Genomic DNA, 41126 nt, shown 5'->3' on the forward strand with positions numbered 1-41126 from the left:
GGGTCTCTACAACAGCTTCTGGGCTCTGTTGATTCTTTACACGGCCTTCCGCGTTCCCTTCACCACCTTCCTGATCCGTGCCTACATGCTGGATTTGCCCCTCGAGGTAGACGAGGCAGCAGCAGTGGACGGTGCCTCCAAGGCACGGGCATTCTGGCAGGTCATCCTTCCGATGTGCCGGCCAATCATCATCTCCACGATCCTGCTGAACGTTCTCTTCACCTGGAACGAATACCTTTTCGCCATGATTTTCACGAGCGGCGGCACGCTGCAGACGCTGCCGGTGGGACTAACCAACCTCATGGCCAAACATGGCACGGACTACCCCGTGGTGTTCGCGGGAATGGCCATCGCCGCCGTTCCGGTGATTGTGCTCTTCTTTGCGGGTCAGCGGTATTTCATCCGCGGCCTTGCTGACGGTGTGGGGAAGTAGCAATGGGCAACCTGGAGGTGGACCAGATTTGCGGTTCCAATTTTGCTTATCAGCACCACACTCTTGAGCGTTGCCTTAACGACATGGTGGAACTGGGACGCGCGAAGATGGAGTTGTGGGGGATAGCGCCCCACCTGCACATCCCGAACGCAGATAAGCATGACGTCAGGAATGTTCTGAAGCTGCTCCATGAGCGTGAGCTTTCTGTGGCATGCATAACGCCTGAGCAGGTGGCCTACCCGGTCAACATCGCGTCAGGCGAGACGTGGCTGCGGGAGGGCAGTCTGCAGCTCTTCCTTCGCGCAGCCGAGATTTGCAGTGACCTGGAATCCCCCCTGCTGTTCCTCACCTCCGGCCGCGGCTACGAGGACGAGCCGTTGGAGCCAGCCTGGGAACGGAGTGTCCTTGCCCTGCAGTCGATCACTGAACGGGCCTCAGAACTGGGCGTTTCCTGCGTACTGGAACCGCTGCAGCGGGTGGAGTCGAACCTGGTCACCGATCTGAGGTCACTGGAACGCATGGTGGGCGACGTCGGACATCGTGACCTCGGTGTTGTCATAGACACCGTCGCTTTGGCGGTGGCAGGAGATGCGATCAGTGATTACGGCAGGTCCTTTGGTGGGAAGGTGCGGCACATACACCTGATAGACGGCTCCCCCGCCGGTCATATGGCGTGGGGAGACGGCAATCTGGACCTGCAAGCAATCCTGCGGGAATTAGGGCACCTGGGGTACAGGGAATCGTTCACCTTCGAACTTTTCGGCGACGGGTCGTACTCCATCGATCCCCGGGCCGCCTTCCAGAAGTGCCTCAACGCATTCGGGGACGGCATCGCGCAGCGTGTGAACTTTTCCGCTAGTTGACCGGAATGCCACCGCTGTTGGGCCGCGCGCCGACAGATCCCCGCCTCACCAGGGTTGCGGAAAATTCAGGTTTGGCAACCGGCGCTTTCCTGCCTTGGATCTGGCGAATGAGGGCTTCAGCGGCTGCCACGCCCATCTCATAGACGGGCTGGGCAATGACCGTCAGAGGCGGGGTAGTGAGGCGGGTCCAGGCAAAGTCGTCATACATCAGGAACGAGACATCGTCCGGGATCGAGAGCCCCAGGTCCTGGATTGCCTCCACCACGCTGAGTCCGATAAGCCCGTCAGACGCGATGATCGCGGTGGCAGGATGGGGCTGCTGCAGCAGTTCCCGCGTGATCTTCTTTATTGATTCCGGGCTGCCGGCGTTGAGGCGGACCAAGTCCTCGGGTTGGGGAAGCCCCGCTTCTTCAAAGGCGCGCTTCATGCCGTCCCGGCGATCGGAAATTTGCGAGGATTCCAAGGACAACCCGGCGAAGTAGGGCTCATCCGTTCGGATAGTGGAAATGAAGGCAATCCGGCTGTGCCCTTCCTGGATGAGGTAGCTGGTGGATTCATAGGAAATCCCCTCCATCTCCACCGCCACCGTATCCACCTCGAGCCCCGGTGCCTTGCGGTCCAGGAGCACCAAGGGCCGCCCTGACTTGTGAACGCCTTCCAGGTGCCTGGTATCAACCGACGACGCCGGAGCAATGATCAGACCGTCGACGCGCTTGTCCAGCAGAACCTTCACGGCGTCGACTTCGGCCGCGGTGTCCTCATCGGTGTTGACCAGGATGACGTTGAAGCCGCTTTTCTTGGCGGTGTCGGTGATGCCCCTGGTGGCGAGGCCAAAGTGTGGATTTTCGATGTCGCCCACCACCACGCCGATGGTGTTGGATTTTCCGGTGTTCATGCTTCGCGCAAGCTCGTTGGGCCGGTAGCTCAGCTCTTCCGCCGCGGCCAGCACGCGCTCCCTCACATCGTCACTGACAGCGCCGTAGTTGCCCAAGGCACGTGCCGCCTGGGCTTTGGATACCTGCGCGGCCTTGGCGACGTCGGCGACTGTGACGTCGCGCCGCCGTGAAGCGTCATTACTCATGTCGGCCTTTCTTACCGGGCGCTTGACGCCCTTTTGTGGCTTGGGTTACATTCTTATCAATCGGTGTGAGTCCGGTCTCAATCGTAGGGACTGAGACCGGACTCAGCAAGAGGCACCGGCAAAGCACCACCACCGCGGCGGATCTTGATCCTCCATCTCCCGCTTCTCTCGATTGGAAAACTCGCTGTGTTTACTCGAAAGACTTTCCGCCCCGCAACGCTCGTTGCCGCTGCCGTCGCCGCGGTCGTGGCGCTGTCCGGTTGCGGAGCCTCCACTCCTGCTTCATCTTCGTCCGCAGACAACCCGTACGGCCTGATTGAGCCCGGCTCCATCCGTGTCGCCAGCCTGGGCGACTCCAAGCCGTACACCTTCACGGACGCCCAGGGTAAGTTCACGGGCTTCGACGTCGAACTCTTCACGGACGTAGCCCGCCGGGCCGGTGTAGACAACGTGGTCTTCACCGGACAGGACTTCTCCGGCCTGCTCGCCGCCGTCGCCAACGGGCAGTTCGACGCCGGTGTCGCCGCCATCGGCATCACGGACAAGCGCAAGGAAACCGTTGATTTCTCCGACGGTTATTTGGCCGGATACCTGACTATCATCACCACCAAGACGTCCGGCATCAGCGATCCGGAAGGTCTCTCCGGCAAGCGCCTGGGCGTTGTCCAGGGCACGCTGCAGGAAGCCTACGCCGTCAAGAACTTCACTTCCGCAAGCCTGGTGCGCTTCCCCGACAACAACACTGCAGTCTCGGCCGTCAACAGCGGTGCGGTCGACGCACACTTCCTGGACTACGAGGCCGCCAAGTCATACCAGGAACAGTTCGGGCTGGTGAGCGCTGCTGACATCCCTTCCTTCGACGCTCCGGCCGGCTTCGCCATCGCCAAGGGCAAGACCGAGTTCAAGGAGGCCCTGAACAAGGGCCTGGCCGAAGCCATGGAGGACGGCACCTGGAAGAAGCTCTACGAAAAGTGGTTCCCGGGCTCCCCGATGCCCGAGCAGTACCTTCCCAAGGCTGAACAAACCTCCAGCCCGGCACCCAGCAAGTAACCCTCCCAAGGTTGCGGGGGCGGCCCGCCACCGGATCACCGCCGGCAGCGCCGCCCCCGTTCCACCAGCTAACAACGTCTGAGAGCAACCATGGACTGGCTCAACACCATCATCCGCACCTTCTTCGACTTCGGTGCAATGGCCGAAGTCCTGCCCCAGCTCCTCGCTGTGGGCCTCCTGAACACCCTCATCATCTCCGTCGCGGCAACTATTATCGGCGTCGTGCTCGGCATGATCGTCGCCGTCATGGGGATCTCACCGTCCCGGTGGCTGCGCATCCCGGCCCGCATCTACACGGACCTGTTCCGGGGCCTGCCTGCCATCCTGACCATCCTGCTGATTGGCCAGGGGTTTGCCCGGCTGAGCCAGTCCATCTTCGGCCCCTCGCCCTACCCGTTGGGGATCATCGCCTTGAGCCTGATCGCCAGCGCCTACATCGGCGAGATCTTCCGCGCCGGTATCCAAAGCGTGGACAAGGGCCAGGGCGAGGCCTGCCGCGCCCTCGGGATGAGCTACGGCAAATCCATGGCACTCGTGGTCATTCCCCAAGGCATCCGCCGCGTACTGCCGGCGCTCGTGAACCAGTTCATCGCCATCGTCAAGGATTCCTCGCTCGTCTACTTCCTCGGACTGCTGGTCAGCGAGCGTGAACTCTTCCGCGTCGGCCAGGACGCCGCGGTACTCTCCGGAAACCTCTCCCCGCTGGTGATGGCCGGCATCTTCTACCTCATCATCACCGTGCCGCTCACGCACTTGGTGAACTACTTCGACAGCCGCTTCCGGACAGGAAAGCGCCGGCCCACCGCACCTTCCAGCGGCCTGAACGAAGTCAAGGAACTCGACGCGGCCTCGCCGCTCACTACCGGGAGCAACACATGATCACCAGCACCAGCGCCAACCCCACCGCTGACATCCAGACCTTCCATGGATCCAGCCTGGAACTGCAGAACCTGACCATGGCGTACGGGGACATCGAGGTCCTCCGCAACGTCAGCCTCACGGTGGCCCCGGGCACCACCACCTGCATCATCGGGCCCTCCGGTTCGGGCAAGTCCACCCTTCTACGGGGAGTGAACCGCCTGCATGAGCCCAAAAGCGGTGACGTGCTCCTGGCGGGCGAGAGCGCCCTGAAGGTCAACCCCGACATTCTGCGCAGCCGGATCGGGATGGTGTTCCAGCACTTTAACCTCTTCCCGGACCACACTGCCCTGGAAAATGTGGCCCCTCGCCCTCTGGAGCGTCAAGAAGATGTCCAAGGCAGAGGCACGGGAGCGCGCAAGCCGCCGCCTGGCAGAAGTGGGCCTCGCCGAACGCGCCGACCATCGCCCCCGGGACCTCTCCGGCGGGCAGCAGCAGCGCGTAGCAATAGCCCGTGCCCTCGCCATGGAACCGGAAGTCATGCTCTTTGACGAGGCCACCAGCGCCCTGGACCCCGAACTCGTCAAGGGCGTCCTGACCCTCATGGCATCCCTTGCCAAGCGGGGCATGACCATGGTTGTGGTAACGCACGAAATGGGCTTCGCCCGGAAAGTCGCTGACCAGGTCGTCTTTATGGATGAAGGCGAAGTGGTTGAAGCCGGAACTCCGGCGGAGATCTTCGACAACCCCAAGAGTGAACGCCTCCAGCGCTTCCTCTCGGAGGTCCTGTGATGGGGACAGCAGGGAGCGCGCCCATCCGTACCGCCGTCGTCGGTTTCGGGATTTCCGGACGTGTCTTCCATGCACCCCTGGTCGAGGCGGACCCTTCGTATTCACTGGATGTGATAGTTACCGCCGACCCGGAACGTGCCGCCGCAGCGGCGGCCCGCTACCCAAACGCCCGCATTGTCCCCACGGCAGAGGCCCTGTTCGCGCTCGCCGCGGACCTTGACCTGGTGGTATTGGGAACGCCTCCGGCAACCCATTTCGGGATGGCTTCGACGGCGATCGCCCACAAGCTCCATGTGGTGGTGGACAAGCCATTCGTCACCACGTCAGCCCACGGCGAGGAGCTTTCAGCCGCCGCGGCCGAGGCCGGCGTGCAACTGACGGTCTTTCAAAACCGCCGGTGGGACGCTGATTTCCTCACCCTCAAGAAGCTCCTGGATGCCGATGCGCTGGGCAGGATCAAGACCTTCGAATCGAGGTTTGAGTGGTGGCGCCCTGAAGGTTTCGGGAACTGGCGCGACTCTGCCACCACGGCGGAGGGCGGTGGCATCCTCCACGACCTGGGCGCCCACCTCATTGACCAGGCCATCCAGCTCTTTGGGCCGGTGGCACGCAGCTACGGCGAAACAGCCGGGCAGAGCGGAGAGCAGTCAGCACCGGAACAGGAAGCCTTTGTGTCCCTGCTGCATGATTCGGGCGTGCGCTCCCGGCTCTGGATGAACGGTGCAGCCGCACTGACGGGCCCCAGGTTCCACGTGCTCGGCTCGGCCGCCGGTTACACAAAGTGGGGACTGGACGGCCAGGAACCCGCGCTCGACGCCGGGGTCCTCCCCGGCGACCCCGCCTACGGAGTCGAACCCCAGGACTCTTGGGGGGTCCTGGGAGTGGATGGTGCAACAAGCGCCGTTCCCGCCGAGCGGGGTGCTTATCCCCAGTTCTACCGGCTCCTCGCCGATACCCTCCTGCGCGGCGCACCGGTCCCGGTTGACCCGGCAGACGCCGTCGAAGTCTTGAAAGTCATAGAAGAAGTCCATGCCCTCGCCTGACGCACCCCGTCACGGCACATCGTTGAACACAGGAAAGCGAGTCCCCATGTCCTCCACCAGCCCCGCCAGGAAAGTTGCCGTCATCGGCGGCGGAATCCTTGGTGTTTCCACCGCCGTCAACCTCCTGCGCGCAGGCGCTTCAGTAGTCCTCCTGACCGAAAGCGGCTTGACCAGCGAGGCCTCAGGCCGGTCGCTCTCGTGGCTGAATTCCGCGGGCGAACGCTCCACGCCCTACCACCAGCTCCGCATGGCAGGAGTAGACAGGTACCGGACGCTGTTCGCCTCGGACCCCACCCGCGAGTGGCTCCAGTTCCGTGGCGGCCTGATGTGGAACCCGGCGGGCCAGGCTGACGCCACGGCTGCCCGCCACCAGTATGAGCTGAACAAGGGCTACGATTCCAAGCTGCTGGCACCGGCGGAGATCGCATCGGTGGCTCCCGGGGTGGATGCCTCCGCCGTTCCTGACAACGCGATTTTCAACCCGGGCGAAGGTTGGGTGAGTCTGCCGGATCTGGTGGAGTTCCTGATGGCGGAGTTCCACGAACTCGGCGGTGAACTGGTCCTCAACGCAGGAAAAGCCTCAGTGGTAGTTGAAGGCGGGCGCGCTGTCGGCGTTCAGGCCGCTTCGGGTGCTGCGCATGATGCCGACGCCGTCCTGGTAGCTTGCGGTGCTGCGACCCCGTCGGTCGTGGCCCCCCTCGGAGTGGACATTCCCAACGGCTCGCCGGTATCGATGCTGGTCATCACGAAGCCCACGGACCACGGCCTGGCGCCCGTGCTGAACACGCCGCGGGCCGCTGTCCGGCCAAACCCCGGTAACACCCTTGCCCTTGACCACGACTGGTACGAGGAGAGCATCACCGAACACGCTGACGGAACCTTCAGCATCCCTGATGACGTGGTGCAGGAACTCGCCGACGAGGCTTCCAAGCTCATCGCAGGCAACCCGGAGCTCAAGCCGGCGTCGTGGAAGATCGGCTACAAACCCATTCCGGGCGACGGCGAGCCTGTCTTCGGCGAACTCGAAAAAGTCCCCGGCTGCTTTGTCGCCTTCACCCACTCGGGGGCAACCCTCGGGCTGATTGCCGGCGAGCTCCTGGCCGGGGAAATCCTCACCGGAGCGCGGCACCCGATGCTGGAGACTTTCCGGCCGGAGCGGTTCTCCTAGTCCCGCAACTGCTGCCTGCGCGAAGTTCGTGAAGAACTGGCCGTGGCGTGCTGCTGTTCTGTCCAGCGGCACGCCACGGCCTTTGCTGTTCCACCCTGTTGTTTGCCCGGCCATGGCTTCCGCCCGAAAGGAACGGCGGCACGCCCTCCCTCCTGGGCGAACTAAGATGGATCAGATAACCAACCACCGGCCCCGGCCCCGCCGTGGCCTGCTGAAAGTAGCGCGCACCATGCCATCCCAACCGGACGAGAGTGCGGCACTGGCAATACAGACCCCCGCCATTAACGACCGTTCCCTCGCGGCCGGGCTCGCTTATGCCATGGGAAGCCGCGTCTCCGGTATCTCGTTCGACGCTGCTACCGGGCTCATGCTGGGCAAGGTCCGCGGCGGTGCGGACCTGCCCTATTCCACCACCGCCAAACTGGTCCGCAAGGGGGGCGGCTGGAGCTGCACCGTGGGTGTGTGCAGCTGCCCGGTCCGGAAGGACTGCAAGCACGTGGCGGCACTGCTCTTCGCGGCGGAGGACAACCCGGCCACCCGCGTCCAGCTGCTTTCGCCGGCCACCGCCACCCAGGTCTCACGCGAACCATCCGGTGCCGTTTCTGACTGGGAACGCGCCCTCAGCCCGCTCATCTCGCAGCCCGGTGCCGCTCCGTCCAGCAACGGCGTCCCCCTGGCCCTCCAGTTCGAGATCGAGGAGCCGGCACCCCACTTCTCCTACACAGGCCGCCGGGATCCGCTCCGTAGTGTCCGCCAGCTCAAGGCCCGTCCAGTGGTCATGGGGGCCAAGGGCAAATGGATCCGCGGGGACGTCTCCTGGAACACCCTGAGCTACCTGAATTTCCGCCGTGAGTGCAATGAGTCGCATGTGGAGTGGATGCAGGAGTTCCTGGCTGCCCACTCCGCCTCGGCCAGCCGCATGCACAACTCCTCCGGCCTCTGGCTGGGCCTGAACACCTACTCGGGGAAGAACCTCTGGAGTCTGCTGGCCGACGCCAAAAGGATCGGCCTGGCACTGGTCCACTCGCGCGGCACGGAGCCGGTGCGCCTCGCGGAGTCCCCCGCCGCCGTCGGGCTTAACTTGGGCAGGTACGGCGCTGCTGCTGACAGGGACGGTACCGACGGCGGGCTGGAGCTTGCGCCCACCGTCACCGTTGAGGGTGTTGAGGTGGATCCGGCGTCGATTGGAACCATCGGCCGGCCGGCGCATGGAATTTTTGTCACGTCCGACGGCGGGGCGCCGGCGCCGGGAGCCTTGCCGGACGAAGCCTTGCCCGGGGTGGGCGAGGCACAAGCCGGCGACGCGGTCATCACGCTGGCGCCACTGGAAAGCGGCCTGAGCGAGGAACTGCTGTCGTTCGTGACGGCGGGCAGCACCCTCCACATTCCGGCCAAGGACGAATCGCGCTTCCTCACCGGCTTTTACCCCAAGCTGAAGCAGACGGCCCGGGTCACTGCCCGCGACGAGTCTGTTGAGCTGCCCACCCTGGCTATCCCCACACTCTCCCTGCTGGCGAACTACGGTGCTGACCACCGGGTGCGGCTGCACTGGGAATGGCATTACAAAACGGGAAACCTGGTCACCGCCCAGCCGCTGTGGCGGCACCCCGGCGACCACGGCTACCGTGACGACACCGCCGAAGCCCGCATCCTTGAAGGCATCGGCCAGCCGTGGGACGTGGTGCCCGCCCTGGGTGAATCCGCCACCGGCGGCTGGGGCACTCCCCGGCTCGCGGCGTCCGTGGAGCTGAAGGGCCTGGACACGCTCGCGTTCACCGAGGAAGTGCTGCCCCGCCTGCGTCAGGCACCCGACGTCGACGTGGACACCGTGGGCGACATCGCAGACTACCGTGAGGCTGAGGAAGCGCCGGTGGTATCCATCTCCACCAAAGCCACGGAACAGCGCGACTGGTTCGACCTCGGCATCCAGATCACCCTCGAGGGCCAGCCGGTTTCATTCGCCGCGGTGTTCTCCGCACTGGCTGCGGGGCAGACCAAGATGCTGCTGCCCAGCGGCGCCTACTTCTCCCTGGACCTGCCCGAACTGCACCAGTTGCGGGCCCTGATCGAAGAGGCCCGCTCCCTGCAGGACAACAAGGACGCGCCCCTGCAAATCAGCCGGTTCCAGGCAGGACTGTGGGACGAGCTGGCCCAGCTGGGGATCGTTGACGAGCAGGCGGCGGCTTGGCGCTCGGCGGTGGGCGGCCTGCTCGAGGGCGGCGTGGACGGCCTGCCGCTGCCAGCTACCCTGAACGCGGAGCTGCGCCCCTACCAGCTGGAAGGCTTCAACTGGCTCACCTTCTTGTACCGGCACAGCCTGGGCGGGATCCTGGCGGACGACATGGGCCTCGGCAAGACGGTGCAGGCCCTCGCCCTGATGTGCGCGGCGAAGGAACTGGCTCTGGCCAGTGCTGGAAGCAGCAACGCGCCCGACGACGGCGCCGGCCCTGCAGGTGATAACTCCGCCGAGGCCGTCGCAGCAGCAAGCCAGCCCAAGGCCGTCGCGCCCTTTTTGGTGGTTGCCCCCACTAGCGTGGTGGGCAACTGGGCCCTGGAAGCAGCGCGGTTCGCTCCCGGGTTGAAGGTCCAGGCGGTCGGTGCGACGTTTGGAAAGAGCGGGCAGGACGTGGCTGCGGCACTGGCCGGGGCCGACATCGTGATCACCTCCTACGCCCTGTTCCGCATCGACTATGACGCGTACGCCTCACGCGAATGGGCCGGCCTGGTGCTGGACGAGGCCCAGTTCGTGAAGAACCACCAGTCCAAGGCGTACCAGTGCGCCCGCAAACTGCCGGCGGCCTTCAAGCTCGCCATCACGGGCACTCCGCTGGAAAACAACCTCATGGAATTCTGGGCACTTACCTCTATCGTTGCGCCGGGGCTGTTTTCCAGTCCCAAGCGTTTCGCCGAGTACTACCAGAAGCCGGTGGAGAAAAACGGCGACAAGGGGCAACTGGACAAGCTCCGCCGTCGGGTCCGGCCGCTGATGATGCGGCGCACCAAGGACCAGGTCATCAAGGACCTGCCGCCGAAGCAGGAGCAGATCCTGGAAGTGGTGCTGAACCCGCGCCACCAAAAGGTCTACCAGACGCACCTGCAGCGCGAACGGCAGAAGATCCTGGGGCTGATCGAGGACGTCAACAAGAACCGCTTCACCATCTTCCAGTCGCTGACCCTGTTGCGGCAGCTTAGCCTGGACGCCTCGCTGGTGGATCCCGCGCTTTCGTCAGTGCGCTCGAGCAAACTCGACGTGCTGTTTGAGCAGCTTGAGGACTTGGTCGCGGAAGGCCACCGGGCCCTGATCTTCAGCCAGTTCACCGGGTTCCTGGGGAAGGTCCGGGAGCGGCTGGACGAGGAGAAGATCGAGTACTGCTACCTCGACGGCGGCACCCGCAACCGTGCCGACGTGGTCAGCGAGTTCAAGAACGGCAGCGCCCCGGTATTCCTGATCTCGCTGAAGGCAGGCGGGTTTGGGTTGAACCTCACCGAGGCAGATTACGTGTTCCTGCTGGATCCCTGGTGGAACCCGGCTTCCGAGGCGCAGGCGGTGGACCGGACCCACCGGATTGGGCAGGCCCGGAACGTGATGGTTTACCGGCTCGTCGCCAAGGACACCATCGAGGAGAAGGTTATGGCGCTCAAGGCACGGAAGTCGCAGCTGTTCGCCGACGTAATGGAAGGCGACGCCCTGGGCGGCGGTGCCATCACCGCCGAAGACCTGGCAGGGCTGTTCCAGGAATAGCCCTGCGAGGTCTTTTCGAGCACGTGCGCTTCATCCACACCACATATGCTGGATGTAACGAAAGTTACAACGTTGGAGAAGCGCGTGTCACAACAGCTAGTCAAAGCCCTCACTCCCCTGCACCCGGACGCCTTCGCCGCTCCCTACCGTGTGACCCCGCCTGGGACGGCCCCACCGACCCGATCCTGGTTCCGGACCACCTCACCGGCGAGTGGGTGCTGTTCTACACCCAGCGCCGTGCCACGGCGCCGGGCCTGACCGGAGTCGAGTGGGTTCACGGCACGGCCATCGGCGTTGCGAGGTCCTCCGACGGCGGACGAAGCTGGAGGTACCAAGGCACCGTGGACGGACTGGTGCCTCCGGAAACGGAACAGCCCGCTACTCTCTGGGCTCCCGACGTCGTAAGAATTGGCGAACGGTGGATCATGTACCTGACCGTGCTCGGCGGGGTACGGACGGACTGGACCGGCACCGCGTCCATCGTCCAGTTGGCCAGCCACGACCTCGTAACGTGGGAGTACCTCGGCGCAATCGATCTGGATTCCCCGCGGGTCATTGACGCCGCCGTGACACTCTGCGGGGATGGCCGATACCGCCTCTGGTACAAGGACGAAGCCCGCGGCTCCAACACGTACAGCGCGGTCAGCGACAGACCGCAGGACCCCTCGTCATGGAGTCTTGAAGGACCCACCATTCCCGGCCGACCGCATGAAGGGCCGAAGGTCTTCCAGCTCGAGGGAACCTACTGGATGATCGTGGACGAATGGCGGGGCCAGGCGATCTACCGTTCGGAGAACGCCGCCAGCGGCTGGATCCGGCAGGAACACTTGGGCGGGTTCATCCTGACGCAACCGGAGCACGTGGACGGCAGGCCCGTCGTCGGGCGCCATGCTGACGTGGTGCCCCTGGAAGCCGGGGAGGACGGCAGGGAACGCGCCCTGCTGGTCTACTTCACGCACCCCCATTGGGGCGGCGAAGACATCGACGCCATGGCACCTGACCCCAGGACCCGACTTAGCCATGTCCGGGCGGCGGTCTTGGAAGTCCGCGACGGCAACCTGGTCTGCAGCGAGCCCTGATAACGGAACCCGACCACGCGGGAATCATGACAAAGGGCCAAACCCTGGAACTATAAGCCGGCTGCTGCCGGCACCGGTCCAAGGTTTGGCCCTCTGCCTGACGCGTACTCCGGGCGCCCGGCCCGGTCTTCTCAAGTACCCGTCAGGTCCGCTGCGGCGAGCCGAGCTCCACCGGATCTTCGTCCGTCAGGTACGCCAGTTCGGAGTGGGCGGCGAGGTCGATGCCGCGCATCTCGTCCTCGGGATGGATGCGCAGGCCAATAGTCTTGTCCAGGATCTTCGCCAGGATCCAGGTGATGCCGAAGGAGTAAGCCAGCACCGTGACCGTTGCTAGGGCCTGGACACCCAGGAGCTCGACGCCCCCGCCATAGAACAGTCCGTTGACGGCGTTGGGTGCGGCGTCGGTAGCAAACAGGCCGATGAGCAGCGTTCCGAGGATGCCGCCCACCAGGTGGACGCCCACGACGTCGAGCGAATCGTCATAGCCCAGGCGGAACTTCAGCTCGATGGCCAGGGAGCAGACCGCCCCGGCGATGGCGCCGATGGCCACCGCGCCGAGGGGGCTGACGGCACCACAGGCGGGCGTAATGGCGACCAGTGCCGAGATCAGGCCGGACGCCGCACCCATGCTGGAGGCTGCCCCTCGGCGGAAGCGCTCGACGAGTGCCCACGCGAGGAGGCCCGCCGCAGCAGCAACAGCTGTGTTGAGGAAAACCACCGACGCCGACTGACCTGCGGAAAGTGCGGAGCCGGCGTTGAACCCGAACCAGCCCACCCACAGCAGACCGGCGCCGATGAGCACCAGGGGACGGCTGTGCGGCTTCGCGTGTTCCACCTTGGGCCAGCCTGAGCTCTTGCCCAGGACGAGTGCCAAAGCCAGGGCAGCAGCGCCGGCGTTCATGTGCACAGCGGTTCCGCCGGCGAAGTCAATGGCCTTGATGCCGCTGGCGATCCAGCCGCCGGTGACACTGCCGTCAGCGGATGAGAAGGCGAACACCCAGTGCGCGATGGGGAAATAGACAATAGTGGCCCAGATGCCTGCGAACAGCATCCACGCGCCGAACTTCATCCGCCCGGCTGCTGCCCCGGCAACCAGGGCAGTGGTGACGCAGGCGAAGAACAACTGGAACGCGGCGAAGAGGGCCACCGGGATGGAAGCACCCTCGTCTGCGGCGAGCAGCTGCCCCATACCCGGGAATTCGGTGACGTCCCCGATGAGCCCCAGTCCGCCTACCGAATTTCCGAAGGCCATCGAGTATCCGAAGAGTGCCCACAGGACGGCCACCAGGCTGGCGCCGCCGAAGCACATCATCATCATGTTAAGAATGCGGCGCGAGCCCACCATGCCCCCATAAAACAGGGCAAGGGCGGGGATCATCATGCAGACCAGCGCGGAACTGGCCAGAATCCAAGCGACATTTCCCGAATCCATGGGAAACCCCTTTCGTGATGCGAGGAGAGGACGGAAATCGCCCGTTGGAGCCACTCCGGAGGAGGGACGCAGAGTCAGTACCACGTTCATCGGAGGGCAGCTATTGCCGTCTGGTTCCAACTGTATGGGGGCCGTTTCGGGGTGGGTTTCCGGTGTGTTAAATGATGGTTTCGTTCATTCACGAGCGAGTTTCAGGTGTCCCACTGATAGCAGCATTCAGGCAGGCATCGGTGCCGGCAGTGTGCGGGAGGATCCGCCATAGCCAAACACGCCGGCTCATGCCTAACGTTTCTTTGGGGGCGGGAGTGAAAGGAAAGGCCGATGCGGACCGTGACATATGGTGCGGCGTGCAGCCTCGACGGGTTCATCGCGGGCAGCGACGGAGCCCTCGACTGGCTCCACTTCAGCCGCGACGTCGAGGAAGTGATGGGCGAGTACTGGTCCACCGTGGATGCCGTTTTGATGGGCCGGAAGACCTGGGAGTTTGCGGCCGCTCAAGGCATGGGCGGCAAGCAAGGCGGCGGGCCGGACTCCGGAAATCCCTCCGGGGGCAACGACGGCTCTGGCATTCCCGCTGTTGCCACCTATCTCTTCTCCCGCACGCTGACAGAAACCCCGCCCGGAGTGGAACTCGTCTCGCCCGACGCAGCCGGCTTCGTGAAGCACCTCAAGGGCCAGCCGGGCAAGGGTATTTGCCTGATGGGCGGCGGGGAGCTGGCCGGCTCGCTCTTCGAAGCTGGCCTGATAGATGAGATCAGCCTCAACGTGCATCCGGTGCTGCTCGGTAAAGGTGTCCCGTTTTTCCACCAAACCCGTCGGATTGTCCTCGAACTCACAGAGTCGCGCACTATCGCCGGCGGCTGTGTCCTCATGACGTACCGCGTTCGGAATTAGGGAGCCCTGAGCCGGGCGTCCTGTTCCGGCGGTGCGTTCCTCGCCCAGGCACCAGCCACTCGGAGTTTCACTTCTAGATGGCATCCCGTTGTAGCCGACGTTCATCGCGACTCAACCCCTCACGTCCGTACCGGAGCGTGGGTGACCAGCTGTGACCGAGCCCGATCGAGCCTGTACGGATCGCTTGTGACAGCGCCATGCCGCCCATAGTCTCGCTGAACCGGCTTCCCGGGATCACCACCAAGGGATTCCACGGCATCGCACCCGATCAACGGCCGGACCAGCAGCCCCTGACATACGAGGTACAACAATGACGTTTTCCGCCCGAAGATCACGCAGGCCGGTGGCCGCTTTGGCAGCCGCGGCAACAGCAGCGGCCGGGCTCGCCCTCCTGCCGCCCGCGCCGGCGGCAGCAGCCGAAGCCACCTCAGTGACCATCACACCCAACCCGGCCAGCCGCGGCGAAGCCTTCCAGGGCTGGGGCACCAGCCTCGTCTGGTTCGCCAACGCGACGGCGGGCTACTCCCCCGAGCTGCGCGAAGAGCTCTACCAAAAGGTGTTTGGCGAGGACGGACTCAACCTCAACATTGCCCGCTACAACGTCGGCGGCGGCAACGCATCCGACGTCGCGGACTACCTCAACGACGGCAGCGCCGTGGAGGGCTGGTGGAATCCGGTCACCGAGCCTCCGGCAGGAACCGCCGCTTCCAACCTCTACAACCCGGACGGCACCGTGGACCCCGCGCAGTCCAACAAGTTGGCGTTCCTGGAACAGTGGAACCCACATGACCCCGCCTCGTACAACCCGGACGCAGACCAGAACCAGCGCTGGTGGGTGGAGCGTCTTGCGCAAGACCAGCAGATCACCCACTGGGAAGCTTTCAGCAACTCCCCGCCCTGGTTCATGACCAGGAGCGGCTACGTATCCGGCCAGGTCAACACCAAAAAGGGCGAAAACCTGCTGCCCGAAGCAGAAGCCAAGTTCGCCACCTACATGAAGCACGCCGTCGAACTGCTCGAACAGGGCAGCGGCATCACCGTGGACACCATCGATCCGTTCAACGAACCAAACTCCGGCTACTGGGGTACCGACATCAACGCTGCCACCGGCAAGCCGCCCACCACGTACACCCAGAAGCAGGAGGGCGCCCTGATCTATCCGGCGGCCCAGGACCGCGTCACCAGGCTCCTCGCCGCCGAACTGGCGAAGGACAGCACCACCACAGACGCAGTCATTTCCGCGATGGATGAGACCGACCCGAACAAGTTCATGACCAACTGGAACGGCTACAGCCAACAGGCCAAGGACGCCGTTGCCCAACTGAATGTCCACACGTACGGCACCAACGACCGCCGGCGCGTCCGCGACCTGGCGAGCTCCACGGATAAGCCCCTCTGGATGAGCGAAGTGGGCGGCTTCTGGACCGGAAATCCCGCGCTTGGCGACTCCACCAGCGGCTGGGACCGCTCCAACATCACCAACGGCCTGGGCATCGCCGGCCGCATGGTCAATGACCTGCGCGAACTTGAACCGGACGCCTGGGTGTTCTGGCAGCCGGTGGAGGACACCTACAAGCAGGAAAAGGCCGACAAGGGCTGGGGATCCATCTACGTGGACTTCGACTGCAACTACGAGGGCCGCGAAGGGTTCTCCAACCGGCGGCTCAACGACGGCGCCTCCCCGGATCAGGCCAAATGCCGGGTCCTGACCAACCAGAAATACAACACCACCCGGAACTTCACCCACTACATCCGCCCCGGCGACTTCCTCATCCAGAACGACAACGCCAAGACGGCGAGCGCCCTGGACGCAGACGGGAACGGCGCTACGCTGGTGCACTTCAATGACACCCCGACGGCGGAGAAGGTCACCATCGACCTCAGCCGGTTCGGCAGCATCGCGCCCGGTGCCACCGTCACACCCGTGGTCACCACCAAATCGCCCCTGGATGACATCGAGAAGAACGCCCTCGTGAAGGGCGCCCCGGTCGCAGTCGATATCACGGCAAAGTCCGTGACGCTTGACGTTCCTGCGGCATCCGTGGTGACGTTCGTCGTCGACGGCGTCAGTGGAGTTTCGAACGACGCCGCACCGGTCCAGGACGGCCACAGTTACCACCTCGGCGGTGAGGCCAGCGGCAAGTACCTGACGGCGGGTGCCAATGGAACGGCGTCGATCGAGGAACTGGGCATGGACGCTGCAGGCGTTACGCCGCAGGTCTGGACTTTCAACGCCGTGAACAGCGACGACGAGTTCGCAAACGACCGCCGCTGGGTGGTCACCAACAAGGACGGACGGGTCCTTACTGGCAATGGCGGTGTCCTCAACGGCAGCCAGTCCGGCCCCGCTTCCCTTTCGGCGATGACCCTTGAGCAGGCGAAGGCAAATCCGGCTGCACAATGGATCGTCACCACCGAAAACGGCAAGCAGTGGTCCCTGGTGAACGCTGCAGCGGCGATTGCCCTGCAGGTTTCAGGCAACCAGACCGGCGCCGGAACCGGGGTCTCCCTAGGCTCCTCCATCGGCACCACGGCAACCGCCACTGCAAGCCCTCACCAGGCATGGGGATTCACCGATCTGGCGGACCTTGTGCTCCTGGGAACGGAACCCATTCAGCTGAGCACGCCCATCGGCGTCGCACCTGCCCTCCCCGCCACGGCGACCCCCCTGTACGAGGCGGGTGCAGGTAAGCCGCTGGCGGTGACGTGGGAGAACGTCGACCCTGCCGCATGGCAGAAGGAAGGCAAAGTAACTGTCCGGGGTTCCGGTACGGATCCGTACGGGCAGGCCTTCGATGATGCTGAACTCACCGTAACGGTGGGCAGGTACGTGGCAACTGACCCGGCGTCAGTGACCGTCGGTGTTGGTTCCACGCTGGCTGCGGTCCAGGCAGCTGCCCCCACCCGCGTCCCCGGGCAGATCGGCGACGGTCCTGCCCGCAACCCGCTGGATGTGGTGTGGGACTGGGCTTCGCTCGATGTGTCGGCGTTGCAGGCGACTGGAACGCTGGCCGTTCCGGGCAAAGCTGGTGAGCTTGACGCCACGTTGACCGTTCTGGTGGTGGACCGCGTTCCGAGCAGCAACATCTGCAAGGACGACCCCGCTACGGCTGTGTCCGCCAGCTACACCGAAGGCTCGTACATCGCCAAGAACACCTGCGACGCCAACACCTCCACCCGCTGGTCCAACTGGGTGAGCGGCGGCCGCAACAGCGACAGCCTGAGCTTCGCCTTCAGCCGCGACTACACCGTGGATTCGGTGACACTGGCTTCCGCCGAGAAGGCTGCCCAGAGCCTCAAGGTCCAATACCAGGACTCTTCCGGCGCTTGGCAGGACACGTCCGCCGGCTCCATCACGGGACTTTCGACGGCGGCACCCGTTACCGTCCGTTTTGACCCGGTCACCACCCGCGGCATCCGGGTTGTGTTCGTTACCACGGGCTCGTACACGAAGGTCGCCGAAGTTGCCATTGCCGGCAGCCGGTTGGGTGAAGCAGGCCTCGCAGACCTCGGCAGGTTGCTCGTGAGCCAGGCTTCGGTGGTCGGTTTTACCCCTGGAACCACTGACTACCGGGTGCTGGCCGGGTCGGCGGCGCACGCCGTCGTCGGCTACCCCCTGGACACGAACGCGAAGGTGACGGTGCAGCAGGCAACGGCTGAAAGCCCGGCGGCGGTAGTCACCGTGACGGCGCCGGACGGCACCACGAAGGAGTACCGCCTCACCTTTTCCACCGGCAAGGACGCATGCAAGAACGGCGGCTGGACGACGAGCCCGTCACCAACGTTCAAGAACCTGGGGGAATGCGTTAGCTACTTCACTGCGAACTAGCCGCTGAGGCAACTGCCTTGAGCCTTTCGGGGCGAAACGCAGGGACGGCCGTTGCAGCACCCGCACGTGGTGCCGCAACGGCCGTTTGCGTTGTCCTTCGAAGCCGCGGTTCCGCATCGGTGTAAGTAACAGGCAGCTATGCTGTTGAAAACCCACGCAGCCTCTCACGGCACGGACACGGCACCTTCGAAACCTTCCCCCGCCTCCAAGAGATAAGGAAGATCAGTGAACAACGACCAATCGCCGGGACAGCGCGCCGCTCCCCCGGAGAACGAGCCAGTAGAAGAACTGAGGGTGGGCGTCGTCGGCATTGGCTGGGCTGGTCAGCAGCACCTCAAAGCCTACGATTCGCTGGCAGGCGTGCGCATCGTGTCGCTGGCAGGGATGGAACAGGACCTCCGGGACTCCCTGCAGGCTGAATACTCCATTCCCAATGCATTCGCGGATTGGGAAGACATGCTGCAGCATGGCGGCCTGGACGCGGTTAGCGTGGCAGTGCCCACCTTCCTGCACGCACCCATCGCCGTGGCCGCCCTGGAACGCGGAATACACGTGCTGAGTGAGAAGCCCATCGCGCGCAACGCCGCCGAAGGCCAGTCCATGGTGGACGCGGCGCGCAAGGCAGGACGCGTCCTGGACGTCGCGTTCAACCACCGCCGCCGCGGCGACATCCAGGCATTGAAGGGTGTGATCGACGACGGCGGGCTGGGCCGGCCGTACTACGCCAAGGCTTCCTGGCTGCGCCGCTCCGGCATCCCTACGCTGGGCAGCTGGTTCACCAATCCTGAACTGGCAGGCGGCGGACCGCTGGCAGACATCGGCGTCCACGCGCTGGACTACGCATTGCATCTTCTCGGCGAACCCAAAGTGGTGGCGGTCTCCGCTGCCACCCACTCGGAGCTGGGCCCGCAGGGGCGGGGTGGAGGCAGCGCGTACTCAGCACTGGCCTCCAGCCACGCCTTTGAGGTGGAAGACTTCGCGTCCGCATTCCTCCGCCTTGAAGGCGGCGGCACCCTGCTGATCGAGGCGAGCTGGGCCACCTACCGCGAAACCGACGACCTCCTGGACTTTACGGTCTACGGGACGGACGGCGGCGCCGAACTCAAGGTGCAGGGCGCACCATTTCCACCCGTGGGCCAGCTTCGGGTGTTCACCGAAAAGGACGGCGAGTCCGCCGATTACGTGCCGCCGGTGTTGCCGGGCCGCGCGCATGACGGAGTTGTGGAAGATTTCGTGACGGCGGTGCGCGGCGGCAAGGATGTCTGGGGTGAGCATGATGGATCCCTGGCCCTTTACCGGGCACAGATCATCGACGCGTGCTACCAGTCCGCGCGTGAGCAAAAGGAGGTTCGTCTCTAATGAACGGCAAACTGCGGATCAGGGTCTGGAACGAGGGCGTCCACGAAGCCATCAACGAGCCGTCCCACATCGGGGATATCTACCCGGACGGCATCCACGGCGCCATCGCCGCAGGGCTCCGTTCCTACTATCCCGAGGCGGAGATCACGACGGCGGTCCTGGCCACCGACGACGAACACGGCCTTGACGAGGAGGTTCTGGCGGAGACGGACGTCCTGCTCTGGTGGGGACACATGGCCCACCACGAGGTGAGCGACGCCGTCGTCGAACGCGTCCACCGCCACGTCCTGGGCGGGATGGGCCTGATCATCCTCCATTCGGGGCACTTCGCCAAGGTCTTCACCAAGCTGCTGGGCACCAGCTGCTCCCTCGCGTGGCGCAACGACGGCGAGCGCGAGCTTGTGTGGACCGTGAAGCCGTCGCACCCCATTGCCGAAGGCGTGGACAGCCCCATCGTTATCCCCGAGCAGGAGATGTACGGGGAACTGTTCGACATCCCGGACCCGGACGACCTGATCTTCATCAGCTCCTTCGCGGGCGGCGAGGTATTCCGTTCCGGCGTCACCTTCACCCGGGGCAAGGGCCGCATCTTCTACTTCAGCCCCGGCGACCAGGAATACCCCGTGTACCACCACCCGCAAATTCAGCGGGTGCTGGCCAACGGGGTCCGCTGGGCCTCCCAGCCGGAGCTGCACCGTTCGGTCCCGGAAGTGACCAACCCTGCCCGCGGCTGGTTCGAAGAAGCCTAGGAGTTTATCCAGCTGCGCGGGCTTCGGAGGCCTGTAAGTCGTCTTATCCGGACAAAAACTCCAATGCGTCGGCGACGCTCAGGACGGTGCCGTCAACAAATTCAAATCCTTCCGCCGGGACATAGCGGACGGCGCCGGTTTCCACACTTCCCTTGCCGGCGAGAATGACAACGGCGGCATAGTCGCCGTCGATGGCCGCGGCGGAGGTGCCAAGCCAGGGAATGGCGAGCTGCTCCCCCATGGGGTGCGGCCCGTCCCGGCGCCAGGCTCCGAGGTCGGTCAAGGGCACCCCGAAGCCCGGCAGGGGACGGACCTCGCTGACCAGCCCGGATGCAGCGTCCACCGGCCAGCCCCCGATCCGAAGTCTTCCTTCCACAGTCGCGTCCGTGCCCCGCACCCGGGCCAGCCGCAGCTCAACAGCACCCCGCGTTATGGAAACAACCGTCACCTCCGGCCCCGGCGTCGCTGTGCCTTTGGCGCCGCTGCCGTGGTCCGGTCCGGCGTCGGGGTCAACGGCTATCCAATTCAAGGTGCCTCGGGAGATCCCCACCGACGCGAAGCCCATGTCCTGCTGACCGAGGTACTCAAAGCCTGTCCGATGGGTGGTTCTTCCCGCGTTGTCCACAAGAACGACGGCGTTGTCCAGGGACGACGGCTCAGGGTCCGGGAAAGTGGATGTGGAGTAGCCCAGCCGGGCGTAGAGGGGCGAGTCCGCCACGGCAGCGCCGGCGTTGGCATGGTCCGTTCCGTGGTTCCGGATGCGGACCACGCCGTCGGCAACAGTCCCGTCCACCTGCCAGCCGGGGGCGGCCAGCAGCCTCCGCGTGTCCCCGGTTTCCACAGGCAGCGGCTCCTCGGCCGCAGTCCAGGCGGGGTGGTCAGCCGGCAGGGCCAGGCCCATCATGCCTTTTGCAGCCCAATACGGCGAGCCGGCGCCCGAATAGGACTGCTTCATCCCCGGGAATTCGCCGTGGAAACCGATGGAGAGCAGCCCGTCATCCGTGATGGCCCCACGCTTGACGAAGTAGTCCAGGATGCCTGACGCTGCCCGCCGGCTGACGCCCGGGCTCAGCCGGGTGTTACCCAGCAGCTGGCCGGACCAGAACGGGGCAGCGGCGGCAAAACGGTAGATGAGGCTGCGGCCTTGGATGAGCGGGGCACCGTTGGCCCCCACCAGGTGCACGGCGTCGTCCAGGAAGTCGGCGAGCCTATCCGCGTCGAGCTTTGCCCGGGCCTTGACCCGTGGATCCTCCGGTGCCATGAGCTGCAGCAGCTGCGGGTAGACCTGGAAGGCCCAACCCACGTAGTGGTCGTAGGCGCGTTCGGGTCCGTCGGCGAACCAGCCATGGCCCCGGTACAAGGAGTCGTGAATGGCCAGGCCTGCGTCGATGTCCTCGTCCGAGTACCTGCCGCCAACGGAGGCCAGGAAGGTTTCGACGACGATCTGGAACCAGACCCAGTTGATGGGCGGGTACTCCTCACCGATCACTGTTTCGAACCATGCGACCAATTGCTCCTGGACCCGCTGCGAAAGTTTGTCCCACAGGAGGTCACGGGTCAGGGCGAGGCCTACCGCCAGGGACGCCGCCTCCACTTTTGCCTGGCCGAGTTCTCCGGGGGTTGGCCACCGGTCCGGATTGGCCGGATTGGTGCCGGCGTCCAGCCCCTGCGCATACCAGTCAGCAATCCAGCCGGTGCCCTCCGGGTTACCCTTTATCCGGAAGGATGCCAACAGGAAGGTCCGGGCGAAGGCTTCCAGCGAATCGCTTCGTGGTCCGTAGGCGCTGTTGGCCCCAGGCAGGTGCAGGTTGGCGTGATCATCCGTCGCATAGCGGTGGGCCGAGCGCAGAAGGTAGTCCGCGTAGGCGCACCAGTGCTCGCGGGTGAGTCCGGTGTACGGCGAAAGAGTCCGGTCCGGAGCAGACAGGGTCAGGGACACGGGAGGAGTTGTGGCGGGCATGGATTCCTCAGGGGTATCAGGGCGTCAGCGGTATCAGGGCGTCAGCGGGTCTTGGGGGCAGCGGGTCTTGGGGGCAGGGCCAGCCAGGAGATGGCTCGACGGAGCAGTTCCCGGTGTTCGGCGGACTCATAGGAGGCGCCGTCGTGTCCCAGGGCATCGTAGAAGGTCCGGCCGGCCGGTTCTGAGCCGGGCACGGGGCGTTCGAATGACCAGGCCACGGGATGTTCCGCGTCTTCGTGGGTGTGCGTGGCATGAATGTTAATGTCCGGAGCGGTCCGCAGCCAGGAGTACCGCTCATCCGGCAGTGTGAAGTCCGGGATCCCTGCCACGAGGGGGCCTGAGTCCTGCCGTATGTGGATTGTGGCCGGCCCGTACTCAGGGTGCATGGATGTCCCGCGGACCCAGCGGCCGCCCAACCCGTCCTCCCAATCCGGCAGGTCCACGAAGCTGGTGGCGCTGACATGGCTGGCGAGCATGGGACGCGGCGAGTTCACCCAGCGTCTTAGTCCCGCCGTGGCCTCCGGAATGCCGGGGGACGGCAGCCCATCACGGGGCAGGCCGACATTGACCACCAGGAGATCCGGCAGGTCCACCTCGCCAGAACGGGCAAGTTCCGCCAAGGCGGCGTCCACGTCCGCGGGGAAGTCGACGTCGTATCCCGCCTCCCGGAGCAAATCCGCCAACGCAGTGGACGTTTCGGCGAACGGGTGCCACGGGTCGGCGTACCTGCCAGTGCCGCTCAACAGCAACGCTTTCGGACGTGCGGCCCCGTCAAACGAGGGAGATTCCGGCGTCAGTCCCGCCGTCACCGGGACTCCTGCAGCACGCTGGAGCCGGGCAGGCGCGGTGGGCCAACGGAAGATTCACGCAGGATCAGCTCCGGATTCAACTCGATCCGGTGGACCGGGCGCATGCGCCCCTCGGCAAGGCGGGCTGCCATCAGCTGCACAGCCACCTTACCCACGTACTGCTTGGGCGGCCGCACGGCAGAAATGGCTGGCTCGGCAAGGTAGGCCACCTCGTCGTCGTAGCCCACAATGGCCATGTCCCCCGGTACCTGCTGCCCCCTGTCCACGCAGTGCTGCACGAAGGCCACCGCCTGGGTGTCGGAGTGGACCAGCATGGCCGTGGTTCCGGTTTTTTCGCACAGCTCCAGGACGTGGTCGAAGTGTTGGGCGCGTTCCCCGTTTTCCTGCTTGGCCGAATCCTCGTGCACCGAGCCCTCCAGCGGAATCTTCAGGGCAGCAAGTGCCTGCCGCCAGCCTCGCACCACATGCGGGCTGGTGGGGCTGGACGAATCGGTAAGGCAGCCAATCCTCCGGTGCCCCTCCTGCCAGAGGTGCCGGACCGCCATACCGGCGCCGAAGGTGTGGTCAGTAGCCACCCATTCCAGTCGGTGCGCAGGGATTTCTATGGGCGACCTGCGTTCGGCCAGCACCACGGGAATGGGGAGCGCGTTGAGCCAGCGCAGCAGCTCCTGGCCCTGTTCGCCGGTCATGTCCGGCGCAACGATCAGCCCGTCCACGTTCTGGTTGTCCAGGAGCGCCTGGACCTGGCGGCGGTTGTCCGCGGCATCGTAGGCGGATCCGCGCACCAGGATCCGGAGGTTCTGCTCCTCCGCTTCCGCCCGTGCGCCGCTGATGACCTGCGGCCAGTAGTAGTCGAGGGAAGGCACCACCATGCCGATGGCGTAGCTGTGCGGCTGCGGCCGGCCCGCGGCCGCTGAGCGGTCCAGCCTGCTGGGCAGCGTTGCACCACCATGGACCCGGGATACCAGCCCTTCGTCCGCCAGGAGGTTGACGTCGCGCCGGATGGTCAACTCGCTGACTCCAAGTTTCGCAGCGATATCCCGGACGGTGATGGCGCCGTGGGCCCGGAGTTCCTCCATCAACCGTTCCCTGCGCTGGAGCGAAAACAGGGCCTTTCCTGCTGCTTCATGCGGTTGATCAGGGCTCATGATGTTGCCTCCACGGTGAGGGTGAATGCGCCGGTGGCGCTGGGATGTTCAGCGTTTGAATGTTCCGGCAGGCATGCAGCGGGCAGTCGGAAGCGCAGGCGTGTCAGCTTGGCGCCCCAGATGTCCGCGAGGAGGGGATCGTCCAGGAGCCACTCGTCAACGAGGACGACGGCGGCGGCCGGCTCCCAGCGCAGGAGGGCTCCGCGGGTGCCGCCGGCGGCGGGAATGCCCACGGGCAGGACCGTGGCCGTCCCGTGCCCCACCGTAACGGTGCCGGCCGCAAGGTAGGCGATGTCGACGTCGGACGTTCCTCTTCCCGGCGGGGCATGTCCCAGGTCCCAGCGGTCCTCCACCAGAACCTTCCGGGCTTTCCGGTCCAGGGATGACGTTCGGATCCACTGGTCCGGGTGCAGTCCATAAGCCGCTCCCAAGGCCAGCTGCAGCGTGGGGTCCGCCGGCTTCGGCGCCCGCAGCGCCTCGGCAGCGAACTCTTTGCCGGTGCCCTGCTCCAGTCCGAACGGTGCCGGGACGCTGTGCCAGGCGCTCTGCATGGCCCGGATGTGGTAGCGGTCCGGGCTGAACGTCTTCGCCGTATAGGTGGGCTGGCCGGCGTCAACCAGCAGCGGAACGCCGTCGACCGCAACCACCACCGAGCCCACGTCCCGGTGGTTATGGTGTTCGCCGTTGTGTCCGCCCTTTGCGGACACAAACAGGCCTTCCGCAGTGCCTGCGGACTCCCGGGCCACCATGATCTGCACCGACGGGAGGTACGTGAAAGGAATCAGCGGCGGGGTGTCCGGGCTTGTCGTATCCGCCGCACCCAGAAGCGAGTGCAGGACTCTTCCAAGGCCCGAAGCCGGCTCGGGGCACGGGGAAACCATGGCCGCCGCATGGCGGGTGGCGTTCTGGTCCCCGAGGCGTACAGCCCAACGGTGCAGCATGTCCCACGGCAGCGCCCGGGCTGCCCGGGCGGGGCCGTCGGCGACGTTCAGATACCAGTTCGTTCCGATGTGCATCCGGTGCGGGAAGGCAACCAGTTCACGGATCACCGGAAGGTCCGCATTGAGTCCACCTCCGGTGGCTTCTTCCAGCAGCGCGAGTCCTTCCAGCGCCCTGCCGGCCCCGTTCCACCAGTAGGCGAAGCCCTCGTCAATGGCGCCGTCGGGGGGCAAGGAGGCGAGGAAGCGGTCCAGTCCTTCAATGCACCGTTCGACTGTTCGAACCTGTTCGGATGGATCCTCCACCAGGAAGATGGCGGCCGCGAGAAGGTTGGAATGGATCCAGGGATTCCAGTTGTGGACGTCGCCGTGCAACCCCAGCCAATGCCAGTCGAGGCGAGCCAGGAAGGGCAGGATGACCCGTTCGGCGGTTTCTTCCCGGATGCGGAGGCGCAGACCAGGGGCCCTCTCCTCCAGACGATCCCCCAGGATGTGGTCCAGCCAGGCCAGCTGCGCCGCGACTTCCCCCGCCCCCAGGTCCAGGTAGGGCCTGGAGATTCTGGGCACCACCTCGCCGGAGCGGGAGAATACGTCATCATGCGCAGCCCAGCTCCACGAGCTTTGCTCGCACAGCAGGTACACGCCGTCGATCACCTCATCAATCCAGCTCTCCTCTTCTGCTGCCCCTTCTGCAGCCGGGCCGGGAAGCAATGACATCACCACCGCCCGGATGAGGCGCTGCTGGCGTGCCGCTACCAGGCCTTCGTAAGCCGTGCGGTTGCCGTCCCGGAAATAGCGGGCGTAATGCGAGACGAGGGGCTGCGGCCACGCCGTGCCTTTCTCCCTGGCGGCCTGCCGGCGCAGCGCTTCCAGCGGCGCGGCGGGGACCCCTTCCCACGCAGCTTCCTCTGCAGGCCGGACCCGTACGCGCTGCCGCGCTTCGGCCAGCAGGCTTGCCAGTTCCGGGCCGGCGGCCTTGCTGCCCCAGGCGGCAGCCAAGGGTGGTTCAAGGGTGCCCGCTGGCACGGAGTGAAGGGCCATGGCTACTTTCGCTTGTTCGACTATGAATGTTTCGGAACGATTAGGAGCAGCTTGAATGATCTGCCTTGTTTATGAGTATGTACGGAATGTTAGATGTGATGCAAGACATGTTCAGACCGGAACGGCTCAGGCCAAGAATGCGCAAGGAGGGTCCCTGATGTCACTGAAGCCGAAGGCACTGCTGGTCATGAATAGTGGAACCTTTGCCGATCAATTTGATTGCACCCGGCTGGAACGGCTGGGAAAGGTGGTTGACCTCGGGGCCAGCCCATGGACGGATTCACTCGATGGTGCGGAGCTCACGGAGCGGCTTTCCGACGTCGAAATCCTTTTGACGAGCTGGGGCGTTCCCCTGCTCGACGCCGAACGCCTGGAACGGATGCCCAAGCTTCGGGCAGTTTTCCACTGTGCCGGCACGGTCCGCAGTTTTGTGAGTGAGGAACTGTGGGAGCGCGGGATTCTGGTGACCAACGGTGCGGACGCGAACGCCATCCCGGTGGCAGAGTTCACCTTTGCCTCGATCATCCTGGCAGGGAAGAAGGCACACGTACTGTCCAATGACGCACGCACTTTCCGCGAGGACTGGAGCTACAGTACCCGGCGCGGGGAGCTGGGAAACATCGGGCGGGTCATCGGAGTGATCGGCTTCTCGCGCATTGGACGCCGGGTGGTGCAGTTGGTGCAGCAGTTGCAGGACGTGACCTGCCTGGTCAGCGATCCTCATGCGGATCCACGGGCCGTGGCGGCCGCCGGCGGGCGCCTCGTTCCGCTGCAGGAGCTGCTGTCGGCCTCTGACGTCGTGACAGTCCACGCCCCCGCCCTGCCTGAAACGCGGCACATGATCGGCGCCCCTGAATTGCAGGCCATGAAGGACCACGCCACCCTTATCAACACAGCCCGGGGTTCGCTGGTGGACACCAAAGCCCTGGAAGACGAGTGTGCCACCGGACGCATCACGGCCCTGCTGGATGTCACCGAACCGGAACCCCTGCCCGCGGATTCCGTGCTGTACGGCCTCCCCAACGTGATCATCACCCCGCACATCGCAGGTTCGCTGGGAACGGAAACCCGGAGGATGTCCGACGCCGCCCTGGACGACCTGGAACGGTACCTCACCGGCCAGGAGCTCCTCGCCCAAGTGCTCCACGAGGACCTCTCGCTCAGCGCCTGACCAAAGTACAACCACCGCCATTACGGCAAACTTGGAACCCTACAAAGGAGAACGCAATGAAGCGCACAACCCTCGCCGCCATCGCCCTGGCCGTCACGGCCGGGCTTGGCTTGACCGGTTGCGCGGGTGCCGCAGGCCCTGCCGAGCCCCAAAGCCAGGACGGCAAGACCCGCCTGACGGTTTCCGTCTGGAACTATGAAGGCACACCGGAATTCAAGGCCCTGTTTGACAGTTACGAGGCCGCGAACCCCAGCGTGGACATCGAGCCCGTGGACATCCTCGCTGACGACTACCCGCAGAAGGTCACCACCATGCTCGCCGGCGGTGACACCACAGATGTCCTGACCATGAAGAATGTCATTGACTACGCCCGGTACGCCAACAACGGCCAGCTGCAGGAAATCAACAGCGTGGTGGACACCGTTGGCAAGGACAACCTCGCCGGCATTGACGCCTTCGACATTGACGGCAAGTACTTCGCAGCACCCTACCGGCAGGACTTCTGGCTGCTGTACTACAACAAGGACCTCTTCAAGGCCGCCGGAATCGAAGATCCCAAGGATCTGACCTGGGAGAAGTACGCGGAGATCGCCAAGCAGCTCAGCTCAGAAGCGGGCGGCAAGAAGGTCTACGGCACGTACCACCACATCTGGCGCTCCACGGTTCAGGCCATCGCGGCCGCCCAGAACAGCGCCGACCAGAACAGCGGCGAGTACAGCTTCATGGAGGACCAGTACAACACCACCCTGGACCTGCAGAAGAGCGGCGCCACCTTGGACTTCGGAACGGCCAAGAGCCAGAAAACCAGCTACCGCACCATGTTCGAAACCGGCCAGGCGGCCATGATGCCCATGGGCACCTGGTACATCGCCGGCATCCTGCAGGCCAAGAAGGACGGCAAGTCCAACGTCAACTGGGGCTTGGCTCCGCTGCCGCAGAAGGAAGCGGACGGCAAGGTCACCACCTTCGGCTCCCCCACGGCCTTCGCGGTCAACAAGAACGCCGCCCACTCCGATGAAGCCAAAAAGTTCATCGAATGGGCCGCCGGCGAGGAGGGCGCCAAGGCAATCTCCAAGATCGGTGTTGTCCCTGCGCTGCAGAATGAGTCCGTCACCGCTGAGTACTTCAAGCTGGATGGCCTGCCCACTGACGAACTGTCCAAGGAGGCCTTCACCCCGGACGAAACCGCCCTCGAAATGCCGGTGAGCGATAAGTCCGCAGCTACGGACAAAATCCTTAACCAGGAACATGACCTGATCATGGTCGGCGAGCGCTCTGTCACCGACGGCGTCAATGAAATGGGCAAGCGCGTCAAGGGCGAGGTCCTGGGCAAGTAGGCCAGGCAGTAGCCCTTCCCCGGGCCGGCGTCCCCCAGCGGGCAGCGCCGGCCCGGGAAACCAGAACTTTCCGATCCTGAATTGGAGGAACGCCCCCGGTTTCCGGGAGCGGGTCATCATGACTACTGAAACACTCGAGCCGGCTGCCGCCCCGGCATTGCCCCGGCACGGCAGCGGCAACCGCAAGCAGGCGCGGCGCAATACCTTGATCGGCTGGACCTTCATCCTGCCGAACTTCCTGGGCTTCCTGGCCTTCACGCTCATCCCCGTTATCGCAGCCTTCGCACTTTCCTTCATGGAATGGACCTCGTTCACGGCGCCCCGCTGGGTTGGGCTTGAGAACTTCCAGCGAATGTTCCAAAGCGACACCTTCTGGGTGGCCCTGCGCAACACCGTGGTTTACGCTGCGGGCCACGTCCCCCTCACCATGGCATTGGCCCTGCTCCTGGCCATGCTCCTCAACCGCAAACTCAAGGGCATCGGCTTCTTCCGGGTGGCCATCTTCTTCCCTTACATCACCTCCCTGGTGGCCGTCGCCGTCGTCTGGAACATGCTGTTCAGCCCGGACAGCGGCCCCATCAACCAGTTCCTGAACTCCATCGGCATCGCCGAGACCCCCGGCTGGACCTCCAGCTCCGACTGGGCCATGCCCGCCGTCATCATCACCAGCGTCTGGCGGGACATGGGCTACTACATGGTCCTGTACCTGGCCGGCCTGCAGGCCATCCCCGCAGAACTCTATGAGGCGGCCGAGGTGGATGGCGCCAGCGCATGGCAGCGCTTCTGGAACGTGACCATCCCGTCCCTGCGGCCCACAACCTTCTTTGTGGTGGTGATGCTGACAGTCTCCAGCTTCAAGGTCTTCGACCTCATTGTGGTCATGACCAACGGCGGGCCGGGCCGCTCCACAACCGTGCTGTCCCAGCTCATTTACCAGGAAGGTATCGGCGAAGGGAAGTTCGGCTACTCGTCCGCCATCTCGCTGGTGCTGTTCCTCATCGTCCTGACGGTCACCGTCCTGCAGTTCAAGATCCAACAGCGGAGGGAACGCTGATGACCAACATGGCCGAAGACGTCAAAGCCGAGGCACCGTTCGCCGGAACCGGCCTCACATCCACTCCGGAAGACCACCGCCGTTCGCAGCGCAAACGCTCAACGAGAGAACGCAAGGCCCGCACCACCGACGTCGTGATCTACGCGGTTCTGGCCGTGCTGGTGGTGGCACTGATGGTGCCGTTCATCTGGATGGTCTCCTCCTCGCTGAAGGAGAACAACCAGGTCCTTACTGTTCCCATCCAATGGATTCCCACCGAGTTCGTGTGGAGCAACTACAGCGACATCTGGACCCGGATTCCGATGATGGGGTATCTGCAGAACTCGCTGTACCTGGCAGTCATCATCACCTGCCTGCAGGTCCTGACCGGGTCGCTGGCGGCCTATGGCTTCTCGAAGGTCCGCTTTCCGGGCCGCGACGTCCTCTTCCTGGCCTACATCGGCACCATTGCCGTGCCCTGGCAGGCGTACATGGTGCCGCAGTACATCATGATGCAGAACCTGGGCCTAACCAACAGCTTCAACGCCCTGATCCTGCTCCAGGCGTTCGGCGCCTTCGGTGTGTTCCTGATGCGCCAGTACTACATGACCATTCCCGATGAACTGTGTGAAGCTGCCCGCATCGACGGCCTGAGCGAGTACGGGATCTGGGCGCGCGTCATCCTGCCGCTGTCCAAACCGGCCCTGGCCAGCCTGGCGCTGCTGACGTTCGTCAACACCTGGAACGACTACATGGGCCCGTTCATCTACCTCACCAGCAACCGGCTCTGGACCGTCCAGCTTGGGCTCCGCTCCTTCGTGGGCCAGTTCGACGCCGAATACGCCATGATCATGACCGGCTCCGTGATCTCCGTGATCCCCATCCTCCTCATTTTCCTGGTGGGGCAGCGCTACTTCATCCAGGGCATAGCGACGAGCGGCATGAAGGGATGACCACCGTGCAGAAGGACCTGGCAGGGCCGCAGCGGCGCCGGAGGGCGGGGTGGAATTCCGGGCTGGGGTTTGACACCTTCGGCAGCATCTTCGGCTTCGTGTACACGTTCCTCGCCGGGAACGTCCTGCTGGCCCTGGCCAACGCTCCGTTGGTCCTTTGCCTCGCCCTGGTGGCGGATCCCTTCGCGGCCTGGCCGTTTTTCCTGGCCCTCTCGGTGACAGTGCCGCCGTCGCTCGCCGGCCTGTTCACCGCGTTTCAGGCACTCAACGACGACGGCACTGCCGTTAGGCCCGTGGTCGCGTTCCTCCGCGGGTACAGGCGGAGCTTCCGGCGGGCAGCCCCGCTGGGGTCGGCAGCCGTCGCCGCCCTCCTTTTTCTCGGCGTCGACCTCATGATTGTCCAGTCGCTGCCCGCCGGGGCAGTGCTGGTTCCCGTCATCGTGGTGGCGGCGGCCGTCGTTGTCGGCGTGGCAGTGCTGGCCATCGCCGGGGCCGTGCTGCTCCCGGACGCAGGGCTCAAGAGCCTGCTCAAAGCATCCCTCTACCTGTGCGTCCAGCGCTGGTACCTCAGCCTTGCCATGCTGGTGCTGCTCGGCATCATCGTCTCGGCGGCACTGCTCCAGCCGGTCCTGGGCGTGGCCCTTGCACCGGCGCCGCTGCTGTTCGTGGTCTGGAGCAACGCCGCCTACGCCTTCCACGCCGTGCTGCGCGGGGGTTCCGTAGGGTAGCTTCGGAATATCAGCGAACGACGTGCAGGAGCGGCTGCGGTGCCAAAGAGTGTTGACCATAACGAGCCATGGCTGGGATCCAAGGATGCCGATGCCGCAATCATTCCCGCCGACATTGATACACCGGAAATCCTGGTGGACGTCGATGTCCTGCACCGGAACATCGCCAAAATGGCCCGGGCCGTCCAGGCAAAAGGCCTGGCCCTGCGCCCGCATGCCAAGACCCACAAGATCCCCGAAATCGCTGCCCGGCAGCTCGCGGCTGGTGCTGCCGGGCTGACAGTGGCAACCATCGGCGAGGCGGAGGTGTTTGCGGCGCGGGGTGTAGACAACATCTTCATTGCCTACCCACTGTGGCTCTCGCCCCAAAAAGCCGGGCGCCTCCGGCGGCTGGCGGCAACGGCAGCAATTTCAGTAGGTGTGGACTCCGCATCCGGCGCGGCGGTGCTTGGAGCCGGCCTAGGCGGCCAGGCCGGGGACGTGGCCGTGCTGGTGGAGATCGACAGCGGCCACCACCGCAGCGGTGTCCCGCCGGAAGCGGCGGCAAAGGTGGCCCGGGCAGCCTTCGACGCCGGTTTGCGGGTGGCAGGCGTGTTCACCTTCCCGGGCCACAGCTACGCCCCGGGGATGCCCGCCGAGGCGGCGGCGCAGGAGCAGGCAGCACTGAAGCAAGCGGCAGAAGTCCTTGCGGCGGCAGGGTTCGAGGCGAAGGTCCGAAGCGGCGGATCGACCCCCACGGCACTGCTCACCGAGGGTTCCGTTGCCACCGAAGTGCGGCCCGGAGTCTACGTGTTTGGTGACGCCCAGCAATTCGAGCTGGGCCGCTGCGCTCTTGAAGACATTTCCCTCACGGTGGCAACCACGGTGGTCAGCCATCACACCACTCCGCCGGGCACCCCTTCGCGCTTTATCGTTGACGCCGGCAGCAAGATCCTGGGCAGCGACCGCCCGGCCTGGGCAAGTGGATATGGCCGCTTGATCGACCACCCCGGAGCCAGGGTCACCGCCCTCTCCGAACACCACGCCACCGTGGAATGGAACGACGGCGGCGCGCCGCCACCCGTCGGCACCCGGCTGCGGGTCATCCCCAACCATGTATGCCTGGCCATCAACCTCGTTGACGAGGTTGCCGTCGTAAGGCAGGGACAACTCGTGGACCGGTGGAGCGTGGCAGCCCGGGGAAAGAACAAGTAGCCCGCCAAACGGCAGAGCACCCGTCGTGCGGGTGCCGGCTAGATCAGCCCTTGCGCGAGCATGGCGTCTGCCACCTTCACGAATCCGCCGATGTTCGCGCCAAGTACGTAATCCCCGGGCGCACCATACTCTTCCGCCGTGGCGGCGCAGACATCGTGGATACCCACCATGATCTCGGTAAGGCGCTGCTCGGTGTGCTCGAAGGACCAGGAATCGCGGCTGGCGTTCTGCTGCATTTCCAAAGCGGAGGTGGCCACCCCGCCGGCGTTGGCTGCCTTGCCGGGGCCGAAGAGCACGCCGGCCTGCTGGAAAACGGACACCGCATCGGGAGTGCTGGGCATGTTTGCCCCTTCACCCACGGCGAGCACACCGCCGCTGACCAGGGCGGCGGCAGCAGCGCCGTCGAGCTCGTTCTGGGTCGCGCAGGGCAGGGCTACCGTGGCGCCCGCATCCCAAACCGAACCGCCCTCGAAGTACTGGGCGCCAAGCTTGCGGTTGGCGTATTCCTTGAGCCGGCCGCGCTGCACTTCCTTGATCTCGCGCAGCAGCGGAACGTCGATCCCGCCCTCGTCAACGATGTAGCCGCTGGAGTCCGAGCACGCCACCACCGTGGCGCCCAAGTCCTGTGCCTTGGCGATGGCGTGGATGGCCACATTCCCGGACCCCGAAACCACAACCCGCTGCCCGTCGAAGGACAACCCCCGGGTTTTGAGCATTTCGTTGGTGAAGATGACCGTACCGAAGCCGGTTGCCTCCGGCCGGACCAGTGATCCGCCCCAGGAAATGCCCTTGCCGGTGAGCACACCGGATTCATAGCGGTTGGTGATGCGTTTGTACTGGCCGAACAGGTAGCCGATTTCGCGCCCGCCCACCCCGATGTCGCCTGCCGGGACATCGGTGTACTCCCCGATGTGGCGGTAGAGCTCAGTCATAAAGGACTGGCAGAACCGCATGACTTCGGCATCGCTGCGGCCGCGGGGGTCGAAGTCGGAGCCGCCCTTTCCGCCCCCGATGGGCATGCCGGTCAAGGCGTTCTTGAAGATCTGCTCGAAACCGAGGAATTTCACGATGCCGAGGTTGACCGAGGGGTGGAACCGCAGCCCGCCCTTGTAGGGACCCAGCGCGGAGTTGAATTCGACCCGGAAGCCGCGGTTGATCTGCACCCGGCCCTCGTCGTCTGTCCAGGGAACCCGGAAGATGATTTGCCTCTCGGGTTCACAGAGCCGACCCAGGATGGCTGCTTCGAGGAACTCGGGGTGGCGGTCGTGGACCGGGCCGAGGCTTTCAAAGACTTCAGTGATGGCCTGATGGAATTCTGCCTCACCAGGGCTCCGGGCCAGGACAATCGCCTTCACGGCCTCGAGTCGTGCATCCATGAATTCTTCCTTACGTGGCCGGGCAAGGGGCGGCCCACCCGGAGGCGGCAACGTCCCAAAACTTTACGCGTCAACTTATCCGATTACGACCATTGAACGTTAGGTAGCGTCGCAATTACCCTCTATTGTCCGTATTGTGACATGTGAATTCCACTTTACGAGAAGTTTCAGCAACTTACGCAGGCGTGGGGTGCGCTGATGCCATATCTATGCCTCCTCCTTTCCGGCGCCGCGCTGCTCGTCAACGGGCTGGCCACACTGGGGCGCCTGCCCCGCCGGGATGTAGCCGTCCTCAGTCTGGTGGTGGGGTCCGTCCAGCTGTCCCTCGCCGTCGGTTACGTCACGGGGGCGGACGGCAGCGCAAGCACGCTGAAGGGTGCAGCCGGCATGGTCCTCTTTGGGTTGACGTACGCGTATGCCGGGCTGGACGTGATACTTGGCCTCGGCTCGAAAGGGCTTGGCTGGTTTTGCGGCATGGTGGCCTTGGTCGGCCTGCTCCTGGCGGCCGCCTGGCTCCGCGACGATCCGCTGCTTGCTGTCCTGTGGCTCGGCTGGTCCGCACTGTGGGCGCTGTTGTTCGTATCGATGGCCCTGGGCCTGGCACAAGTGGACGTATTCACCGGCTGGGCGCTTGTTCTGGCCAGCCAGGCCACGGCCACCGTCCCGGCCGTCCTGGGCATCGCCGGATGGTGGCCAAACACCGTTCGGGCTGCTGCCGGGGCGGCGGTTTTATTTACGGGGCTTTTCCTTGCTGCCGGCGTACTGGCCAGGCGCACGCAGGCCCGGCACACTCGGGCACAGGGTATCCACGCGGAGCACCTGCAGGCCCGGAACGGAACAACCGCTCCGCGGTAAACGGCGTCGCCGTCGGCCGTACCCGCGCAGCGCAGCATGGGATACTCCGATAACAGTGCCTGCCGGACGAGCCGGCCGGCAGTCGGAAGGGGTCCGTGATGCAGGAATTCGTCGGTGTGGACGACATGGTTCGGCAGCACGCCGTCGAAGCTATGGCCAAGGCCGGCATCGAACCAGGAACCGACTTCGAGCGGCGGTTCGACCTGCACTTCCCGGACCTCCTCCGGCTCTTCCAGTCGTTGTACGGTTCCCGCGGGGACTGGCTGGACCAGCTCGGCGCACTGGTCCTGCAGTGCGCCCGCTCCTGGCAGGACCGCCCGGCAGGGTTGAAGGCCATCGACGCCAAGCGGGAGGCGAACCCCGGCTGGTTCCAGGACAACAACATGCTGGGCGGCGTCTGCTACGTTGACCGGTACGCCGAAAACCTGGAAGGAGTCCGGAGCCGCATCCCGTACTTCAAGGAACTCGGCCTCACCTACCTGCACCTCATGCCGCTGTTCCTGGCACCGGAGCCGCATTCAGACGGCGGTTACGCCGTCTCCAGCTACCGGGAGGTGAACCCAAAGCTGGGCACCATGGAACAGCTCCGCGATCTGGCGGCGGAGCTGAGGGCCAACGGGATGAGCCTGGTGGTTGACTTCATCTTCAACCACACCTCCGATGAACACGAGTGGGCCCGGCGCGCCGCTGCCGGCGATCCCGAGTTCAGCGACTACTACTGGATCTTCCCGGACCGCAGCATGCCGGACGCCTTCGAACAGAACGTCCGGGAAATCTTCCCCGAGAACCACCCGGGGTCCTTCATTCAAATGGAGGAAGACCGCTGGGTCTGGGCCACGTTCCACACCTACCAATGGGACCTGAACTACTCCAACCCGGACGTTTTCCGCGCCATGGCCGGCGAAATGCTGTTCCTGGCCAACCAGGGCGTGGACATCCTGCGTATGGACGCGGTCGCCTTCATCTGGAAGCAGCTGGGCACCCCCTGCGAAAACCTTCCCGAAGCCCACACGCTGCTGCAGGCTTTCAATGCGGTGTGCCGGCTGGCGGCGCCATCCCTGCTGTTCAAATCCGAGGCCATCGTGCACCCTGACGAGGTAGCCCGCTACATCGACCCCGCCGAATGCCAGATTTCCTACAACCCCCTGCAAATGGCCCTGATCTGGGAATCCCTTGCAACCCGCGACGTCTCGCTCCTGGCCCAGGCACTCGAGCGCCGGCACAACATCCCGGACGGCACGTCCTGGGTGAACTACGTCCGCAGCCACGACGACATCGGCTGGACCTTCGCCGACGAGGACGCTGCCGAACTGGGCATCAACGGCTTTGACCACCGCCGCTTCCTGAACTCCTTCTACGTCAACCGATTCCCCGGCAGCTTTGCCCGCGGGGTCCCCTTCCAGGACAACCCCAAGACGGGTGATTGCAGGATTTCAGGCACGACGGCGTCCCTGTGCGGCATGGAGGTGGACCCGGCTGAGGCGGTGGAGCGGATCCTGCTGGCCCACTCGGTTGCCTTCAGCACCGGCGGGATTCCGTTGTTGTACCTGGGCGACGAAGTGGGCCAGGTGAACGACTACAGCTACGCCTCCGAGCCCGGGCACGAGGCGGACAGCCGCTGGGTCCACCGGCCGTACTACCCCATGGAGCAGTACGCCCGCCGCCATGATCCTTCCAGTCCCGAAGGCGCCGTTTATGCGGGATTGAAAAGAATGATCGAGGTCCGGGCGAGCACTCCTGAACTGGCCGGCACCCGGCTGCTGGACTTCGCCACCCACAACCGCGGGATTCTTGCTTACCAGCGGGTCGGGCAGCGCACCCGGGTTCTGGCACTGGCCAACTTCAGCGACCTGCCGCAGACCCTGCCTGCGGAAATCTTTGCCGGATACTCAAGCGCCGCCGTCGACCTCCTCTCCGAAGCCGAGCTGAAACTGGACGAGGGCGTCACGCTCCTACCGCGCCAGTATGTCTGGTTGCGCGTCACCCCCTCATAATCCCAACTAGGTAGCGCCAAATGACGTTTTGACCACCCAAAACGACACTTGGCGCTACCCAGTTGGGACCGTAGGCGCGGGGCGTGAAACCATACGGATCATGGCCTCCAAGATTGCGTACCAAGGTGAACCCGGCGCCAACTCCAATATCGCGTGCCAGCAGATGTTCCCGGACATGGAAAGCGTGCCCTGCGCGAGCTTCGAGGATGCGTTTGAGCTCGTGTCCAGCGGCGAGGCGGACCTGGCCATGATTCCCATCGAGAACTCGATTGCCGGCCGGGTGGCGGACATCCACATCCTGCTGCCCCAGTCCAACCTGCAGATTGTGGGCGAGTACTTCCTGCCCATCCACTTTGACCTTCTGGGCATCCCGGGCAGCACCATCAAGGACGCCACCGAGGTCCACAGCCACATCCATGCCCTGGGCCAGTGCAGGAAGCTCATCCGTGAGCACGGCCTCAAGCCCGTGATCGCCGGCGACACCGCGGGGTCGGCGCGGGAAGTGGCCGAGTGGAACGATCCCCGCAAGCTCTCCCTCGCTCCCCCGCTGGCCGCGCAGATTTACGGCCTCGAAGTGCTGGCGTCGCGGGTGGAAGACGATCCCTCCAACACCACCCGCTTTGTGGTCCTGGCCCGGGAAGCGGCGCTGCCGGCCCGGGACGAGCTGCCCGGACCGGCGGTCACCAGCTTTGTGTTCCGCGTCCGCAACGTCCCGTCCGCCCTGTACAAGGCGCTGGGCGGGTTCGCGACGAACGGCGTGAACATGACGCGACTGGAAAGCTACATGGTGGGCAACGAGTTTGCGGCCACCATGTTTATGGCCGACGTCGAAGGCCACCCCGAGGACCTGCCGCTGAAGCTGGCCCTCGAGGAACTGGACTTCTTCACCACCGAGGTGCGGATCCTTGGGGTCTATGCCGCCGCGGAGTACAGGACTGCTCAGACCGTCAGCGGATGATCCGAGGACTGGCGCGGCTTCAGGAGGGCAGAGAAGAACCCGCCGAGCTCGGCCGTCGCGGTGAGTGGCAGAACGTTGGCAACATACTGGTCTGGGCGCACCACCACCACCACACCGCCGCGGTCCAGGCCTCGGAGCTCGAAGATGTCGGCGCCGGGATCGGTAGCGTACACCTTTTCGTAGTCGGTCAGCTTGAACGGGCCCACCTGCGGTTTGAAAACGGCGGGAACCTGTCCTATGTCCACGGCCGTGTGCGGCTGCTGGTAGATCACCTTCAGGTCGAACCAGGCGTCAGGGTCAGCGCCCGACGGCGTCGCGGCCAGAGGCGAGTCCGGCGAGTGTGCGATCCACTCGGCGAAGTCAACAACAGCTGAGTGCGAACCGGCAGGGGCTGCGTCCGCGAAGACGTAGATGCGCCACCGCCCGTCGGCCGTGGCGTGGTGGCCGAGGTGGATCGGATTGGTGTCGCCCACGCGCACCACGGGTGCCGATTTGAAGCGTTTGCCCACCGGGAAGCCCGTGGCCAGCGCCTGGTGCTTGGCGGGGGCCACCAGCATGGACGGCGCATACTCGGTCATAAATCCGGCCGGGAACTCTGCGGTGCGCACGTAGAAGTCCTCGAGGTCCGAGGGGTTTTCGAACTCCTCGGGCTTCTTGGCCATCATGGTGGACCATTCCTTGTCGAAGTCGATGAGGTTCTTTGCCACCACCTGGCGCTCGGCGGAGTAGGTGGAAAGCAGGCTTTCCGGACTGCGCCCCTCAAGCACGTGCCCAAGCTTCCAGGCAATGTTGAAGCCGTCCTGCATCGAAACGTTCATGCCCTGCCCGGCCTTGGCGCTGTGAGTGTGGCAGGCGTCGCCGGTGATGAACACTCGCGGAGTCCTGGTGCCGCGGTCCTCCGGCAGGACGTCGTCGAACCTGTCGGTGAGGCGGTGCCCCACTTCGTAGACGCTGTGCCACGCTACATTCCGCACGTCCAGGGTGTAGGGGTGGAGGATTTCATTGGCCTTGTGGACGATCTGCTCGATAGTGGTGTTGCGTACGGCGTGATGCGTCGCGGGATCCACCTCACCCAGGTCCACGTACATACGGAACAAGTGGCCGCCTTCCCGCGGGATCAGCAGGATGCTGCCCTTTTCGCCCTGGATGGCGCACTTGGTGCGGATGTCGGGGAAGTCGGTGACGGCCAGGGTATCCATGACGCCCCAGGCATGGTTGGCCTGGTCTCCGGCGAGCGTGCAGCCAATCGCTGCGCGCACTTTGCTCCGCGCGCCGTCGGCACCCACCACGTATTTGGCGCGCACCACGCGTTCCTGGCCCTCATTCGGACCGGAGGTGTGCAGGAGCGTCACGGTGACAGGGTATTCCCCACCGTCCTGAATGCTGAGCGACTGGAACTCGTACCCGAAGTCTGGCTTCAGCCGGGTGGGTGAGTTGGCGGCGTATTCGGCGAAGTAATCCAGGACCCGGGCCTGGTTGACGATGAGGTGGGGGAACTCGCTGATGCCCGTGGGGTCATCAGGAGTGCGGGCAGTCCGGATGATGCGGCTGCGGTCCGAGGGATCCGGCTTCCAGAACGCCATCTCGGTGATGCGGTAGGCCTCGGCGATGATGCGCTCGGCGAATCCGAAGGCCTGGAAGGTTTCGACGCTGCGCGCCTGGATGCCGTCGGCCTGTCCGATAGCAAGCCGGCCCGGGCGGCGTTCGATGATCCGTGTGCTGATATCCGGGAACATCGAAAGCTGGGCCGCAGCCACCATTCCCGCAGGTCCGGTACCAACAATCAGCACATCGACGTCCTCCGGGAGTTCCTCGGGGCGGGTGAGCCCAACGCCGGCCGCAGGCTTTACCCGCGGGTCTCCGGATACGTAACCGTGGTGGTGAAACTGCACGGGAATCCTCACTTCGTTGTGTGGCTGGAGGGCCGGATTATGTGTTCGATAATAGAATTTCAGTTTCCATATGAGAAAACCACGCTGTGGAGCAACACTGTACGCCACGTGTGATGCGGACGACAAGAGCCGCAAATTCGGCGCGAAAAAAGGCTTGACAAACAGCGGCGCGCAGAGCGAAGGTGATCGTATACGATTTCGTACTTCACAAGGAGCGGTTTTGGAGCAGGTCAACGAGGACATCCTCGCAGCGGCACGGAAGGTGATCGCGGTGCACATCAACTACCCCAGCCGCGCTGCACAGCGGGGACGCACACCATCCCAGCCGTCCTACTTTCTCAAGCCGTCCTCGTCGCTCTCCATTACCGGCAACGCCGTCGAACGCCCTGCGGGTTGCGAACTTCTCGGCTACGAAGGCGAGATCGCCCTGGTCATCGGCAAGGCCGCCCGCCGGGTAGGCATGGAGGACGCGTGGAGCCACGTTGCCGCCGTCACTGCCAGCAACGACCTGGGCGTCTACGACCTGCGCTACGCGGACAAGGGCTCCAACCTACGGTCCAAGGGCGGGGACGGGTTCACACCGGTGGGCCCGGCACTGATCCCGGCAAACGCCGTCGACCCCGCCAAACTGCGCATCCGCACCTGGCACAACGGCGAAATGGTTCAGGACGACACCACGGAGGACCTGCTCTTCCCGTTCGCCCGGCTGGTGGCGGACCTGTCCCAGTTGCTGACGCTTGAGGAGGGGGACATTATCCTCACCGGCACCCCGGCCGGCGCGTCCGTCGCCAAACCCGGGGACGTGCTCGAAGTGGAGGTCACCGCAGGAGACCTCACCACGGGCCGCCTGGTCACCCGGGTGGAGGAAGGCACGACGCCGTTCGCGGAATTCGGTGCCGGGCCCAAGGTTGATGACCTGCAGCGGGAGGAGGCGTGGGGGTCCCGCGAGGCCGCCGGGCTGCCCGAGGCAGCAAGTGTCCTGACCCCGGAGCTGAAGGCCAAGCTGGAAAGCGTGGCCACGGCCACCCTGTCCTCGCAGCTGCGCAAGCGCGGCCTTAACAACGTCAGCATCGACGGGCTGAAGTCCACCCGCCCGGACCGGCGCGTGGTGGGCCTGGCCCGGACCCTGCGCTATGTTCCCAACCGCGAGGACCTGTTCAAGATCCACGGCGGCGGGTTCAACGCACAAAAGCGGGCCATCGACTCGGTCAACGAGGGTGAAATCCTGGTGATGGAAGCCCGCGGCGAAAAAGGCACCGGCACCGTGGGAGACATCCTGGCCCTGCGCGCCCAGGTGCGCGGCGCCGCGGCGATCATCACCGACGGCGGCGTCCGCGACTACACCGCCGTGGCAGGCCTGGAGATGC

30 protein-coding genes and 1 pseudogene (1 of these 31 running past the window's edge) are annotated in these 41126 nt (G+C 64.8%); 23 read left to right on the forward strand and 8 right to left on the reverse strand.

Features of this window, described 5'->3' with window-relative positions:
• Together AC5RV1_RS11425 and AC5RV1_RS11430 are read left to right on the forward strand one after the other, a co-directional pair.
• A protein-coding gene (locus tag AC5RV1_RS11425; protein ID WP_493948009.1) for a carbohydrate ABC transporter permease crosses the window boundary here: on the forward strand, positions 1–433 show its 3' portion. 404 nt of this gene lie to the left of the window's left edge; 433 of the gene's 837 nt are visible here — the last part of the coding sequence; its start codon lies off the left edge, out of view; its stop codon occupies positions 431–433.
• A gap of 2 nt (positions 434–435) precedes the next feature.
• The gene (locus tag AC5RV1_RS11430; protein WP_493994599.1) at positions 436–1296 is read left to right on the forward strand and encodes a sugar phosphate isomerase/epimerase family protein; all 861 of its coding nucleotides are present in this window, start codon (positions 436–438) and stop codon (positions 1294–1296) included.
• On the opposite strand, the gene AC5RV1_RS11435 is transcribed toward AC5RV1_RS11430, so the two are convergent.
• On the reverse strand, positions 1289–2377 hold the full coding sequence (locus AC5RV1_RS11435; RefSeq protein WP_493948011.1) for a LacI family DNA-binding transcriptional regulator: 1089 nt from the start codon (positions 2375–2377) through the stop codon (positions 1289–1291). The two genes, AC5RV1_RS11430 and AC5RV1_RS11435, sit on opposite strands and share 8 nt — an antisense overlap.
• 186 nt (positions 2378–2563) lie before the next feature.
• On the opposite strand from AC5RV1_RS11435, the gene AC5RV1_RS11440 reads away from it, so the two are divergent.
• From AC5RV1_RS11440 to AC5RV1_RS11470, 7 genes and pseudogenes are all read left to right on the forward strand, one after another.
• Positions 2564–3427, forward strand: coding sequence for an ABC transporter substrate-binding protein (locus AC5RV1_RS11440; RefSeq protein ID WP_493994600.1), 864 nt, complete (start codon positions 2564–2566; stop codon positions 3425–3427).
• 90 nt (positions 3428–3517) lie between these two features.
• A complete protein-coding gene (locus AC5RV1_RS11445; RefSeq protein ID WP_163167823.1) occupies positions 3518–4306 on the forward strand; it encodes an amino acid ABC transporter permease in 789 nt (262 codons plus the stop codon).
• A pseudogene (locus AC5RV1_RS11450) lies at positions 4303–5077 on the forward strand (amino acid ABC transporter ATP-binding protein). Before AC5RV1_RS11445 ends, AC5RV1_RS11450 begins: the two are co-directional and overlap by 4 nt.
• A complete protein-coding gene (locus AC5RV1_RS11455) occupies positions 5077–6120 on the forward strand; it encodes a Gfo/Idh/MocA family protein (RefSeq protein ID WP_493994601.1) in 1044 nt (347 codons plus the stop codon). The pseudogene AC5RV1_RS11450 and the gene AC5RV1_RS11455 overlap by 1 nt, the downstream one beginning before the upstream one ends.
• Before the next feature lie 46 nt (positions 6121–6166).
• Entirely contained in the window at positions 6167–7288 is a 1122-nt protein-coding gene (locus AC5RV1_RS11460) for an NAD(P)/FAD-dependent oxidoreductase (RefSeq protein WP_493948015.1), read from the forward strand.
• Between the two features lie 229 nt (positions 7289–7517).
• Positions 7518–11030, forward strand: a complete 3513-nt coding sequence (locus AC5RV1_RS11465; RefSeq protein WP_493994602.1) for a DEAD/DEAH box helicase — start codon at positions 7518–7520, stop codon at positions 11028–11030.
• Between the two features lie 215 nt (positions 11031–11245).
• Positions 11246–12109 (forward strand): glycoside hydrolase family protein, encoded by an 864-nt coding sequence (locus AC5RV1_RS11470; protein ID WP_493994603.1) that lies wholly within the window; start codon positions 11246–11248, stop codon positions 12107–12109.
• A gap of 142 nt (positions 12110–12251) precedes the next feature.
• Here AC5RV1_RS11470 and AC5RV1_RS11475 read toward each other — a convergent pair whose 3' ends face one another.
• Complete coding sequence (locus AC5RV1_RS11475) at positions 12252–13541, reverse strand: ammonium transporter (RefSeq protein WP_493994604.1); 1290 nt, start codon at positions 13539–13541, stop codon at positions 12252–12254.
• Between the two features lie 321 nt (positions 13542–13862).
• Between AC5RV1_RS11475 and AC5RV1_RS11480 the strand changes: the two genes are divergently transcribed.
• The 4 genes from AC5RV1_RS11480 (at position 13863) to AC5RV1_RS11495 (ending at position 20372) form a co-directional block, all read left to right on the forward strand.
• Positions 13863–14435, forward strand: a complete 573-nt coding sequence (locus AC5RV1_RS11480; protein WP_493994605.1) for a dihydrofolate reductase family protein — start codon at positions 13863–13865, stop codon at positions 14433–14435.
• A 310-nt stretch (positions 14436–14745) separates the two neighbouring features.
• Complete coding sequence (locus AC5RV1_RS11485) at positions 14746–18264, forward strand: discoidin domain-containing protein (RefSeq protein WP_493994606.1); 3519 nt, start codon at positions 14746–14748, stop codon at positions 18262–18264.
• Positions 18265–18489: 225 nt separating this feature from the next.
• Positions 18490–19623, forward strand: a complete 1134-nt coding sequence (locus AC5RV1_RS11490; RefSeq protein WP_493994607.1) for a Gfo/Idh/MocA family protein — start codon at positions 18490–18492, stop codon at positions 19621–19623.
• Positions 19623–20372: a ThuA domain-containing protein gene (locus AC5RV1_RS11495; RefSeq protein WP_493994608.1), complete on the forward strand. Its 750-nt coding sequence runs from the start codon at positions 19623–19625 to the stop codon at positions 20370–20372. Before AC5RV1_RS11490 ends, AC5RV1_RS11495 begins: the two co-directional genes overlap by 1 nt.
• Before the next feature lie 43 nt (positions 20373–20415).
• Here the strand turns inward: AC5RV1_RS11495 and AC5RV1_RS11500 are convergent, their stop codons facing one another.
• The 4 genes from AC5RV1_RS11500 to AC5RV1_RS11515 are packed head-to-tail and all read right to left on the reverse strand — an operon-like array spanning position 20416 to position 26268.
• On the reverse strand, positions 20416–22332 hold the full coding sequence (locus tag AC5RV1_RS11500; RefSeq protein ID WP_493994609.1) for a DUF2264 domain-containing protein: 1917 nt from the start codon (positions 22330–22332) through the stop codon (positions 20416–20418).
• A 41-nt stretch (positions 22333–22373) separates the two neighbouring features.
• On the reverse strand, positions 22374–23141 hold the full coding sequence (locus AC5RV1_RS11505; protein WP_493994610.1) for a ThuA domain-containing protein: 768 nt from the start codon (positions 23139–23141) through the stop codon (positions 22374–22376).
• The gene (locus tag AC5RV1_RS11510; RefSeq protein WP_493994611.1) at positions 23138–24289 is read right to left on the reverse strand and encodes a LacI family DNA-binding transcriptional regulator; all 1152 of its coding nucleotides are present in this window, start codon (positions 24287–24289) and stop codon (positions 23138–23140) included. Before AC5RV1_RS11510 ends, AC5RV1_RS11505 begins: the two co-directional genes overlap by 4 nt.
• Positions 24286–26268 (reverse strand): heparinase II/III family protein, encoded by a 1983-nt coding sequence (locus AC5RV1_RS11515; protein ID WP_493994612.1) that lies wholly within the window; start codon positions 26266–26268, stop codon positions 24286–24288. Before AC5RV1_RS11515 ends, AC5RV1_RS11510 begins: the two co-directional genes overlap by 4 nt.
• 157 nt (positions 26269–26425) lie before the next feature.
• On the opposite strand from AC5RV1_RS11515, the gene AC5RV1_RS11520 reads away from it, so the two are divergent.
• From AC5RV1_RS11520 to AC5RV1_RS11545, 6 genes are all read left to right on the forward strand, one after another.
• Positions 26426–27439, forward strand: coding sequence for a hydroxyacid dehydrogenase (locus AC5RV1_RS11520; protein WP_493948027.1), 1014 nt, complete (start codon positions 26426–26428; stop codon positions 27437–27439).
• Between the two features lie 56 nt (positions 27440–27495).
• Positions 27496–28776, forward strand: a complete 1281-nt coding sequence (locus AC5RV1_RS11525) for an ABC transporter substrate-binding protein (RefSeq protein WP_493994613.1) — start codon at positions 27496–27498, stop codon at positions 28774–28776.
• Positions 28777–28894: 118 nt separating this feature from the next.
• A complete protein-coding gene (locus tag AC5RV1_RS11530) occupies positions 28895–29830 on the forward strand; it encodes a carbohydrate ABC transporter permease (RefSeq protein ID WP_493948029.1) in 936 nt (311 codons plus the stop codon).
• Entirely contained in the window at positions 29830–30762 is a 933-nt protein-coding gene (locus AC5RV1_RS11535) for a carbohydrate ABC transporter permease (RefSeq protein ID WP_493948030.1), read from the forward strand. Before AC5RV1_RS11530 ends, AC5RV1_RS11535 begins: the two co-directional genes overlap by 1 nt.
• Complete coding sequence (locus AC5RV1_RS11540; protein ID WP_493994614.1) at positions 30759–31490, forward strand: hypothetical protein; 732 nt, start codon at positions 30759–30761, stop codon at positions 31488–31490. Before AC5RV1_RS11535 ends, AC5RV1_RS11540 begins: the two co-directional genes overlap by 4 nt.
• Positions 31491–31592: 102 nt before the next feature.
• Positions 31593–32684, forward strand: coding sequence for an alanine racemase (locus AC5RV1_RS11545; RefSeq protein ID WP_493994623.1), 1092 nt, complete (start codon positions 31593–31595; stop codon positions 32682–32684).
• Positions 32685–32722: 38 nt separating this feature from the next.
• Here the strand turns inward: AC5RV1_RS11545 and gdhA are convergent, their stop codons facing one another.
• The gene (gene gdhA, locus AC5RV1_RS11550) at positions 32723–34060 is read right to left on the reverse strand and encodes an NADP-specific glutamate dehydrogenase (protein ID WP_493994615.1); all 1338 of its coding nucleotides are present in this window, start codon (positions 34058–34060) and stop codon (positions 32723–32725) included.
• 198 nt (positions 34061–34258) lie between these two features.
• Here gdhA and AC5RV1_RS11555 point away from each other — a divergent pair, with 198 nt between their 5' ends.
• The 3 genes from AC5RV1_RS11555 (at position 34259) to AC5RV1_RS11565 (ending at position 37867) form a co-directional block, all read left to right on the forward strand.
• Complete coding sequence (locus AC5RV1_RS11555) at positions 34259–34915, forward strand: AmiS/UreI family transporter (RefSeq protein ID WP_493994616.1); 657 nt, start codon at positions 34259–34261, stop codon at positions 34913–34915.
• Positions 34916–35013: 98 nt separating this feature from the next.
• Entirely contained in the window at positions 35014–36909 is a 1896-nt protein-coding gene (locus AC5RV1_RS11560; protein WP_493994617.1) for an alpha-amylase family glycosyl hydrolase, read from the forward strand.
• A gap of 100 nt (positions 36910–37009) precedes the next feature.
• A complete protein-coding gene (locus AC5RV1_RS11565; RefSeq protein WP_493994618.1) occupies positions 37010–37867 on the forward strand; it encodes a prephenate dehydratase in 858 nt (285 codons plus the stop codon).
• Here the strand turns inward: AC5RV1_RS11565 and AC5RV1_RS11570 are convergent.
• Positions 37849–39759 carry an FAD-binding monooxygenase gene (locus tag AC5RV1_RS11570; RefSeq protein WP_493994619.1) on the reverse strand — a complete coding sequence of 637 codons (1911 nt, stop codon included), beginning with the start codon at positions 39757–39759 and terminating at the stop codon, positions 37849–37851. The two genes, AC5RV1_RS11565 and AC5RV1_RS11570, sit on opposite strands and share 19 nt — an antisense overlap.
• Positions 39760–39979: 220 nt before the next feature.
• Between AC5RV1_RS11570 and AC5RV1_RS11575 the strand changes: the two genes are divergently transcribed.
• The coding region (locus AC5RV1_RS11575) for a fumarylacetoacetate hydrolase family protein (protein ID WP_493994620.1) at positions 39980–41126 on the forward strand (1147 nt) is incomplete at its 3' end.

This window comes from Arthrobacter sp. Hb9-2 (genome assembly GCF_059091165.1).

Coding starts and splice junctions, on each gene's coding strand:
- AC5RV1_RS11430 (WP_493994599.1), top strand. CDS start 436: ATGGGCAACCTGGAGGTGGACCAGATTTGCGGTTCCAATTTTGCTTAT.
- AC5RV1_RS11460 (WP_493948015.1), top strand. CDS start 6,167: ATGTCCTCCACCAGCCCCGCCAGGAAAGTTGCCGTCATCGGCGGCGGA.
- AC5RV1_RS11495 (WP_493994608.1), top strand. CDS start 19,623: ATGAACGGCAAACTGCGGATCAGGGTCTGGAACGAGGGCGTCCACGAA.
- AC5RV1_RS11540 (WP_493994614.1), top strand. CDS start 30,759: ATGACCACCGTGCAGAAGGACCTGGCAGGGCCGCAGCGGCGCCGGAGG.
- AC5RV1_RS11500 (WP_493994609.1), bottom strand. CDS start 22,332: ATGCCCGCCACAACTCCTCCCGTGTCCCTGACCCTGTCTGCTCCGGAC.
- AC5RV1_RS11525 (WP_493994613.1), top strand. CDS start 27,496: ATGAAGCGCACAACCCTCGCCGCCATCGCCCTGGCCGTCACGGCCGGG.
- AC5RV1_RS11445 (WP_163167823.1), top strand. CDS start 3,518: ATGGACTGGCTCAACACCATCATCCGCACCTTCTTCGACTTCGGTGCA.
- AC5RV1_RS11535 (WP_493948030.1), top strand. CDS start 29,830: ATGACCAACATGGCCGAAGACGTCAAAGCCGAGGCACCGTTCGCCGGA.
- AC5RV1_RS11560 (WP_493994617.1), top strand. CDS start 35,014: ATGCAGGAATTCGTCGGTGTGGACGACATGGTTCGGCAGCACGCCGTC.
- gdhA (WP_493994615.1), bottom strand. CDS start 34,060: ATGGATGCACGACTCGAGGCCGTGAAGGCGATTGTCCTGGCCCGGAGC.
- AC5RV1_RS11555 (WP_493994616.1), top strand. CDS start 34,259: ATGCCATATCTATGCCTCCTCCTTTCCGGCGCCGCGCTGCTCGTCAAC.
- AC5RV1_RS11465 (WP_493994602.1), top strand. CDS start 7,518: ATGCCATCCCAACCGGACGAGAGTGCGGCACTGGCAATACAGACCCCC.
- AC5RV1_RS11565 (WP_493994618.1), top strand. CDS start 37,010: ATGGCCTCCAAGATTGCGTACCAAGGTGAACCCGGCGCCAACTCCAAT.
- AC5RV1_RS11435 (WP_493948011.1), bottom strand. CDS start 2,377: ATGAGTAATGACGCTTCACGGCGGCGCGACGTCACAGTCGCCGACGTC.
- AC5RV1_RS11530 (WP_493948029.1), top strand. CDS start 28,895: ATGACTACTGAAACACTCGAGCCGGCTGCCGCCCCGGCATTGCCCCGG.
- AC5RV1_RS11480 (WP_493994605.1), top strand. CDS start 13,863: ATGCGGACCGTGACATATGGTGCGGCGTGCAGCCTCGACGGGTTCATC.
- AC5RV1_RS11485 (WP_493994606.1), top strand. CDS start 14,746: ATGACGTTTTCCGCCCGAAGATCACGCAGGCCGGTGGCCGCTTTGGCA.
- AC5RV1_RS11520 (WP_493948027.1), top strand. CDS start 26,426: ATGTCACTGAAGCCGAAGGCACTGCTGGTCATGAATAGTGGAACCTTT.
- AC5RV1_RS11510 (WP_493994611.1), bottom strand. CDS start 24,289: ATGAGCCCTGATCAACCGCATGAAGCAGCAGGAAAGGCCCTGTTTTCG.
- AC5RV1_RS11475 (WP_493994604.1), bottom strand. CDS start 13,541: ATGGATTCGGGAAATGTCGCTTGGATTCTGGCCAGTTCCGCGCTGGTC.
- AC5RV1_RS11515 (WP_493994612.1), bottom strand. CDS start 26,268: ATGGCCCTTCACTCCGTGCCAGCGGGCACCCTTGAACCACCCTTGGCT.
- AC5RV1_RS11455 (WP_493994601.1), top strand. CDS start 5,077: ATGGGGACAGCAGGGAGCGCGCCCATCCGTACCGCCGTCGTCGGTTTC.